At 71.1% G+C, this 55,944-nt stretch carries 52 protein-coding genes and 3 pseudogenes (2 of these 55 running past the window's edge); 29 read left to right on the forward strand and 26 right to left on the reverse strand.

All coding sequences use genetic code 11. The annotated features are described in order from the left end of the window. From atpA to ACWDD7_RS15070, 5 genes are all read left to right on the forward strand, one after another. Nucleotides 1–1,132, forward strand: partial view of a F0F1 ATP synthase subunit alpha gene (gene atpA / locus ACWDD7_RS15050; RefSeq protein ID WP_351877964.1) — the 3' portion only. It extends 461 nt beyond the left edge of the window; only the last 1,132 of its 1,593 coding nucleotides appear in the window; its start codon lies off the left edge, out of view; the stop codon is at nt 1,130–1,132. 21 nt (nt 1,133–1,153) lie between these two features. Continuing rightward, on the forward strand, nt 1,154–2,071 hold the full coding sequence (locus ACWDD7_RS15055; RefSeq protein WP_351877963.1) for a F0F1 ATP synthase subunit gamma: 918 nt from the start codon (nt 1,154–1,156) through the stop codon (nt 2,069–2,071). After that, nucleotides 2,071–3,507 (forward strand): F0F1 ATP synthase subunit beta, encoded by a 1,437-nt coding sequence (gene atpD / locus ACWDD7_RS15060; RefSeq protein ID WP_450457631.1) that lies wholly within the window; start codon nt 2,071–2,073, stop codon nt 3,505–3,507. Before ACWDD7_RS15055 ends, atpD begins: the two co-directional genes overlap by 1 nt. Nucleotides 3,508–3,617: 110 nt before the next feature. Beyond that, nucleotides 3,618–3,992, forward strand: coding sequence for a F0F1 ATP synthase subunit epsilon (locus tag ACWDD7_RS15065; protein ID WP_046421578.1), 375 nt, complete (start codon nt 3,618–3,620; stop codon nt 3,990–3,992). Between the two features lie 154 nt (nt 3,993–4,146). Next, complete coding sequence (locus ACWDD7_RS15070) at nt 4,147–4,593, forward strand: DUF2550 domain-containing protein (protein ID WP_351877961.1); 447 nt, start codon at nt 4,147–4,149, stop codon at nt 4,591–4,593. A 64-nt stretch (nt 4,594–4,657) separates the two neighbouring features. On the opposite strand, the gene ACWDD7_RS15075 is transcribed toward ACWDD7_RS15070, so the two are convergent. Beyond that, complete coding sequence (locus ACWDD7_RS15075; RefSeq protein WP_450457632.1) at nt 4,658–6,493, reverse strand: glycosyl hydrolase family 18 protein; 1,836 nt, start codon at nt 6,491–6,493, stop codon at nt 4,658–4,660. Nucleotides 6,494–6,751: 258 nt separating this feature from the next. Here ACWDD7_RS15075 and ACWDD7_RS15080 point away from each other — a divergent pair, with 258 nt between their 5' ends. Continuing rightward, complete coding sequence (locus ACWDD7_RS15080; RefSeq protein ID WP_450457633.1) at nt 6,752–7,456, forward strand: DUF4097 family beta strand repeat-containing protein; 705 nt, start codon at nt 6,752–6,754, stop codon at nt 7,454–7,456. A 32-nt stretch (nt 7,457–7,488) separates the two neighbouring features. On the opposite strand, the gene ACWDD7_RS15085 is transcribed toward ACWDD7_RS15080, so the two are convergent. The 3 genes from ACWDD7_RS15085 to ACWDD7_RS15095 are packed head-to-tail and all read right to left on the reverse strand — an operon-like array spanning nt 7,489 to nt 9,628. Beyond that, nucleotides 7,489–8,061: a cob(I)yrinic acid a,c-diamide adenosyltransferase gene (locus ACWDD7_RS15085; protein WP_450457634.1), complete on the reverse strand. Its 573-nt coding sequence runs from the start codon at nt 8,059–8,061 to the stop codon at nt 7,489–7,491. Nucleotides 8,062–8,074: 13 nt separating this feature from the next. Continuing rightward, complete coding sequence (locus tag ACWDD7_RS15090; protein ID WP_450457635.1) at nt 8,075–8,824, reverse strand: ABC transporter permease; 750 nt, start codon at nt 8,822–8,824, stop codon at nt 8,075–8,077. A gap of 18 nt (nt 8,825–8,842) precedes the next feature. Then, complete coding sequence (locus ACWDD7_RS15095; RefSeq protein ID WP_351877952.1) at nt 8,843–9,628, reverse strand: ABC transporter ATP-binding protein; 786 nt, start codon at nt 9,626–9,628, stop codon at nt 8,843–8,845. A gap of 80 nt (nt 9,629–9,708) precedes the next feature. Here ACWDD7_RS15095 and ACWDD7_RS15100 point away from each other — a divergent pair, with 80 nt between their 5' ends. Both ACWDD7_RS15100 and ACWDD7_RS15105 read left to right on the forward strand, forming a co-directional pair. Continuing rightward, nucleotides 9,709–10,371, forward strand: coding sequence for a TetR/AcrR family transcriptional regulator (locus tag ACWDD7_RS15100; protein WP_351877950.1), 663 nt, complete (start codon nt 9,709–9,711; stop codon nt 10,369–10,371). A 103-nt stretch (nt 10,372–10,474) separates the two neighbouring features. After that, nucleotides 10,475–10,804: a hypothetical protein gene (locus tag ACWDD7_RS15105; protein WP_450457636.1), complete on the forward strand. Its 330-nt coding sequence runs from the start codon at nt 10,475–10,477 to the stop codon at nt 10,802–10,804. A 60-nt stretch (nt 10,805–10,864) separates the two neighbouring features. On the opposite strand, the pseudogene ACWDD7_RS15110 reads toward ACWDD7_RS15105, so the two are convergent. Together ACWDD7_RS15110 and ACWDD7_RS15115 are read right to left on the reverse strand one after the other, a co-directional pair. Next, nucleotides 10,865–10,969 (reverse strand): annotated as a pseudogene (locus ACWDD7_RS15110) (DUF397 domain-containing protein); the annotation flags it as partial. Between the two features lie 75 nt (nt 10,970–11,044). Continuing rightward, nucleotides 11,045–11,574, reverse strand: a pseudogene (locus ACWDD7_RS15115) (Scr1 family TA system antitoxin-like transcriptional regulator); the annotation flags it as partial. A gap of 219 nt (nt 11,575–11,793) precedes the next feature. Here ACWDD7_RS15115 and ACWDD7_RS15120 point away from each other — a divergent pair. The 3 genes from ACWDD7_RS15120 to ACWDD7_RS15130 all read left to right on the forward strand — a co-directional run bounded on the left by ACWDD7_RS15120 (nt 11,794) and on the right by ACWDD7_RS15130 (nt 15,783). Then, nucleotides 11,794–12,642: a 3-hydroxyacyl-CoA dehydrogenase family protein gene (locus ACWDD7_RS15120; protein WP_392217894.1), complete on the forward strand. Its 849-nt coding sequence runs from the start codon at nt 11,794–11,796 to the stop codon at nt 12,640–12,642. Between the two features lie 170 nt (nt 12,643–12,812). Further along, nucleotides 12,813–13,136 (forward strand): STAS domain-containing protein, encoded by a 324-nt coding sequence (locus ACWDD7_RS15125; protein ID WP_285563343.1) that lies wholly within the window; start codon nt 12,813–12,815, stop codon nt 13,134–13,136. Nucleotides 13,137–13,380: 244 nt separating this feature from the next. Next, nucleotides 13,381–15,783: an ATP-binding protein gene (locus ACWDD7_RS15130; protein ID WP_450457637.1), complete on the forward strand. Its 2,403-nt coding sequence runs from the start codon at nt 13,381–13,383 to the stop codon at nt 15,781–15,783. Between the two features lie 61 nt (nt 15,784–15,844). On the opposite strand, the gene nucS is transcribed toward ACWDD7_RS15130, so the two are convergent. After that, entirely contained in the window at nt 15,845–16,516 is a 672-nt protein-coding gene (nucS, locus tag ACWDD7_RS15135; RefSeq protein ID WP_351877371.1) for an endonuclease NucS, read from the reverse strand. 288 nt (nt 16,517–16,804) lie between these two features. Here nucS and ACWDD7_RS15140 point away from each other — a divergent pair, with 288 nt between their 5' ends. Beyond that, on the forward strand, nt 16,805–17,197 hold the full coding sequence (locus tag ACWDD7_RS15140; protein WP_285563346.1) for an SCO5389 family protein: 393 nt from the start codon (nt 16,805–16,807) through the stop codon (nt 17,195–17,197). A gap of 128 nt (nt 17,198–17,325) precedes the next feature. On the opposite strand, the gene ACWDD7_RS15145 is transcribed toward ACWDD7_RS15140, so the two are convergent. Next, nucleotides 17,326–18,354 (reverse strand): LLM class flavin-dependent oxidoreductase, encoded by a 1,029-nt coding sequence (locus ACWDD7_RS15145; RefSeq protein WP_351877368.1) that lies wholly within the window; start codon nt 18,352–18,354, stop codon nt 17,326–17,328. A gap of 222 nt (nt 18,355–18,576) precedes the next feature. Here ACWDD7_RS15145 and ACWDD7_RS15150 point away from each other — a divergent pair, with 222 nt between their 5' ends. Next, on the forward strand, nt 18,577–18,909 hold the full coding sequence (locus ACWDD7_RS15150; RefSeq protein WP_351877366.1) for an ATP/GTP-binding protein: 333 nt from the start codon (nt 18,577–18,579) through the stop codon (nt 18,907–18,909). Between the two features lie 15 nt (nt 18,910–18,924). Here ACWDD7_RS15150 and ACWDD7_RS15155 read toward each other — a convergent pair whose 3' ends face one another. The 7 genes from ACWDD7_RS15155 to mce all read right to left on the reverse strand — a co-directional run bounded on the left by ACWDD7_RS15155 (nt 18,925) and on the right by mce (nt 28,839). After that, a complete protein-coding gene (locus tag ACWDD7_RS15155) occupies nt 18,925–19,809 on the reverse strand; it encodes an ABC transporter permease (protein ID WP_450457638.1) in 885 nt (294 codons plus the stop codon). Beyond that, nucleotides 19,806–21,128: an ABC transporter ATP-binding protein gene (locus tag ACWDD7_RS15160; RefSeq protein WP_450457639.1), complete on the reverse strand. Its 1,323-nt coding sequence runs from the start codon at nt 21,126–21,128 to the stop codon at nt 19,806–19,808. Before ACWDD7_RS15160 ends, ACWDD7_RS15155 begins: the two co-directional genes overlap by 4 nt. Before the next feature lie 130 nt (nt 21,129–21,258). After that, nucleotides 21,259–22,074 (reverse strand): ABC transporter permease, encoded by an 816-nt coding sequence (locus tag ACWDD7_RS15165; protein WP_351877360.1) that lies wholly within the window; start codon nt 22,072–22,074, stop codon nt 21,259–21,261. After that, entirely contained in the window at nt 22,071–23,024 is a 954-nt protein-coding gene (locus ACWDD7_RS15170; protein WP_351877358.1) for an ABC transporter ATP-binding protein, read from the reverse strand. The genes ACWDD7_RS15165 and ACWDD7_RS15170 overlap by 4 nt, the downstream gene beginning before the upstream one ends. A gap of 67 nt (nt 23,025–23,091) precedes the next feature. Further along, nucleotides 23,092–24,027: a coiled-coil domain-containing protein gene (locus ACWDD7_RS15175; protein ID WP_351877356.1), complete on the reverse strand. Its 936-nt coding sequence runs from the start codon at nt 24,025–24,027 to the stop codon at nt 23,092–23,094. A gap of 183 nt (nt 24,028–24,210) precedes the next feature. Further along, entirely contained in the window at nt 24,211–28,191 is a 3,981-nt protein-coding gene (scy, locus tag ACWDD7_RS15180) for a polarized growth protein Scy (RefSeq protein WP_450457640.1), read from the reverse strand. Between the two features lie 207 nt (nt 28,192–28,398). Continuing rightward, complete coding sequence (mce, locus tag ACWDD7_RS15185) at nt 28,399–28,839, reverse strand: methylmalonyl-CoA epimerase (protein ID WP_351877352.1); 441 nt, start codon at nt 28,837–28,839, stop codon at nt 28,399–28,401. A gap of 149 nt (nt 28,840–28,988) precedes the next feature. Here mce and ACWDD7_RS15190 point away from each other — a divergent pair, with 149 nt between their 5' ends. From ACWDD7_RS15190 to ACWDD7_RS15205, 4 genes are all read left to right on the forward strand, one after another. Beyond that, entirely contained in the window at nt 28,989–30,188 is a 1,200-nt protein-coding gene (locus tag ACWDD7_RS15190; protein ID WP_351877350.1) for an acetyl-CoA C-acetyltransferase, read from the forward strand. Nucleotides 30,189–30,227: 39 nt separating this feature from the next. Next, entirely contained in the window at nt 30,228–31,184 is a 957-nt protein-coding gene (gene meaB / locus ACWDD7_RS15195; protein ID WP_351877348.1) for a methylmalonyl Co-A mutase-associated GTPase MeaB, read from the forward strand. Between the two features lie 359 nt (nt 31,185–31,543). Continuing rightward, nucleotides 31,544–32,743, forward strand: coding sequence for an MFS transporter (locus tag ACWDD7_RS15200; RefSeq protein ID WP_450457641.1), 1,200 nt, complete (start codon nt 31,544–31,546; stop codon nt 32,741–32,743). A 226-nt stretch (nt 32,744–32,969) separates the two neighbouring features. Further along, complete coding sequence (locus tag ACWDD7_RS15205; protein ID WP_450457642.1) at nt 32,970–34,934, forward strand: YncE family protein; 1,965 nt, start codon at nt 32,970–32,972, stop codon at nt 34,932–34,934. Between the two features lie 83 nt (nt 34,935–35,017). Here ACWDD7_RS15205 and ACWDD7_RS15210 read toward each other — a convergent pair whose 3' ends face one another. From ACWDD7_RS15210 to ACWDD7_RS15225, 4 genes are all read right to left on the reverse strand, one after another. After that, nucleotides 35,018–35,494 (reverse strand): MarR family winged helix-turn-helix transcriptional regulator, encoded by a 477-nt coding sequence (locus tag ACWDD7_RS15210; protein ID WP_046424311.1) that lies wholly within the window; start codon nt 35,492–35,494, stop codon nt 35,018–35,020. Between the two features lie 92 nt (nt 35,495–35,586). After that, nucleotides 35,587–36,420 carry an AIM24 family protein gene (locus ACWDD7_RS15215; protein WP_450457645.1) on the reverse strand — a complete coding sequence of 278 codons (834 nt, stop codon included), beginning with the start codon at nt 36,418–36,420 and terminating at the stop codon, nt 35,587–35,589. Further along, nucleotides 36,417–37,067 (reverse strand): AIM24 family protein, encoded by a 651-nt coding sequence (locus tag ACWDD7_RS15220; RefSeq protein WP_351874377.1) that lies wholly within the window; start codon nt 37,065–37,067, stop codon nt 36,417–36,419. The genes ACWDD7_RS15215 and ACWDD7_RS15220 overlap by 4 nt, the downstream gene beginning before the upstream one ends. A gap of 1 nt (nt 37,068) precedes the next feature. After that, a complete protein-coding gene (locus ACWDD7_RS15225; protein WP_351874455.1) occupies nt 37,069–37,701 on the reverse strand; it encodes an AIM24 family protein in 633 nt (210 codons plus the stop codon). 237 nt (nt 37,702–37,938) lie between these two features. On the opposite strand from ACWDD7_RS15225, the gene ACWDD7_RS15230 reads away from it, so the two are divergent. The 7 genes from ACWDD7_RS15230 to ACWDD7_RS15260 all read left to right on the forward strand — a co-directional run bounded on the left by ACWDD7_RS15230 (nt 37,939) and on the right by ACWDD7_RS15260 (nt 42,889). Further along, complete coding sequence (locus ACWDD7_RS15230; protein ID WP_285563361.1) at nt 37,939–38,283, forward strand: DUF3817 domain-containing protein; 345 nt, start codon at nt 37,939–37,941, stop codon at nt 38,281–38,283. Then, nucleotides 38,280–38,576 (forward strand): MTH1187 family thiamine-binding protein, encoded by a 297-nt coding sequence (locus tag ACWDD7_RS15235; protein ID WP_450457646.1) that lies wholly within the window; start codon nt 38,280–38,282, stop codon nt 38,574–38,576. The genes ACWDD7_RS15230 and ACWDD7_RS15235 overlap by 4 nt, the downstream gene beginning before the upstream one ends. 88 nt (nt 38,577–38,664) lie before the next feature. After that, nucleotides 38,665–39,429, forward strand: a complete 765-nt coding sequence (locus ACWDD7_RS15240; protein WP_351874380.1) for a hypothetical protein — start codon at nt 38,665–38,667, stop codon at nt 39,427–39,429. Next, the gene (locus ACWDD7_RS15245; protein ID WP_450457647.1) at nt 39,426–40,118 is read left to right on the forward strand and encodes a TetR/AcrR family transcriptional regulator; all 693 of its coding nucleotides are present in this window, start codon (nt 39,426–39,428) and stop codon (nt 40,116–40,118) included. The genes ACWDD7_RS15240 and ACWDD7_RS15245 overlap by 4 nt, the downstream gene beginning before the upstream one ends. Nucleotides 40,119–40,162: 44 nt before the next feature. Further along, the gene (locus ACWDD7_RS15250) at nt 40,163–40,672 is read left to right on the forward strand and encodes a MarR family winged helix-turn-helix transcriptional regulator (protein WP_351874385.1); all 510 of its coding nucleotides are present in this window, start codon (nt 40,163–40,165) and stop codon (nt 40,670–40,672) included. Between the two features lie 43 nt (nt 40,673–40,715). After that, nucleotides 40,716–41,054, forward strand: coding sequence for a DUF3817 domain-containing protein (locus tag ACWDD7_RS15255; protein WP_351874388.1), 339 nt, complete (start codon nt 40,716–40,718; stop codon nt 41,052–41,054). A gap of 98 nt (nt 41,055–41,152) precedes the next feature. Continuing rightward, nucleotides 41,153–42,889 (forward strand): acyl-CoA mutase large subunit family protein, encoded by a 1,737-nt coding sequence (locus tag ACWDD7_RS15260; protein WP_450457648.1) that lies wholly within the window; start codon nt 41,153–41,155, stop codon nt 42,887–42,889. Nucleotides 42,890–42,920: 31 nt separating this feature from the next. On the opposite strand, the gene ACWDD7_RS15265 is transcribed toward ACWDD7_RS15260, so the two are convergent. Then, a complete protein-coding gene (locus tag ACWDD7_RS15265) occupies nt 42,921–43,538 on the reverse strand; it encodes a TetR/AcrR family transcriptional regulator (RefSeq protein ID WP_351874395.1) in 618 nt (205 codons plus the stop codon). A 219-nt stretch (nt 43,539–43,757) separates the two neighbouring features. Between ACWDD7_RS15265 and ACWDD7_RS15270 the strand changes: the two genes are divergently transcribed. The 4 genes from ACWDD7_RS15270 to ACWDD7_RS15285 all read left to right on the forward strand — a co-directional run bounded on the left by ACWDD7_RS15270 (nt 43,758) and on the right by ACWDD7_RS15285 (nt 48,010). Then, nucleotides 43,758–44,735, forward strand: a complete 978-nt coding sequence (locus ACWDD7_RS15270) for a tetratricopeptide repeat protein (RefSeq protein WP_450457649.1) — start codon at nt 43,758–43,760, stop codon at nt 44,733–44,735. A 623-nt stretch (nt 44,736–45,358) separates the two neighbouring features. Then, complete coding sequence (locus ACWDD7_RS15275; protein WP_351874401.1) at nt 45,359–45,991, forward strand: DUF6230 family protein; 633 nt, start codon at nt 45,359–45,361, stop codon at nt 45,989–45,991. A 116-nt stretch (nt 45,992–46,107) separates the two neighbouring features. Further along, the gene (locus ACWDD7_RS15280) at nt 46,108–46,668 is read left to right on the forward strand and encodes a DUF6114 domain-containing protein (RefSeq protein ID WP_351874404.1); all 561 of its coding nucleotides are present in this window, start codon (nt 46,108–46,110) and stop codon (nt 46,666–46,668) included. Then, nucleotides 46,658–48,010: a hypothetical protein gene (locus tag ACWDD7_RS15285; RefSeq protein ID WP_450457650.1), complete on the forward strand. Its 1,353-nt coding sequence runs from the start codon at nt 46,658–46,660 to the stop codon at nt 48,008–48,010. The genes ACWDD7_RS15280 and ACWDD7_RS15285 overlap by 11 nt, the downstream gene beginning before the upstream one ends. A 99-nt stretch (nt 48,011–48,109) precedes the next feature. Here the strand turns inward: ACWDD7_RS15285 and pyk are convergent, their stop codons facing one another. From pyk to pta, 3 genes are all read right to left on the reverse strand, one after another. Then, complete coding sequence (gene pyk / locus ACWDD7_RS15290; protein ID WP_351874410.1) at nt 48,110–49,534, reverse strand: pyruvate kinase; 1,425 nt, start codon at nt 49,532–49,534, stop codon at nt 48,110–48,112. Nucleotides 49,535–49,618: 84 nt separating this feature from the next. After that, nucleotides 49,619–50,827 (reverse strand): acetate kinase, encoded by a 1,209-nt coding sequence (locus tag ACWDD7_RS15295; protein WP_450457651.1) that lies wholly within the window; start codon nt 50,825–50,827, stop codon nt 49,619–49,621. Next, the gene (gene pta / locus ACWDD7_RS15300; RefSeq protein ID WP_450457652.1) at nt 50,824–52,923 is read right to left on the reverse strand and encodes a phosphate acetyltransferase; all 2,100 of its coding nucleotides are present in this window, start codon (nt 52,921–52,923) and stop codon (nt 50,824–50,826) included. Before pta ends, ACWDD7_RS15295 begins: the two co-directional genes overlap by 4 nt. Before the next feature lie 209 nt (nt 52,924–53,132). Here pta and ACWDD7_RS15305 point away from each other — a divergent pair, with 209 nt between their 5' ends. Continuing rightward, the gene (locus ACWDD7_RS15305; RefSeq protein WP_450457653.1) at nt 53,133–54,158 is read left to right on the forward strand and encodes an ATP-dependent 6-phosphofructokinase; all 1,026 of its coding nucleotides are present in this window, start codon (nt 53,133–53,135) and stop codon (nt 54,156–54,158) included. 49 nt (nt 54,159–54,207) lie between these two features. Here ACWDD7_RS15305 and ACWDD7_RS15310 read toward each other — a convergent pair. The 3 genes and pseudogenes from ACWDD7_RS15310 to ACWDD7_RS15320 form a co-directional block, all read right to left on the reverse strand. Continuing rightward, nucleotides 54,208–54,312, reverse strand: a pseudogene (locus ACWDD7_RS15310) (carbohydrate ABC transporter permease); the annotation flags it as partial. Nucleotides 54,313–54,314: 2 nt separating this feature from the next. After that, complete coding sequence (locus ACWDD7_RS15315; protein WP_450457654.1) at nt 54,315–54,998, reverse strand: response regulator; 684 nt, start codon at nt 54,996–54,998, stop codon at nt 54,315–54,317. Continuing rightward, on the reverse strand, nt 54,995–55,944 hold the 3' portion of the coding sequence (locus ACWDD7_RS15320; protein ID WP_450457655.1) for a sensor histidine kinase. It continues 760 nt past the right edge of the window; the window shows 950 of its 1,710 coding nt (coding positions 761–1,710); its start codon lies off the right edge, out of view; the stop codon is at nt 54,995–54,997. Before ACWDD7_RS15320 ends, ACWDD7_RS15315 begins: the two co-directional genes overlap by 4 nt.

Here is a 55,944-nt window from a genome sequence, read left to right on the forward strand (position 1 = left end):
CAAGGCCGTCGACGCGATGACGCCGATCGGCCGCGGTCAGCGTCAGCTGATCATCGGTGACCGCCAGACCGGCAAGACCGCCCTGGCCGTCGACACCATCATCAACCAGCGCGACAACTGGCGCACCGGCGACCCGAAGAAGCAGGTCCGCTGCATCTACGTCGCCATCGGCCAGAAGGGCTCCACCATCGCGGGCGTGCGCCGCTCGCTGGAGGAGAACGGCGCCCTGGAGTACACGACCATCGTCGCCGCCCCGGCGTCCGACCCGGCCGGCTTCAAGTACCTCGCGCCGTACACCGGTTCGGCCATCGGCCAGCAGTGGATGTACGAGGGCAAGCACGTCCTCATCATCTTCGACGACCTCTCGAAGCAGGCCGACGCCTACCGCGCCGTGTCCCTGCTGCTGCGCCGCCCGCCGGGCCGTGAGGCCTACCCGGGTGACGTCTTCTACCTGCACTCGCGTCTGCTGGAGCGCTGCGCCAAGCTCTCCGACGAGATGGGTGCCGGTTCGATGACCGGTCTGCCGATCGTCGAGACCAAGGCCAACGACGTCTCGGCGTTCATCCCGACCAACGTCATCTCCATCACCGACGGCCAGTGCTTCCTGGAGTCGGACCTGTTCAACGCCGGTCAGCGTCCCGCGCTGAACGTCGGTATCTCGGTCTCCCGAGTCGGTGGCTCCGCCCAGCACAAGGCGATGCGCCAGGTCTCCGGCCGTCTGCGCGTGGACCTCGCCCAGTTCCGTGAGCTGGAGGCGTTCGCCGCCTTCGGTTCCGACCTGGACGCGGCCTCGAAGTCGCAGCTGGAGCGCGGTCAGCGCATGGTCGAGCTGCTGAAGCAGGACCAGTACCAGCCGATGGCCACCGAGGACCAGGTCGTCTCCGTGTGGGCCGGTACCAACGGTCGTATGGATGACGTCCCGGTCGTCGACATCCGCCGCTTCGAGCGGGAGCTGCTGGACTTCCTGCACCGCAAGCACCAGGGCCTGATGACCTCCATCAAGGAGGGCGCCAAGATGTCGAACGACACGATCCAGGCGATCGACGACGCGGTGGCCGAGTTCAAGAAGCAGTTCGAGACCTCGGACGGCAAGCTGCTCGGCGAGGACACTCCTGCCGCTGCCGCCAAGTGACGTAAGGAAGGGACCTGACTCATGGGAGCCCAGCTCCGGGTCTACAAGCGTCGCATCCGATCCGTCAGCGCGACCAAGAAGATCACCAAGGCGATGGAGATGATCGCCGCCTCGCGCGTCGTCAAGGCGCAGCGCAAGGTGGCGGCCTCCACGCCGTACGCGACCGAGCTGACGCGCGCGGTCACGGCGGTCGGTACGGGTTCGAACACCAAGCACCCGCTCACCACGGAGGCGGAGGCCCCGAGCCGTGCCGCGGTCCTGCTCCTCACGAGCGACCGCGGTCTGGCCGGCGCCTTCAACTCCAACGCCATCAAGGCGGCGGAGCAGCTGACCGCGCGCCTGGAGCGCGAGGGCAAGCAGGTCGACTCGTACATCGTCGGCCGGCGCGGTGTCGCCCACTACAACTTCCGCGAGCGCAAGGTCGCGGAGTCGTGGACGGGCTTCACCGACGAGCCGACGTACGCCGACGCCAAGAAGGTGGCGGCGCCCCTGATCGAGGCCATCGAGAAGGACACGGCCGTCGGCGGTGTGGATGAGCTCCACATCGTCTACACCGAGTTCGTCTCGATGATGACGCAGACCGCGCTCGACGCACGGCTGCTTCCGCTGCGCCTCGACGAGGTCGCCGAGGAGACGAGGTCCGAGGGCGAGATCCTCCCGCTCTACGACTTCGAGCCCTCGGCGGAGGACGTCCTCGACGCCCTGCTGCCGCGCTATGTCGAAAGCCGGATCTACAACGCGCTGCTCCAGTCGGCCGCCTCCAAGCACGCCGCCACGCGGCGCGCGATGAAGTCGGCCACCGACAACGCGGGCGAGCTGATCAACACGCTTTCCCGCCTTGCCAACGCGGCCCGCCAGGCCGAAATCACCCAGGAAATCAGCGAGATCGTCGGTGGCGCGAGCGCCCTGGCCGACGCGACCGCGGGGAGTGACCGATAATGACCACCACTGTTGAGACCGCGACGGCTACGGGCCGCGTCGCCCGGGTCATCGGCCCGGTCGTCGACGTGGAGTTCCCCGTCGACGCGATGCCGGACATCTACCAGGCGCTGCACGTCGAGGTGGCCGACCCGGCCAACGCCGGCGAGAAGAAGACGCTGACCCTGGAGGTCGCCCAGCACCTGGGTGACGGCCTGGTCCGCACCATCTCCATGCAGCCGACCGACGGCCTGGTCCGCCAGGCCCCGGTCACCGACACCGGTGCCCCGATCTCGGTGCCCGTCGGCGACTTCACCAAGGGCAAGGTGTTCAACACCCTCGGTGAGGTGCTGAACGTCGACGAGCAGTACGAGGGCGAGCGCTGGCCGATCCACCGCAAGGCGCCGAACTTCGACGAGCTTGAGTCCAAGACCGAGATGTTCGAGACGGGCGTCAAGGTCATCGACCTGCTCACCCCGTACGTCAAGGGCGGCAAGATCGGCCTGTTCGGCGGCGCCGGCGTCGGCAAGACGGTGCTCATCCAGGAGATGATCTACCGTGTCGCCAACAACCACGACGGTGTCTCCGTGTTCGCCGGTGTCGGTGAGCGCACCCGTGAGGGCAACGACCTCATCGAGGAGATGACCGACTCGGGCGTCATCGACAAGACCGCCCTCGTCTTCGGTCAGATGGACGAGCCCCCGGGCACCCGTCTGCGCGTCGCGCTGGCCGGCCTCACCATGGCCGAGTACTTCCGTGACGTCCAGAAGCAGGACGTGCTGTTCTTCATCGACAACATCTTCCGCTTCACGCAGGCCGGTTCCGAGGTCTCCACGCTGCTCGGCCGTATGCCGTCCGCGGTGGGTTACCAGCCGAACCTGGCCGACGAGATGGGCCTCCTCCAGGAGCGCATCACGTCGACCCGCGGTCACTCGATCACCTCGATGCAGGCGATCTACGTCCCCGCGGACGACCTGACCGACCCGGCCCCGGCCACCACCTTCGCCCACCTCGACGCGACGACGGTTCTCTCCCGTCCGATCTCCGAGAAGGGCATCTACCCGGCCGTGGACCCGCTGGACTCGACGTCCCGGATCCTGGACCCGCGCTACATCGCCGCGGACCACTACAACGCGGCCATGCGCGTGAAGAACATCCTGCAGAAGTACAAGGACCTGCAGGACATCATCGCGATCCTCGGTATCGACGAGCTCGGCGAGGAGGACAAGCTCGTCGTCCACCGTGCCCGTCGCGTGGAGCGCTTCCTGTCCCAGAACACCCACGTCGCCAAGCAGTTCACCGGCGTGGACGGTTCGGACGTGCCGCTGGACGAGTCGATCACCGCGTTCAACGCGATCTGCGACGGCGAGTTCGACCACTTCCCGGAGCAGGCGTTCTTCATGTGCGGTGGCCTTGAGGACCTCAAGGCCAACGCCAAGGAGCTGGGCGTCTCCTGAGCCTCGTGCTCGTCTGAGGGGGCGGGCGCGTCCCGCCCCCTCGGCAACGCCCACTAGAATTGACCCCAACACCCGGCACCCCTGCCGGGTGGTGACCCGAGGAGCCACCCTTGGCTGCTGAGCTGCACGTCGAGCTGGTCGCCGCGGACCGCCAGGTCTGGTCCGGCGAGGCCACCCTGGTCGTCGCGCGCACCACCTCCGGCGACATCGGCGTCATGCCCGGTCACCAGCCGCTGCTCGGTGTGCTGGAGTCGGGCCCGGTGACCATCCGTACGAGTGATGGCGGAACGGTTGTCGCCGCGGTGCACGGCGGTTTCGTCTCGTTCGCGGACAACAAGCTGTCCCTGCTGGCCGAGATCGCCGAGCTGTCGGACGAGATCGATGTCCAGCGCACGGAGCGGGAACTGGAGCGCGCGAAGGCGGAGGGCGACGCCGCCGCCGAGCGCCGCGCGGACGTCCGACTTCGTGCGGCGGCCGCGCGCTGAACCAGCCGCGCGGTACGTTGACATCACTCAGCCGCGGCCGGCCCGGAGCAATCCGGTGCCGGTCGCGGCTGAGGCAGATGTAGGTGTTTTTTCCGTTTCATTACTCAGTAGTAGAAGCAGTTCCCCTACCTAGGAGACGAGGAGGTCGGTGCCGATGGTCCTCGCTCTGACTGTGTGCGGGATCGTGGTCGCGCTCGTGGTGGTCGGGCTGTTTCTGTTCGGGCTGCGCCGTCGGCTGATCCAGCGCTCGGGCGGGACCTTCGACTGCTCCCTGCGCTGGGACGTGGCCGAGAAACCGGACGCGGGCGGCAAGGGCTGGAGCTACGGCGTCGCGCGGTACAACGGCGACCGCATCGAGTGGTACCGGGTCTTCTCCTACGCCTTCCGCCCCCGCCGCGTCCTGGAACGTGCCCAGATCGAGGTGGCCGGACGCCGGCTGCCCGAGGGCGAGGAGGAACTGGCGCTGCTGTCCGACGCGATGGTCCTCGCCTGTGTCCACCGGGGCACGCGCCTCGAACTCGCGATGAGCGAAGACGCGCTGACCGGTTTTCTCGCGTGGCTTGAGGCAGCCCCGCCCGGACAGCGGGTGAACGTGGCGTAGCCGCGTTCGCCCTCCCTCGGACGAAGACCGGGGGAGGGCGAACGGGCGTCGGCGCTGTTCGCTCTTACAGGTTGCTGCTGATGGCGTTCACCAGCTCGCCGTCGCCGGTGTCGCCGCTGAACTCCCAGAAGAACGCGCCCCCCAGGCCCTGGGACTTGGCCCAGCTCATCTTGCCGGCGATGGTCGACGGGGTGTCGTAGGACCACCAGTTGCTGCCGCAGTGGGCGTACGCGGTGCCCGCGACGGTGCCGGTGACCGGGCAGGACGACTTGAGCACCTTGTAGTCCTCGATGCCCTGCTCGTACGTGCCGGCCGCCGGGCCGGTGGCGGTGCCGCCGGGGGCGTCCTGGGTGACGCCGGTCCAGCCGCGGCCGTAGAAGCCGATGCCGATGAGCAGCTTGGACGCGGGAACCCCGGCCGCCTTGTACTTGGCGATCGCGTCGGCGGTGGTGAAGCCGGCCTTCGGGATGCCGCTGTACGAGGTGAGCGGGGAGTGCGGGGCGGTGGGACCCTGCGCGTCCCAGGCGCCGAAGAAGTCGTACGTCATCACGTTGTACCAGTCGACGTACTGGGCGGCGCCGGAGTAGTCGGCGGAGTCGATCTTGCCGCCGTCCGAGCCGTCGGCGGAGACCGCGGCGGTGACGAGCTTGCCGGAGCCGAACGTGGCGCGCAGCGCGGCCATCACGTTCTTGAAGGCCTCGGGGCCGCTGGTGTCACAGGTCAGACCGCAGTTGTTGGGGTACTCCCAGTCGATGTCGATGCCGTCGAAGACGTCGGCCCAGCGCGGATCGTTGACGAGGTCGTAGCAGGACCGGGCGAAGCCGGCCGGGTCCTTGGCCGCGTCGGCGAAGCCGCCGGACCAGGTCCAGCCGCCGAAGGACCAGATGACCTTGAGGTTCGGGTACTTGGCCTTCAGCTCGCGCAGCTGGTTGAAGTTGCCGCGCAGCGGCTGGTCCCAGGTGTCCGCGACGCCGTTCACGGCCTGGTCGGCGGTGAACGCCTTGTCGTAGTCGGCGTAGGAGTCGCCGATGGCGCACTTGCCGCCGGTGATGTTGCCGAAGGCGTAGTTGATGTGGGTGATCTTGGCGGCGGAGCCGGAGGTCACCAGGTTCTTCACGTTGTAGTTGCGGGCGTAGATGCCCCAGTCGGTGAAGTAGCCGAGCTTGACCTTGTCGCCGGCCGGCGGGGGAGTGGTGGAGCCGCCGGTGGTGTGCACGGCGACGGCGGTGCTGGCCGGACCGGTCTGGTCGGCGGTGTCGCGGGCCTGCACGGAGTAGGAGTAGTCGCTGCCGGCCGTGAGCCCGGTGTCGGTGTACGACGTCCCGGTCACGGTGGCCACGACCTTGCCGTCGCGCAGCACGTCGTAGTTCTTGACGCCCTTGTCGTCGGTGGCCGCGCTCCAGGAGATCGTGACCGAGGTGTCGGTGACGCCGGAGGCGGTCGGGGTGCCGGGGGCGCTCGGGGCGGCGTCGCCGGGGACCGTCGTGCCGTCGCAGCTGCCGCCGTTGAGCGTGCAGTTGCTCGGGTTGCCCGATCCGGCGCCGTTGAACCCGAAGCTGACGGAGGCGCCCGGGGCGACGGTGCCGTTGTAGGACTTGTTCTTGGCGGTCCAGTGGTTGCCGGAGTTGGTGACGTCGGCGTCCCAGGCGGAGGTGACGGACGTGCCGGAGGGGAAGTCCCACTCGACGGTCCATGAACTGATGGCGGTCGTGCCGGAGTTCTTGATGGTCCACTGGCCACCGAACCCGGTGCCCCAGTCGCTGGACTTGGTGAAGCCGGCGGTGACACCGGCGGCCTGGGTGCTGTCCGCGGCCGGCGCCGGACTCGCGAGCCCGACCAGCCCGGCCAGGGGGAGTACCAGGGTCGCGAGCCCTGCCGCGACCTTGTGTCTGAAGCGCATCGAGCGCCTCCCTCGGTAGTGGGGGTGACGGGGGGCATGACTGAGCCTTCATGCCCACGGTGCTGCGAGGGTAGAAAGGTCTGGACCACGGGTCAATAGGTCTGGACCAATCCAACTCCGTTTTACCCCCGTGCAATTGGGGGGTTTTCCCCATCGAGAGAGCGTCTTGGCGCTGCGTACGATCGCTGTGACTGATCGACGATCCGATTCACCGTGTACGGGGGACTTCTCATGCGACGCGCGCGTTTTCTTCCTGCTGTGGCTCTGGCCGCACTCACCGTCGGCGGGCTGTCCGCATGCTCGGTCCTCGACCAGAAGACCTTCGAGGACGACGCCAAGGTGTCCCAGAAGGTGACGTCGATCCATCTCGACAGCGGGAACGGCGGAGTGAAGGTGGAGACCTCGGCTGACGCGTCCACGATCTCCGTGCACCGCAAGGTGAACTACCACGGCGACAAGCCGACCGGCACGTCGTTCCACGTGGAGAACGGCGTCCTGAGGCTCGCCGGCTGCGGCCACGAATGCGGCGTCGACTACGACGTCAAGGTCCCCGCCGGCCTCCCGGTCACCGGAGGCACCTCCAACGGCGACCTCAGGCTGAACGGCGTCGGCAGGGTCGACGTGCACACCAGCAACGGCGAGATCGCGGTGAACGGCGCGACGGGCCCGGTGAAGCTGCGCACGTCCAACGGCGACGTGCACGTCCGGGACGTCAAGGGCGGCGGCATCGACACCCGCACCTCGAACGGCGCGGTGACCATCCGGACCGCCACCCCGCAGGACATCAAGGCCCGCACCAGCAGCGGCAGCCTCACGGTCGCGGTGCCGCCCGCCAAGTACCGCATATCGGCGGACAACACCAACGGAGACAAGAAGCTGGCCTTCAAGGACGACCCGTCGGGCCGCTACCTCCTCGACCTGTCGACGACGAACGGCGACCTGACGGTGGAGTCGGCGGGCTAGCGGGCCGCTTCGGCTTCAGGCCGGGGCCGGGCTCAGCGCTCGCCGCCCGGCACCCACAGCACGTCGCCGGTGGCCTTGTTGGCGATGCGGGCCAGGATGAAGAGGAGGTCGGAGAGGCGGTTGAGGTAGGTGGCGGTGAGGGGGTTCATGAGATCGCCGTGGACCTCCAGCGCCGCCCAGGTGGAGCGCTCGGCGCGGCGGACGACCGTGCAGGCCTGGTGGAGCAGGGCCGCGCCCGGGGTGCCGCCCGGGAGGATGAAGGAGCGCAGCTTCTCCAGCCGGTCGTTGAAGCGGTCGCAGTCCGCCTCCAGGCGGTCGATGTAGAACTGCTCGACCCGCAGCGGGGGGTACTCGGGGTTCTCCGCCACCGGGGTCGACAGGTCCGCGCCCACGTCGAACAGGTCGTTCTGGACGCGGGTGAGGACCTGGACGACCTCCTCCTCCAGGCCGCCCAGGGCGATCGCGGTGCCGATCACCGCGTTGGCCTCGTTGGAGTCCGCGTAGGCGGAGATCCGGAGGTCCGTCTTGGGCACCCGGCTCATGTCGCCGAGGCTCGTGGTGCCCGTGTCGCCGGTCCGGGTGTAGATGCGCGTCAGATTGACCATGTGCCCAGCGTAGTTACGCCCCGGCCGTCCGGAACACCTGTGTGCCCGTCGTCACGGCCAGCGCGGCGAAGCCGACGGCCACCAGGACGCCGTCGAGCATGTGCGCGGTGGCGTAGTGGCCCACGTAGGCGTCGCGCATCGCGTCCACCAGGTAGCGGAACGGCACGAAGTGGGACAGCACGTTCAGCCACGCGGGAGCCAGGGTCATCGGGAGCATCAGGCCGGACAGCAGCATGGAGGGCATCGACACCGCGTTGATCAGCGGGCCGAACTCCTGCGGGGTGCGGACCTTCATCGCCGTCGCGTACGACAGCGAGGCCAGCGAGAGGGTGAGCAGCGCGACGAACCCGAAGCCGATGAGGATGCCCGCCAGGGGTGCGCGCAGGCCCATCGCCAGGGCGGCCAGGACCAGGAGGACGGCCTGGAACACGCACACCGTGGCGTCGCGCAGCACGCGGCCGAGGAGCAGGGCGAGCCGGCTGACCGGGGTGACCCGCATCCGCTCCACCACCCCCTGGGCGTTCTCCATGATGATCGTGAATCCGGCGAACAGGGCGCCGAACAGGCCGAGTTGGAGCAGCAGCCCCGGCACCAGGACCTGCCAGGAGCTGCCCGTCACGCCCAGCGGGAGGCCGGTGAGCAGGGGCCCGAAGAAGAGCAGATAGAGCAGGGGGGTGAGGACGCCGAAGAGGAGGGCGAAGCGGGAGCGGAGGGACTGGCGGAGGTAGCGGCCGTAGACGAGGGCCGTGTCGTGCAGCAGCATGCCGGAAGGCTCCTGGGGCTATACGGCGACGGGCGTGTCGTCGGTCGGGGCGGGGACGCGGCCGGTGACGGCCAGGAAGGTGTCCTGGAGCGTGGCGTCCAGGGAGCCGCCGTACCGCAGCTTGAGCGCGCCGGTCGTGCCCTCGGCCGCGACCGCGCCGCCGTCCACGATCACCAGGCGGTCGGCGAGGGCGTCGGCCTCGTCCAGATAGTGGGTGGTCAGGAAGACGGTCGTGCCGTGCTCGGCGCGCAGCCGGCGGACGAGGTCCCACAGGTCGGCGCGGCTGCCGGGGTCGAGTCCGGTGGTCGGCTCGTCCAGGAACAGCACCCTGGGGCGGTGGGTCAGTGCCATGGCGATGTCGAGGCGGCGCCGCTGACCGCCGGAGAGGGCGGCCGTCCTGCGGTCGAGGAAGGCCGTGAGGTCGAGATCGCGGGCGAGTTCGTCCGCGCGGGCGACGGCGTCGGCCTTGGACAGCCGGTAGAACCGCGCCTGGGTGACCAGTTCCTCCCGCACCGTGATCTGCGGGTCGACGCCGCCGGACTGGGCGACGTATCCGGTGACCCGGCGCACCCCGGCGGGATCGGTGGCCAGGTCGTGCCCGGCGACGGTGGCGGTGCCGCCGGTCGGCTTCAGGAGGGTGGTGAGCATGCGCAGGGTGGTGGTCTTGCCGGCGCCGTTCGGGCCCAGGAAGCCGAGGATCTCACCCTCGTGGACGGTGAGATCGATGCCGCGTACGGCCTCGACGGGGCCGGCTTTCGTCTGGAAGGTGCGGGCGAGGCGCGCCGCGCTGATGACTGCTGCCATGCCGCACAGAAAAACAGAGTCCCTGGAAAATTGCAATGACACCAAATTTTAAGGGGGTGCAGCAAAGTTAGGATGCGGGCATGGCTGAGGGGCTCAGGGAGCGGAAGAAGCGGCAGACCCGGCAGTACATCTCGGATGTCGCCACGGGACTGTTCGTCGAGCGCGGCTTCGACGCGGTGACGGTCGCGGAGATCGCCGACGCGGCGAACGTCTCCGTCAACACCGTCTACAACTACTTCCCGGCCAAGGAGGATCTCTTCTTCGACCGTTCCGCGGGCATGGTCGACCGGATGGCGCGCTGGGTCCGGGGCCGCCGTGAAGGCGAGTCGGCCGCGGCGGCGGTGTTGCGCGAGCTGCGCGAGGAGATCGAGGCGGTGTCCCCGCGCGTCGGCCTGTTCCCGGGCTACGCCGACTTCATGCGCGTCGTCCAGGACGCCCCGGCCCTGCGCTCCCGCCTGTGGGCCCTCGCCCAGGAGGTGCAGGCCAACCTGGAACAGGTCCTGCGCGAGGAGACCGGCGCCGCCGCCGACGACGAGGTGCCCCATCTGATGGCCGGTCAGATCGGCTGGCTCCATGGCACGGTCATCGGTGTCATCGGCCGGGAGATGCTCAAGCGCCGGGAGCCGGCGGAGGTCTCGCGGGAGGCCCTCTCCCTGCTGGACGAGATGGAGGGGCTGCTCAGCGAGCGGGTGCTCGGGTACGCGGTGCGCGGGCAGGGGCCGGGCCCCTCTCCGCGGGGGTGAGTGCGACAGGCGGGTCGGATGCGGCAACCATTGGAATTATGTGACGGTATGTCAACCTTCGCCTGTGCTGGGCGGCTGCTACTGATGCGCCCATGAGGAGAAGATGACCCCCTTCCTTGCCCGGCCGGTCCGCGCCGTGTGGGCGGGCTGCGCGACTCGCGGCGGCGGCGCTGGCCCTCGTCGTCGGCGCGGGAGCACCCCTGCCATCACCCGGGCCGACCTCGACCGGTGCCGCAAGCGCACCAAGGGCGGCGGTGACGGCGGCACGGAATGCGTCATCACCAACGTGGCCCGTGCGCACGGCAGGGACCCGGAGGGCCACCGGATCGTCAGTGAGCCGGCCAGGGCCGGCATCACCGTCAACGAGACGCCCGGGAAGCCCTGCGCGTACGGCTGTGACGACGGCTGCACGAAGCGGCGCGCCGGCCGCTGAGACCCGTCCGGGCCGAACCCCCGGCGCCGCCCCTACGAGGCGGTGTCGGGGGCTTTTCCATCAGTCCAGCACCTCACGGCCGACAGCCCCGACGAACGCCGCCCACGCGCTGTCCGCGAAGAGGAGGGCGGGGCCGGTGGGGTTCTTGCTGTCACGGACGGGGACGGCGTGGCGCAAGAGCAGCTACAGCAACCCCGACGGCGGCCATGCCTCGAAGCCTCCGACGACCTCTCATCCGCCGTTCTCTGCGTAGGCCACCGTGACACCGTTTGCCAGGCGCATGAACATCACGTCGGTACCCACCAAGCCGTGCATGCCCGCACTGGACGGCAGAACCTGAAGTGCGACCTGCTCCTCCAGTTCCTTGCCCTTGTAGCCGCCGAGCGCGAGCACCTCCGATGCGTAGGCGTCCGTCTGCAACAAGCCGGGCAGGACGCTCACCCCGAAGTGCCACAGGCAAGCCGCCTCCGCCCCCAGCGCGATATACCGCCGGTACTTCTCCTTGAACTGCGTCGGATCCCCGAGCGCCATCTCCCACATCGCCAGCAACAACCCCCGCGTCCCGTAGAACTGGTCCAGCGCCTCCGCCACGTCCGGGCTCCCCAGCGTGCTCCCTGTCTCCAGTTCGCCGAAGAGGACGCGTCCCAGCCGACCGCGTCGGCCAGTTGGCGAAGGCTCAGTCCTCGCGCGTGGCGCAGGCGGCGGAGTCCCTCCGCGTAGCGGCGTCTGGGCTCCTGGCTGCGCCCGGTGATCACCCTGCGCGGCGGCATGGCACGCCCCCTTGGCTGATATGTAGCGCTGTGAACACGCAGCGTATCGGCCAAGGTTCGCGCGTCGCTCGGTTTCCGGCGGAACTCGCCCCGATGTGACGTCCGTCAAATGAGACGTGACGCGCGTTACTTCATGGTCACACGGCCGCTTCGGAGCGCTATCGTCCGCCGAAGACACACATGTCCATAGCGGGTAACAGCGGGAAGAGGGAGTCGGACGTGGCAGGGAAGCTCGCCGTCATCGGGGCCGGTCTCATGGGGTCCGGTATCGCTCAGGTCGCCGCGCAGGCGGGCTGGGAGGTCGTCCTTCGCGATGTCACCGACGAGGCGCTCAAGCGCGGTACCGACGGAATCAAGGCGTCGTACGACAAGTTCGTGAGCAAGGGCAAACTGGACGCGGCCGACGCCGAGGCCGCGCTGGGCCGCATCGCCGCGACCACCGACCTGGACGCCGCCGCCGACGCGGACATCGTCGTGGAGGCCGTGTTCGAGAAGCTGGAGGTCAAGCACGAGATCTTCCGCGCGCTCGACAAGATCGTGCGCCCCGAGGCCGTGCTCGCCTCCAACACCTCCGCCATCCCGATCACCAAGATCGCGGCGGCCACCGAGCACCCCGAGCGGGTCGTCGGCGTCCACTTCTTCTCGCCGGTGCCGATGATGAAGCTGGTCGAGCTGGTCCGCGGCTACAAGACGAGCGACGAAGCCCTCGCCACCGCCCGGCAGTTCGCCGAGTCCGTCGGCAAGACCTGCATCGTCGTCAACCGCGATGTCGCCGGGTTCGTCACCACCCGCCTCATCTCCGCGCTCGTCGTGGAGGCCGTCAAGCTCTACGAGTCGGGCGTGGCGACCGCCGAGGACATCGACCTCGCCTGCAAGCTGGGCTTCGGGCACGCCATGGGCCCGCTCGCCACCACCGACCTGACCGGCGTGGACATCCTGCTGCACGCCACCGGGAACATCTACACCGAGTCCCAGGACGAGAAGTTCGCCCCGCCGGAGCTGATGCGCCGGATGGTGGATGCCGGTGACATCGGCCGCAAGAGCGGGCAGGGCTTCTACACGTACTGATCGGCGTACGGAGGCGTCCCGTCACCGAATTCACCCCGAAAGCGTCACTCGCAGGGGTGAATTCGGTATCGGTTCGCTTACAAGCAGCAACCGCACCGCCACGCATTCAGTCAGATGGTGCACAGCATCGACACGGAGAACGCCACAACCGCACTCAACGGGGAGCGTATATGCACATCAGGGGCGACCACGCCGAGCTGGTCGTCGGGGGGCGCCTCGACGTCCGCAGCGCGGCGGACGCCCGTACGGCCCTGCACTCGGCCGTCGACCGCGGCGCCGGCGACCTGGTGCTCGACCTGTCCGAACTGGACTCCTGGGACGCCACCGGGCTCGGGGTGATCATGGGTGCCCACCGGCGGGCCGGCCGCTGCGGTCGCCGTCTGGTGCTGCGCGGTGTACCGCCGCAGATGCAGCGCCTGTTGGTGGCCACCCGGCTGCACCGCATCCTCGCCATCGAGGGCGGCATCGGGGTGGAGTCGCTGCCCCGGGTGTGAACACCCGCGCGACGACCCGAAGGACGATCCGCGGGGGCCCGGGGCAATCCGCGTCGGACCGTGACGTCTCGGACCACGGGGTACCCCGCCCTGTCGTGGATACTGGGCGACGGTTTAGGGTTCGGTCGCCCGCCGACTCGTATCCCTCGACCGAGCGGGTCCGGACCGGAGCGACAGTGCGGTGTGCGGCAGGCCGGGAGGGGCCGGAATGCCAGCACGCGACGCTTATGGGGGGCTTGAACCCATGGACCCGATCAGCCCGGGACCCGAGGAGTACGGACACGCGGGCGGCCGACGCCCGCACCGGGACCCCCTCGCCGCCGACTTCGGCCCGAACACGCCGGCGCCCGCGCGCACGGCGCACCTCGTCTCCGGCGATCTGCTGCTGACCGTCAACCCCGTGGACGGCAGCGAGATCGAGCCCTGCCCGCCGGCCGAGCGACCGGGCCGCCCCCGCAAGCGCGGCGCCGCCGAGCGGGCAGAGGCCGAACACGTCTCCCGCCCCCCGGTGCCGCCGGGCCCCGCCCAGCACCCGCTGCCCCTGCTGGAGCGTCAGGACGTACGGGAGCAACTGGTACGGCTGCTCGCGCGCGGCCGCACCGTACGGCTCACCGGGCCCGGCGGGTCCGGTCGTACCGCCCTGCTCGACCTGGTCGCCGACGACTGCGACGACCTCGCGCCCGACGGCGTGGTGCGCCTCAGCGGCATCCACCGCACCGCCGAGGACCTCCTGTACGAGCTCTTCCACACCGTCTACGACGCCCCCGGCCACCGCCCCGAGCGCCTCGAACTGCGGGCGCCGCTCGCGGAGATCGGCGCGGTCGTCGTCCTGGACGACCTTGAGTTCGGCGGCGCCGAGCTGGACGAGCTGCTCGACGCGACGCCCGAGTGCGCCTTCCTGGTCGCCGCCACCCCGGACGTGCCCGCGCCCTCCGCCGACGCCGACGTCGAGGAGGTCCTCCTCGGCGGGCTCGACCGGGCCGGCGGGGTGGAGATCCTGGAACGCACGGCCGGGCGGGTGCTCACCGAGGAGGAGGCCAACTGGGCGGGCGACCTGTGGTTCGAGTCCGAGGGACTGCCGCTGCGGTTCGTCCAGGCGGGCGCCCTGCTGCGGCAGCGGGACCAACTGCGGGCCGAGACCGGGGCGGTGGACGAGTACGGCGTCTTCGAGGACGTACGGCCCGTGGTGAACACAGTGACCGAGTTCGCGGACGAGGGCGGTCCGCTGCCCTCGCTCGGTGAGGCCGCCGCGCCCGCGCCGCTGCTCGCCTCCCGGCTCAGCGCCTCCGCCCGCGCCACGCTGCGGTTCGCGGTCGCCCTCGGCGGCGAGGTGCCGCACCAGGCGCATCTGCCCGCGCTGGTCGGCGACACCCATGCCGACGCGGCGCTCGGCGAGTTGGCGACGTGCGGCCTGGTCTCCCCGGCGGGCCCGCGCTACCGGCTCGCGGCCGGGGTGCAGGCGCAGCTGGAGGCGGCGGGGTACGGCGACGACGCCGCCGAGCGGGCCCGTACCGCGGCCCGGCACTACGCCTGGTGGGCCGGGCATCCCTCCGTCACGCCGGAGCGGGTGAGCGCGGAGGCCGACGCGGTGCTCGCGGCGCTGGCGGCCGTGGTGCCACCGGCCGAGGGTGATGACGGCGAGGCGGTTCGGCTCGCGCGGACGGCCGCGCCCGCGTTCGCCGCCGCGCTGCGGTGGAGTGCCTGGGAACGGGCCCTGCGGTGCGGCGCCGAGGCCTCCTTGCAGTCCGGTGACGTGCCCGAACAGGCATATTTCCACCATGAGTTGGGGATTCTCGCGCTGTGCGGTGGGCGGCTGGACCGGGCCCGTGCGGAGCTGGAGGCGTCGATCGGACTGCGCGGCGCGCTCGCCGACAAGCGGGGCGCGGTCGCCGGACGCCGGGCGCTGGCGCTGGTCGCGGACCGGGCGGGGGAGCTGCCGGGGATTCCGGTGATCCCGGGGGAGCCCGAGGGGGTGCCGGTGCCGCCGGTGCCACCGGTGTCGGACACCCTGGTCACGCCCCGGATCGTTCCCGTGCCTGCCGCCAAGGGGCTGGGGCTACGGCGTCTCGCGCACCGCAACCTGGTGGCGGCGGGCTCCGGCGCGCTGCTCGCGGCGGTGCTGGGCACGGTGGTGACGCTCGGCATGACCTCCCACGGCGACGACGACAAGAACCCCGCGGGGCGGGCCGACGTGAACCCCTCCACGAGCCAGGACGCGGGCGACCCGGCCGCCGACCCCGGTCCGGCCCAGGACCCGGGCACGACCTCCCGGGTGCCGACGTCCCACTCCGCCACCCCGGCCCCTGCGGGCACGTACGCCGGTACGGCCGAGCCGATGCCGTCGGCGAGCCCGTCGGCCGGTGCGAGCGGCACGGCGGACCCGGGCACGGGCACCGGGGGCACGTCCCCGACGCCGACCGAGCCGAAGCCGACCTCCCCGAAGCCGACCAAGCCGACTTTCCCGACCCCGTCCTCGTCCTCGCCCTCCCCGACGGGGGCGGGCTCCGGCTCGCCGAGCCCCACGGGGCCGGGCACCCCGACCGGCTCGCCCCAGTCCTCTTCCCTGGCGGCGACACCGCAGGACAGGGAGACGACGCAGACGGCGACCGCGATCGACCCGGGCTGGGCGGTCCCGAGCCCCATGTGACGACGGCGGTGCCGGACCGGCCCGAGGCCGGTCCGGCACCGCCGTCGGTCGCCGCGGTCCCTCAGAACAGCCGCAGCTTGTCGTCCTCGATGCCCCGCAGGGCGTCGTAGTCGAGGATGTGGCACGCGATGTCGCGGTCCGTGGCGAGGACGCGGGCCTGGGGCTTGATCTCCTGGGCGGCGAAGATGCCGCGGACCGGGGCGAGGTGGGGGTCGCGGTTGAGGAGGTCGAGGTAGCGGGTCAGCTGCTCGACGCCGTCGATCTCACCGCGGCGCTTGATCTCGATCGCGACCGTCCGGCCCTCGGCGTCCCGGCACAGGATGTCCACCGGGCCGATGGCCGTCATGTACTCGCGCCGGATGAGCGTGTACCCGTCGCCGAGCGTCTCGATACGGTCGGCGAGCAGCTCCTGGAGGTGCGCTTCCACGCCGTCCTTGATCAGACCGGGGTCCACGCCGAGTTCGTGCGAGGAGTCGTGGAGGATCTCCTCCATCGTGATGATCAGTTTCTCGCCCGCCTTGTTGACGACGGTCCACACGCCCTCGTCCTCGCCGCCGCCCTCCTTCAGCGTGCAGGGCGGCGACATCCAGTTGAGGGGCTTGTAGGCCCGGTCGTCGGCGTGGATGGAGACGCTGCCGTCCGCCTTGACCAGGATCAGGCGCGGCGCCGAGGGCAGGTGGGCGGTGAGCCGGCCGGCGTAGTCGACCGAGCACCGGGCAATGACGAGACGCATGGTCGGCAACGCTACTCGACACCCGCCGCCGTGCGCGATTCGCCCGACCCGCTCCCTGTGGATCGCCCCACTTGTCACTGCTTTGTCCCTGGAAACTCTTGTTCATCCTTGGCCGATTGTGGGTGCAACCCGACCGTTCCATATACGCATTCTGGTGGTGTGGTCACCGACCGTTGCCTACCGTAGAGAACGGGAGGTCGCGATCCATGTACTCAGCGTGTTTGTCGGCGCGAACTCCCTTTATCCGTCCGGCAACCCCTGTTCTCCGGGGGTGCGAGAGGAGTACCCATGTCGCTCGACGTCTCACCGGCCCTACTCGAAGCGGCCGAGCGAGGCGAGGTCGACGAAGCAGACTTCGTCGACTGCGTCCGGACCTCCCTGCCCTACGCGTGGGAGATGATCAGCTCCCTGGTGGCCCAGCTGAAGGTGGACGGCGGTCCCTTCGCCGACAACCAGACGCCCCCGCCGGACGAGCAGGCACGCGGCCAGTTGCTGCGCGCCCTCGCGAGTGACGCCATCCGCGGCGCGCTGCAACGGCACTTCGGCGTGCGGCTGGCCTTCCAGAACTGCCACCGGGTCGCGGTGTTCCCGCTGGACGCCTCGGTGGACGAGACCCTGACCCGCTTCACCTCGGTGCGGGCCCAACTGCTGAACCAGTCGCCGGAACTTCGGGACTGCTGACCCGCGGCCCCGGCGCGTCCGGGGCGGCGCGTCGCCTGCTTGCCGCTCCATCCGCGGGAGGTGCATTCGGTGCTGGGGCGGCAAGCCCCCCAGGTGGCTTGCCCTTTGTTCCTGTGTGTCGGCGTTCGTCAGCGCAGCTGCGGAAGAACCTCGGTGCCCAGGCGCCGCAGGGTGTCCTCCGTGGCCGCGAGATCGCCCGAGCCCTCGACCAGCAGGGCGAAGCGGGAGATGCCCGTGCGCTCAGCGGTGGCCGCGAGCCGGTCACCGGCGAGCCGCGGGGTGCCCACCGGATGCAGCCCGCAGAGCAGCTCGGTGTACGCGTGCGGATCACGCATCGCGCGCTTGCGGCCGTCGACCGTGACATGCGCGTCGAGTCCCTGTGCCAGCCAGCCCGGCATCGCCTTGAGCAGGGTCTCCGCCGCGTCCTGCCGGCGGTCGGCGAGCTGGCAGACCCCGGCCGAGACGTGCGCCGCCTCCGCGATCTCCTCGGGTGGCCGGCCCGCCGCGCGGGCACAGCGCCGCCACAGGGCGACCATCTCCGCCTTCTCCTCGTCGCCCGCGTGCATCCCGAGCAGCATCGGCAGCCCGCGCTCCGCGGCCAGCCGTACGCTCTTCGGCGAGGTGCACGCGACGACGACCTCGGGACCCGGGGTGTCCGTCAGGGCCTCCGAGGGGCGGGGTACGACCGGTACCTCACGGAACGCGAACCGCTCGCCGGACGCGCTGACGGCGGGCTCGCGCAGCCAGCGCAGCAGCAGGTCGAGCGACTCGGGGAACCCGTTCTCGTACGCGTCGAGGCCCATGCCGAAGACCTCCAGGTCCACCCAGGGACCGCCGCGGCCCACCCCGAGGGTGAACCGCCCGCCGCTCGTCAGGTGCAGCAGCGCGGCCTGCTCGCCGAGGGCCACCGGGTGCGCGGTGGGCAGTACGCTGACCGCGGTGCCGACCCGGACACGGTGGGTGCGGCCGAGCAGCAGGGCGGCCAGGGTGACGGCCGACGGACAGGTGCCGTACGGCACGAAGTGGTGCTCGGCCAGCCACACCGAGTCGAGGCCGGCCTCCTCGGCGACCTCCGCCGAGCGCACCGCCCGGTGCAGGGCCTCCCCCTGGCCCTGTCCCGGGAACTGGGCGGCCAGCACAAAGCTTCCTACGTACATCGCGTTTCCCGCTTCCTCGGCTCCGACCCGGAGCTCCCCCACACCGGCATAACCGTCTGACACGTGCCCAGGACACGGGGTGGCGGGGTAATTTGCCGATTGTCTGTGTAATCGGCCGTTCCGGAGGGGGACTTGCACCGGTTGGCGGCCTTCGCGTGCCCCGCCCGGCGGCGCGTAGGCTGGACGCCGTCCGTGCTTGCCGCCGAACCCGAGAGGTGTCCCGTGTCCCCGCGCCGCAACCGACCGAAGGCCGCCGACTCGTCCGGCCGCAGCGCCGAGGACGACCGCACCGGGCGGTACGGCGGTTTCCAGTCCACGGAGGACTGGCAGGGCGAGGAGTGGAGCGTGCGCCATGTCGCGGGCGCGAGCGCCGAGGGCAAGACCTACCGCTGCCCCGGCTGCGACCAGATGATCCCCTCCGCGGTCCCGCACGTGGTGGCCTGGCCCCAGTACGCGGGCGTCGACGACCGCCGCCACTGGCACAAGGCCTGCTGGAACGCGCGAGACCGCCGCACCTCACGGGTGCGGCGGTCTCGTAACGCGCCGAAGTTCTGAGGCCCGGGGCCGGTCCTACACGTCCCGGTTGCGCAGCAGCACGTACGCCCCCGCGCCGGCCGCCGCGGTCAGGCCCATCATGATCCACAGCGGGTCCCAGCCCGTGGGCCCGGAGGCGCCGAGCGTGTTGTCGTAGAAGACGCTGAGCTGGCTCGGGAAGCTGTACTCGAACAGGAAGTCGCGCACCGAGTGCAGCGATTCCGTGGCCATGAACAGCGCGAGCACCAGCGGGGCGAGCACCAGGCCGATCATGATGGTGATGCCGCCCGCCGAGTGCCGGATCATCGAGCCGACGAGCAGCGCGAGCAGGCCGAGCAGCGCGATGTAGAGGCTCACGCCGACGGTGGCCTTGAACCAGTCCCCGCCGGAGGGCGACTGCGCGCCGGAGCCGGACAGCATGGACGCCTGGACCATCGCCACGAAGGCGACCGACACCAAGGTCACCACGAAGGCGACCAAGAAGAACACGATCGCCTTGGCGGCCAGTACACGCCCGCGGCTCGGGCACGCCGTCATCGTCGTACGGATCATGCCGGTGCCGTACTCCGAGGCCGTGGTCAGCACGCCGAGCGTGATGATGCACATGTTGCCGACGAGCACCCCGAAGAAGCCGAAGGACAGCGGGTTCGTGCCGCTCATCGAGGCATCGCTCGCGTGGGCCGACACCAGCGCACCGACCAGCAGGCCGATGCCCACGACGAGGAACACGAAGACGCTGAGCGTCCAGATCGTCGAGCGGACCGACTTGATCTTCGTCCACTCCGAGGCCACCGCGTGCCCGAGGTGGGTGCGCACCACCGGGATCGGCGAGGTGTAGCCGGGGTACGAGCCGCCGGGCGCCGCCTGCCAGTGGGGCGCGGCGGCCGGGGCCTGCGGCATCGGGGGCTGGTGGGTGCTCATCGGGCGTCCTCGGGCTGGGTCGTGTCGGCGGCGGGGGCGGCGGGGGCCGGGGGAGCGGCCGGGGCCGCGGGGGCCTGAGCCGGGGCCTGAGCCGGGGCCTGGGCCGGGGCGGCCTGGGGCGCCGGCTGGGCGTACGGGTTCGCGACCGGGGCGCCATGGCCCGCCGGGGCGCCCGGAGCGCCGTACGCGCCCGCCGGGGCGCCCGGAGCGCCGTACGCGCCCGCCGGGGCTCCGCCGTAGGGGCCCGCCGGGGCGCCGGGGCCGCCCGCCGGCATCACGAAGGGCTGCCCGCCCTGCTGGGGAGACGGCGGGGCGTACCAGCCGGGCTGGCCCTGGCCGGGAACCGGCATGGGCGGCTCGGCGCCGGGCGGCAGCGGCTGCTGCAGGCCCGCCTTCTGGTCGGTGGTGGAGCGGTAGTCCACCGCGCCCTGGGTCATCCGCATGTACGCCTCCTCCAGCGAGGCCTGGTGCGGAGACAGCTCCCACAGCCGTACGCCCGCCTCGTGGGCGAGGTCGCTGATGCGGGGCAGCGGCAGCCCGGTCACGCGCAGCGCGCCGTCCTGCTCCGGCAGGACGTGGCCGCCGGCCTCGGTGAGCGCGGCGCCGAGCTTCTCGCGCAGCTGCGGCTCGGTGTCGGGGGTGCGCACCCGCGCGAAGTCGGCGGAGTTGGCGGAGATGAAGTCCTTCACGCTCATGTCGGCGAGCAGCTGGCCGCGCCCGATCACGATGAGGTGGTCGGCGGTCAGCGCCATCTCGCTCATCAGGTGCGAGGAGACGAAGACCGTACGGCCCTCGGCCGCCAGCGCCTTCATCAGGTTGCGCACCCAGAGGATGCCCTCGGGGTCGAGGCCGTTGACCGGCTCGTCGAAGAGCAGCACCTGGGGGTCGCCGAGCAGCGCGGCGGCGATGCCGAGGCGCTGGCCCATGCCGAGCGAGAAGCCCTTGGAACGCTTCTTGGCGACGTCCTGGAGGCCGACGACCCCGAGCACCTCGTCCACGCGGCGGGCCGGGATGCCCGACAGCTGGGCGAGGCTCAGCAGGTGGTTGCGGGCGGAGCGGCCGCCGTGCACGGCCTTGGCGTCGAGCAGCGCACCGACCTGGCGGGGTGCGTTGGGCAGCCTGCGGTAGGGGTGGCCGCCGATGGTGACCTGGCCGGACGTGGGGTTGTCCAACCCGAGGATCATCCTCATCGTCGTGGACTTGCCCGAGCCGTTGGGCCCGAGGAAGCCGGTCACGGCTCCCGGTCGCACCTGGAAGGAAAGGTTGTACACGGCGGTCTTGTCGCCGTACCGCTTCGTCAGGCCTACAGCCTCGATCATGCTCCGCACCCATCGGAAGGTTCAGGACAGCGGGGAACCGCCCCCGTAAGGGTTAGGAGGATATCGGGGCGCTGACGGTTCCGCCCAAAGAAAAGTAAAGCTGGAGTAATACGCTGCGTGAACGAGACCTTTACTGCGCGTCTCGGTGCCTGAGCAGCGCATACCCGCCGACGAGCGCGGCGGCCACCCACAGCGCCATGATGCCGAGTCCGCCCCAGGGTCCGTAGGGCGCCTCGTCGGCGCTCGGCACCGCCTGCATGATCCGGCTGCCGGCCTGGTCCGGCAGGAACCGGCCGACCTTCTTGGTGGAGTCGACGGCGGCGAGGATGTTGGAGACCAGGAAGAAGAACGGCATCAGGATGCCGAGCGACAGCAGCGGCGAGCGCAGCATGGCGGCGACGCCCATGGAGAACACCGCGATCAGGGTGAGGTACAGCCCGCCGCCCACCACGGCGCGCAGCACGCCCGGATCGCCGAGCCCGGCGCGGTAGGGACCGAGCATGGCCTGGCCGAGGAAGAACGTGGCGAAGGCCGTGATCATCCCGACGGCCAGGGCGAGCGCGCCCGCGACCGCGATCTTGCCGAACAGGAAGGTGCCGCGGCGCGGCACGGCGGCCAGCGAGACCCGGATCATGCCGGTGCTGTACTCGTTGGTGACGACCAGCACCCCGAACACGATCATGGCGAGCTGGCCGAGGGTCATGCCGGCGAAGCTGACGTAGGTCGGGTCGAAGGTCAGCCGCTCCCGGATCGGCATCGTGTCGTACTCGTTCCGGGTCAGCGCGGAGATGAGCATGCCGATGCCGATGGTGACCACGACGGCGATCGAAAGAGTCCATCTCGTGGACGACACCGACCGGATCTTCGTCCACTCGGAGCGCAGGACCTGGGCGACTCGGTCGGTGGGGGAGGCCTCCCGGGGCCGACCGGTCCGGACGCCCGTCATGCCGTACCCCCTTGCCGGCCGGAACCCCAGCTCCCCGGGACGGCCTCCACCCGCGCGTGGTACTCCACCGCCCCGGCCGTCAGCCGCATGAACGCCTCCTCCAGCGAGGCCTGCCGGGGACTCAGCTCGTGCAGCACGATCCCGTGCCCCGCGGCCAGCTCCCCGATCCGCTCGGCCTTGTCGCCCTCCGCCTCCAGCGCGCCGTCCGCCGCCGGGACCGCGGTGATCCCGGCCTCGTGCAGCGCGTCGAGGAGCCGTTCGTGCTGGGGCGAGCGGATGCGGACGTAACTGCGCGCGTGCCGCCGGATGAACTCCGCCATGGAGGTGTCCGCGAGCAGCCGGCCCTGCCCGATGACCACCAGATGGTCGGCGGTCTGCGCCATCTCGCTCATCAGGTGGGAGGAGACGAACACCGTCCGCCCCTGCGCGGCCAGCGATCTCATCAGGTTCCGGATCCAGTGGATGCCCTCGGGGTCGAGCCCGTTCACCGGCTCGTCGAACATCAGGATCCGGGGGTCCCCGAGCAGCGCGGCCGCGATCCCGAGCCGCTGCGCCATGCCGTACGAGAACCCCTTGGCCTTCTGCCGCGCGACGGCCACCAGCCCCACCGTCTCCAGCACCTCACCCACCCGGCGGCGCGGGATGCCGTTGCTCTGCGCGAGGCACAGCAGATGGTTGTAGGCGCTGCGCCCGCCGTGCATGGCCTTGGCGTCCAGCAGCGCGCCGACGTACGTCAGCGGGTCGGTCAGCTGCTCGTAGTGCCTGCCGTCGATCCGCACGTCACCGGCGGTGGGATGGTCCAGCCCGAGGATCATTCGCATCGTGGTGGACTTCCCGGCTCCGTTGGGCCCCAGGAACCCGGTCACGATGCCCGGCCGCACGGTACAGGTCAGACCGTCGACGGCCACCTTCTCGCCGTACCGCTTGGTCAGCCCGTCCAGCTCGATCATGCCGCCACGCTAGAACGGGACAAAGCCCCCTGCCACTTGAGGCAGGGGGCTGTCGGAGCCGCGGTACTTACCGGGACTGCTGCGCCGGAACCCCACGGGAAACCGGCTCGTCCTCACCCGTCGAGCCCGCGGCGGCGACCGCCGCGCCGGTGAGCGTCGCCAGCATCTCGCGCACGTTCGTCAGCTGGGCGTTGATGCTGTCGCGGCGGTTGGTGAGGGCCGCCAGCTCACGCTCGGACTCGGAACGGATACGGTCCGCCTTGGCATTGGCGTCGGCCACGATGTCCTCGGCCTGGCGCTGGGCGGTCTCCACCGTCTGGCGGGCGCGGCGCTCGGCGTCGGTGCGCAGCTTCTCCGCCTCCAGGCGCAGCTGCTCGGCCCGGTGCTCGATCTCCGCGAGCCGCTTCTCCGCCTTCTGCTGACGCGAGGCCAGGTCGCGCTCGGACTGCTCGCGGCGCTTGGCCAGGTTCGTCTCGAAGTCGGCGGCGGCCTGCGCGGCCTTGGCGCGGGTCTCCTCGAAGAGGGCGTCCGCCTCCTCCCGCTTGGACTGCGCGTCCTTCTGCGCGTCGGCACGCAGCTGAGAGGCCTCGCTCTTGGCCTTCTCCACGATGCGGGCGCCCTCGTCCTCCGCCTTGGCCTTGCGCTCGGTGGCGTAGGACTCGGCGTCGTTACGAACCTGCTGGGCGGCCGACTCGGCCAGCTCGCGGTGCTGTTCGGCCGCGCGGCGGGCCTCCTCACGCAGCTCCTTGGCCTCTTCCTCGGCCAGGCGCAGGATCTTCTCGACCCGGGCGCCGAGACCGGCGTACGACGGCTCGGCGTCGCTCACCTGGGTCTGGGCGTTCTGCGTTTCGAGGTGCAGCTCCTCGATGCGCTTCTCCAGGGCGGTGATGCGGGCGTTGGCCTGGTCACGTTGGGAGACGAGGTTGGAGATACGTTCGTCCACCTGAGCGCGGTCGTACCCACGCCGCACAAGCTCGAAGCCGTAGGGGGAAGTGTCGCTCATGGGGTTCCTGTCAAATGAGACCGGTGAGGTGATAGGGGGAATCCTAGGCGCCGAAGCGGTGTGTCATCGAGCGGATACGTGTTTGATCTGGAGAATGACACCTCTTTTGAGTGGCTGACCGCCAGAGGGCTTGCCAACGAGCAGGGCAAAGCCCTCAGTCGACACCGAAACACCCCTCGGATGCTAGCCGTCTGACGACTTGCCACCCGAACGGGGGGCTCCGACCGTCGCGCTTGCCTTGACCGAGCCGTCCTTGCCGGCACCCGGTGCCTCGAAGGACTCCAACGCGTCCAGCACATCCTGGACGCGGGAGATCTCGGCGTTGATGTCCTTGCGCCTGCGCACCAGGACCTCCAGCTCGCGCTTGCCCTCCTCGACCGAGCGCCGCGCCTCCTGGATCGCCTCCGCCTTCAGCTCCTCGGCCTCCTTGACCACCCGGGCCTTCTTCTGCTCGGCCTCCTTCAGCAGGCCCTCCGCCTTCTTGACGGCGGCGATGCGCACCTTCCCCGCCTCGGAGTCGGCGTCCGAGAGGATCTCCTTCGCCTTCGCCTGGGCCTTCTCCAGCTGTTCCTCGGCGGCCTTGATGAGCGCGTCGCAGCGGTCACCGGTGGACTTCATCGTCTCGGCGGCCTCGCGGCGGGCCCGCGCGTGCAGCTCCTCGATCTCCGCGGTGACCCGCTCGCGCAGCTCCTCGGCACGCTCCCGGATCGCGGTCGCGTCCCGGCGGGCGCCCACCAGCAGCTCGTCCGCGTCCGTGCGGGCCTTCTCGACCAGCGAGTTGCCCTCGATGGTCGACTCGGAGACGATCCGCTCCGCCTCGCTGCGGGCCGCGCCCACCATGGTGTCGGCCTGCGCCTCGGCGTCCGCCGTGGTCTTCAGCGCCTGCTGCTGCGCCTCGGTGAGCAGCTTGTCCGCCTCGGCCGTGGTCTCGCCGATGAGCTTGTCGACCTGTTCCGCCGCCTCCGAACGCCGCTTGTTGGCGTCCTTGCGGGCCTCGTCCAGGGTCCGCTCGGCCTCCTTGCGCGCTGTACCGACGAGCCGCTCGGCCTCCGCCTCCGCGTCCGCCTTGACCCGCTCGGCCTCGGCCCGCGTCTGCTCGGCGTGCGCCTGCGCGGAGCCCACGGTCTCGGCGGCCTCGGCCCGCAGCCGCTCCGCCTCCGTGGTGGCCTCGCCGACCAGCCTGTCGGCGGCGGCCCGTGCCTTTGCCCGTACGCGCTCGGCCTCCGCCACGGACTCGGAGCGCACGCGCTCGGCCTCCGCCATGGACTCCGAGCGCACGCGCTCGGCCTCGGCCACGGACTCGGAGCGCACGCGCTCGGCCTCGGCCGCTGTCTCCGTCTGGAGCCGCTCCGCCTCCGCGACCGTCTCCGTCTGGAGAAGCTCGGCCTCCTTGCGCGCCTCCGTGATGAGGGTGTCCGCCTGCGTCGCCGCGTCCGAACGGATGCGGTTGGCGTCCTCGCGGGCGTCCGCCCGGGTCCGCGCCGCCGCCTGGTCCGCCTCGGCCAGCGCGTCCGACGCCTCGGTGCGCACCCGCTGCGCGTACTCGCCCGCGTCCGCCCGCAGCCGCTCGGCCTCCGCCGCCGCCTCCGCGAGGGTGCGCTCGGCCAGTGCCCGAGCCGCCTCGGACTCCTCGTGCGCCTCCTGCCGCAGCCGCCCCGCGTCCTCGCCCGCCCGCTCCCGCTCGGCGTGCGCGTCGGCCCGCAGCCGGTCGGCCTGCTCCTCGGCCTCCCGCTTCGTACGCTCCGCAGCGTGCTCGGCGGCCGAACGCAGCCCGGCGATCTCCTCCTGCGCCTGCTCCTGCAGCCCGGCCACGGAGTCCCGCACCTGCTGCGCGTGCTGCTCGGCCGCGGAGACCATCTCACCGGCCCGCCGCTCGGCCTCCTCGACCAGACGGACCGCCTCGGCCTGCGCGTCCTCGACCCGCTTGCGCGCCGAGGCCAGTAGCTCCTCGCTCTGCTCCCGGGCCCGCCGGCGCTCCTCGTCGGCCTCCTCGCGGGCCGCGCCGAGCAGCTCCTCGGCCTCGCGCCGGCGCCGGGCGGCCTCCTCCTGCGCGGCGGCCAGCGTCTCGGACGCCTCGGCGGCCAGCCGCTCGGCGGCGCCCTGCGCCTCCGCGCGCACCCGGTCGGCGCTCTCCTGCGCCTCCGTCTTCAGCCGCTCCGCCTCGGCCGCGGCCTCCGTGCGCAGCCGTACGGCGACGGCCTCGCCCTCGGCGCGGGACACGGACGCGTCCGACGCGGCCTCGTTGCGCAGCCGGTCCGCCTCGGTCTCGGCCTGCTCCTGGAGCGTCCGGATCCGCTCGGCGGCCTCGGCGCGCAGCCGCTCGGCCTCCTCGGCGGCCTCCTTGCGGATCCGCGCGGCCTCCGCGCGGGCGTCCGTCAGCGCCTGCTCGGCCGACGTCAGCCGCTCCTGCGCCTCGTCGCCCAGCCGGGTCAGTTCCTCGGCGGCCTCCGCGCGCCGCGCCTCGACCGCCTTGTCGGTCTCCTCGCGCAGCTCCTGGGCCGCCTTCTCGGCCTCCGCCCGGACGGACCCGGCCCGCTCGTCGGCCTCGGTGCGCAGCCGCTCGGCCTCCGCGCGGGCGCGCTCCAGCGTCTCCTCGGCCTGCCGGCGCAGCGCCGTGGCGCGCTCGATGGCCTCGGTGCGCACCTTCTCGCTGTCGGCGGTCGCCTTCTGCCGCAGCTCGTCGGCGTCCGCCTTGGCCTTGGCCAGCAGCTCCTCGGCGGACTTGGCCGCCTCCTCGATCTTGGTGACCGACTCCCGGCGGGCCTCCGCCCGGATCGACTCGCCCTCGGCCACCGCGTCGGACCGCAGCTGCTCGGCCTCGCCGCGCAGCCGGCGCGCCTCCTCCTGCAGCTCGACCGTCTTGGCGCGGTACTCCTCGGTGTCGTCCTTCGCCGCGCCCTTGAGCTGCTCGGCGATGTCGTGCGCCTCGGCACGCAGCCGGTCCGCCTCGGCCTCGGCCTCCTTGCGGATGCGATCGGCCTTCTCCGCGGCGGCCCTCGTGGTCTTCTGGGCGTCCTCCGACGCCTTGTTGAGGACCTCCTCGGCGGTCCTGGCCGCCTTGGACAGCTGGGAGGCGGTCTCCTCGGCGGTGACCGTCCGTGCCTTCTCCACGGCCTCGGCGACGATCTTCTCCGCCTCGGCGCGGGCGTCCGCCACCAGCTGCTCGGCCTCCGAGCGGGTGCTCTCGGCCTCCTTGGTGGCCTCCGCGACCAGCCGCGCGACCTGCTCCTTGGCGGTGCGGGTGCGCGTCTCGTTGGCCGCCTCGGCGCCCGCCAGCGTCTTGGCCGCGGCCTCCTCGGCCTCGGTGACCAGCTTCTCGGCCTCGGACTGCGCCTTGCGCAGCGCCTCCTCCGCCTCGGCCATCCGCTTCTCGGCGGCCCGGCTCAGCTCCGTCGCCTGCCGGCGGGCGGCGTCCGACTCGGTGGCCGTGGTGGTGCGCAGCCGCTCGGCGTGCTCGGCGGCCTCCTGGGCCTGCGTGGACGCCGCGTTCAGCAGCCGCTCGGCGTCGGTGCGGGCCCGGCGCAGGATCTGCTCGGCCTCGGCGCGGGCCTCCTCCGCCTCGCCGCGCAGCCGGTCCCGGGCCTCCCGGGTCAGCCGCTCGGCCTCCGCGCGGGCGGCGGCCATCGCCTGCTCGGCCTCCGCGCGGGACTCGTCGAGCAGCCGGCGGGCCTGCTGCTCGGTACGGGCGCGCAGCTGCTCCGCCCACGCCACGTTCTCGTTGACGTGCGACTCGACGGTCGCCCTGCGCTCGGCCAGCTCCTGGTCCAGCTGCTGGCGCCGGGTCACCGCCTCCTGGTGCAGCTCGGCCTGGAGCCGGGCGGCCTGCTCGGCGTGCTCCTGGAGGATCCGCTGCGTCTGCGCGCGGACCTGGCTCAGCTCGCGCTCGGCGTCCTGCCGCAGCTGCTCCGCCTGCATCTGGGCATTGCGGAGCAACTGTTCGGCCTGGTAGCCGATGTCGCCGCCGTCGAAGGCGGGACGGGTCATCAGGGTGCGGCGCGCCTCGTGCAGCTTGGCGCGCAGCACCTCGACCTGGTAGCCGAGGTCCTCGGCGTGCTGGATCGCCTTTTCCCGCTCGGTCCTCAGCCGCTTCATATCGGCCTCGAACCGAGAGAGGTGGTCGACGTCAGCCGCCGGCTCTCGCTCCTGGCTCTCGTAGCCCCGCACTGCGCGGTCCCATCCGTCCCCTGGTCAGCTTCTAATGAGCCACGTCCAACCGCCGAACGGGGCCCCCGGGGGAATGGTGTCAGATCAACGGCGGAGCACCGGCTGCTGCCCCGACGCACGTCCCCCGAAACCCGGACCCCGGCATGCGGCCGCCCCAGAGGTTCAGGGACGACCGCCCCCAACCCTACCGGCCCTTATGTACGGGGGTCAGTGCTCTGCGGACTCAACCGGGGCCGAAGTCACCAGTTCCGTGAGGACTCCATGGCAGTCCTTGGGGTGCAGGAAGGTGATCCGGGACCCCATGGAGCCCCGCCGCGGCTCGTCGTAGAGCACCCGCACGCCCTTGCCCCGGATGTCCTCGGAGTCGGCGTCGACGTCCGCCGTGCCGAAGGCGATGTGGTGCACGCCCTCGCCGTTCTTGGCCAGCCATTTGCCGACCGCGGAGTCCTCGCGGGTCGGTTCCAGCAGCTGGAGGTAGGAGGCGCCGCCGTCGGACGTCTCGTTGATCTTGAGCATGGCCTCGCGCACGCCCTGTTCCTCGTTGACTTCGGTGTGGAACACCTCGAAGCCGTACGTGGCCCGGTAGAACTCGACAGTGGCGTCGAGGTTGTGGCAGGCGATCCCGATGTGGTCGATTCGCGTCAGCATGGTTTCAGTGCAGCGCTACGGCGGTGGTTACGCAACGTGCGCGCGATCACACCTACAGAGCGATGACGGCACGGAGTGACTCTCAGTACATTCGATGTAAACCCTCGTTCACTCCTCGGCTCTGCGTAGCTGGAAGGGGATCGCACCTCATGTCTTCTGGAACGAACAGCTCGGTGATCGTCGCGGGCGCCCGTACGCCCATGGGACGACTGCTCGGCTCCCTGAAGTCCTTCTCCGCGGCCGACCTGGGCGGTTTCGCCATCAAGGCCGCCCTGGACCGCGCCGGCATCGGCGGTGACCAGGTGCAGTACGTGATCATGGGCCAGGTGCTGCAGGCCGGCGCCGGCCAGATCCCGGCCCGCCAGGCCGCCGTCAAGGGTGGCATCCCGATGAGCGTCCCGGCCCTCACCGTCAACAAGGTGTGCCTCTCCGGGCTCGACGCCATCGCCCTGGCCGACCAGCTGATCCGCGCCGGCGAGTTCGACATCGTCGTGGCGGGCGGCATGGAGTCCATGACCAACGCGCCGCACCTGCTGCCCAAGTCCCGTGAGGGCTACAAGTACGGCTCGATCGAGGTCATCGACTCGATGGCGCACGACGGTCTGACCGACTCCTTCGAGAACATCGCCATGGGCGAGTCGACCGAGCACCACAACACCCGCCTCGGCATCGGCCGCCTCGCGCAGGACGAGATCGGCGCCCTGTCCCACCAGCGGGCCGCCGCCGCGCAGAAGAACGGCGTGTTCGAGGCCGAGATCACCCCCGTGGAGATCCCGCAGCGCAAGGGTGACCCGATCCTGTTCAGCAAGGACGAGGGCATCCGCGCCGACACCACCGTGGAGACCCTGGGCAAGCTGCGCCCGTCCTTCACCAAGGACGGCACCATCACCGCCGGCACCTCCTCGCAGATCTCCGACGGCGCCGCCGCCGTGGTCGTGATGAGCAAGGCCAAGGCCGAGGAGCTGGGCCTGGAGTGGCTCGCCGAGATCGGCGCGCACGGCAATGTGGCGGGCCCGGACAACTCGCTGCACTCCCAGCCGTCCAACGCCATCCTCAACGCCCTGAAGAAGGAGGGCCGCGAGGTCGCCGACCTCGACCTGATCGAGATCAACGAGGCGTTCGCCTCAGTCACCGTGCAGTCAATGAAGGACCTCGGTGTTTCCACGGAAAAGGTGAACGTCAACGGCGGCGCGATCGCGCTCGGCCACCCGATCGGCATGTCCGGCGCCCGCCTCGTGCTCCACTTGGCGCTGGAGCTCAAGCGCCGGGGCGGCGGCATCGGCGCGGCCGCGCTGTGCGGTGGCGGCGGCCAGGGTGACGCCCTGATCGTGCGGGTACCGAAGGCCTGAGTCCTTCCGTCAGGTCGGTGAAGTGAACGGAGCTGTGTGATGCAGGACGTCTCCTCTCTGGTGGCCCAGGCGAGGGAAGGCCGGCCGCGGGCCGTGGCCCGGCTGATCTCCCTGGTGGAGGGGGCGTCCCCGCAGCTCAGGGAGGTCATGGCGGCGCTGGCCCCGCTGACCGGCAACGCCTATGTGGTGGGCCTGACCGGCTCACCGGGCGTCGGCAAGTCGACCTCCACGTCCGCGCTCGTCGCGGCCTACCGCAAGCAGGGCAGGCGGGTCGGCGTCCTGGCCGTCGACCCGTCCTCGCCCTTCTCCGGCGGCGCCCTGCTGGGCGACCGCGTGCGCATGTCGGAGCACGCCTCCGACCCCGGCGTCTACATCCGCTCCATGGCCACCCGGGGCCATCTCGGCGGCCTCGCCTGGTCCGCCCCGCAGGCGATCCGCGTCCTGGACGCGGCCGGCTGCGACGTGGTCCTGGTCGAGACGGTCGGCGTGGGCCAGTCGGAGGTGGAGATCGCCGCCCAGGCGGACACCTCCGTGGTGCTCCTGGCCCCGGGCATGGGCGACGGCATCCAGGCCGCCAAGGCGGGCATCCTGGAGATCGGCGACGTCTACGTCGTCAACAAGGCGGACCGGGACGGGGCCGACGCCACCGCCCGCGAGCTCAACCACATGCTGGGCCTCGGCGAGGCCCGCAGGCCGGGCGACTGGCGGCCGCCGATCGTGAAGACGGTCGCGTCGCGCGCCGAGGGCGTGGACGAACTGGTCGAGGCCCTGGAGAAGCACCGCGCCTGGATGGAGGAGCACGGCGTCCTCACCGAACGCCGGCGCGCCCGCGCGTCCCGCGAGGTGGAGACCATCGCGGTCACGGCCCTGCGTCAACGCATCGGCGACCTCCATGGCGACCGCCGCCTCAGCGCCCTCGCGGAACGGATCGTCGCCGGCGAACTCGACCCCTACCGCGCGGCGGACGACCTGGTAGCGGGCCTCACCGAGCACTGAGCCGCCCCGGAGGGGGGAGGGGCCGCCCTGCTCGGGGGGCGAGTCTGCTCGGGTGGGCCGGGTCTGCCCGGGTGGGCCGGGTCTGGTGTGGGGCGGGGCTGAGCCGGGTCGGGAAGAGCGAGTCCGCTCGGGCGGGTGAGCCCCCGGGCTGGTCGGGAAGGTCGGGTCCGGCCCGGGAGGACGAATCCGGTCGGGAGGCGCGGGTCCCGGGGGCGGTCTGGCCAACATCCGTCCTGGGCGGTTAAGTTGGGTTCATGTTCCTCCTCCTGGCATAGAGCACGCCCGCGCGCGACGCCGTGACACTTCCGGCGCCGCGTGCCTCGGTGTGCCCTTTTCCGCCTCCACCAGAGGAACCTCGCATGTCCACGCATGCTCCCGTGCGGCCCTCGTACGCCGCCGTGCTGCGCCTTCCGCACGCCCGCCGCACCTTCACGGCCGCCCTGACCGCCCGCCTCTCCTACGGCACCGTGTCGATCGCGGTGATGCTGTCCGTCACGCGCGCCACCGGCTCCTACGCCGTGTCCGGCGCGCTGATGTCCCTGTTCGGCGCCATGTCGGTCTTCCTGATGCCGGTGCGTGGCGCCCTGATCGACCGGCACGGGCCCCGCCGGGCCCTCGGGCCCATGGCGCTCGTGTACGGCGCCCTGCTGACCCTGCTCGCCGTCCTGACCTGGCGTCCCGGCGCGCCGGTGGCCCTGCTCCTCACGGTGGCGGCGCTCGCCGGTGCGTGTACGCCGCCGCTCGGGCCGACGATGCGCGCGCTGTGGGCCGAACTCGCCCCCGACCGGCACGTGTTGCAGCGCGCGTACAGCCTCGACGGCGTCGCCGAGGAACTGCTCTTCGTCTCCGGCCCCGTCCTGGTCGGCATCCTGACCGGGTTCGCCCCGCCGGCCGCCGGGATCGTGCTCAGCGCGGTGCTGATCGTGGGCGGCACCGGCGTCTTCGTCGCGTCACCGGTGATGCCGGGCCCGAGGCCCGCCGCCCGGGGCAGGCGGCTCGGGGGCGTCTCCGGTCTGCTCGCCCCCGCCGTCGTCGCCCTCGGCGTCGGGCTGACCCTCAGCGGGGTGGACCTGCTGACCATGGCGTATGCCGCCGCGCACGCGTACGACACCGACCTCGTCCCGTGGGTGCTTGGCGCACTCTCCGCGGGCAGCGCGCTGGGGGGCCTCGCGAACGGAGCGGTGCGGTGGCTGGCGCCGGCCCGCACCAGGCTGCTCCGCCTCGCCGTGGCGCTGGGCCTGGTGGTCGCGGTGGCCGGTCTGGCGCCCAACCTCTGGGTACTCACCGCCGCGCTGGCCCTCGCCGGGGCGTTCATCGCGCCGACCCTGACGACGGCGTACCTGGCAGCGGACGAGTCCGTGTCCGCCGAGTCCCGTACGCAGGCCGGCGCGTGGGTGAACATGGGTGTGAACGCGGGGAGTTCGACCGGCGCCCTCGCAACTGGCCTGCTGATCGGCCGACTTCCGCTGGGCGTCTGCTTCCTGGTGGCCGGTGGCACGGCTCTGGTGTCCGCCGTCGCGGCCGGGGCTGGTCGCCTGCCGCGGCCACGTCGCGGCTGAACGCGCGGTTCCCCGCGCCCCGTTCGGGTCCACGTAAAGCCGTCTACAGGAGACCTTCGCATCCCCGAAAACCTCTCCGCAATCGTCACAGGAATGCCATACGCTTCCTCCAGCAGCCGCGCCCCGCGCGTCACCGCAGCCCAGCGGTCCTGTCCGGGTGCTGCGCGGCGCCTCATCCCCCCGGTCGTGCACCGGGTTTCCTTGTGGGGGTAACAGCACTGTGCGCATGCGCAGCATCTCGACCGCGACGGCTCTCGCGGTCCTCTTCGGCTCGGCGGCGCTGAGCCTCGGTGCCGCCGGCACCGCCTCGGCCGCTCCGGCCGCCCATGTCACCTCGCCCGCGGGCCTCGCCGTGGACGGCGCCGCGAAGCGGGTGTTCGTCGGCGACAGCGCGAACGGCACCGTCACGGCCGCCGACTACTCCGGTGCCGTCCTCGGATCGGTCGACGGAGTCACCGGCGTCAGCGACCTCGCGGTCTCGGACGACGGGGCGACCGTGTACGCGGCGGCGCCCGCGATCCACGAGATCTGGGCCATCGACGCGAACACGCTCGCCGTCAAGGCCCGCTACACCGTCTCCACCAACACAGGCCCGCGCCATGTCGCGTTCAGCGGCGGCAAGGTCTGGTTCTCCTACGGCGACCAGTGGGACGGCGACCTCGGTTCCGTCGACCCGTCGGTGGACCCGGCGAGCGGCACCGACCCGGTGTCGCTGGGGCAGTTCCCGACCGAGGGCACCTCGATCGGCATCTGGGGCCAGGCCCTGCTGGACACCGACCCGACCCAGCCGGGCGTCCTCGCGGTCGCCGAGACCGGACTGTCCACGGACTCGCTCGCCGTGCTCGACGTCTCCAGCGGCAAGCCCGCCCTGGTCGCCTGGCACATCGGCGACTACTCGCTGAACGACGGCATCGGGGACATCGACCTGGTGCCCGGTGGCAAGCAGGTCCTGGTCAACGGCCGGGACCGGGACGCCTACGCAGACGGCACGTTCAAGGCCGCCGGCTCCTACCCCAGCGGCCAGTTCGCCGACATCGCCTCCAACGGACTCGTCGCCCAGGCCGCCGGCGGCAAGATCCTGACGTACCGGCCCGACGCCACCCTGCCGCTGCGCACCTACGACGAGGGCACCTCCCACGCGGCCGACCTCGCCTGGGCGCCGGACGACTCCCGGATCTTCGCGCTGGTCGGCACGGACGCCCAGAACGCCGGCTACACCCTCAAGGTGCTGACCGGCCCGGCGCTGAACAACCCGACCCTGACGGTCAACGCCCCGGCGAGCGCGACCCGCGCCAAGCAGCTCACCGTCACCGGCAGGCTGACCGCGACGGTCCCGCTGCCGGCCGGAGTGACGCTCCAGGTCACCCGGGTCGACCTGGACTCCCCGAGCGGCAAGGCGCTGCCCGCCGTCACAGTGCGGCCGGACGGCACGTACTCCTTCTCCGACACCCCGCCCGCCGGCGGGACGGTCACCTACAAGGTGACGTACGCGGGCGACGCCGCGCACTCCGCGGTCACCGCGAAGGACAAGGTCGACGTCTCCCGCGCCTCGACCTCGCTGAGCCTGAACAACAACGGCAAGGTGTACTCCTACGGCGCCGACGTGAAGTTCACGGCGCACCTGGGGACGACGTACAAGAACCGCACGGTCGAGCTCTGGGCCAATCCCTACGGCGGCGACAAGCCCAACAAGCTGCTCAAATCGGGGAAGGTCGACTCCCACGGCAACATCTCCGTGACCGTCGACATGACCCGCGACACCGACGTCACCGCGGTCTTCAAGGGCGACGCCCGCTACAAGCCGAAGACGGTCAGGTCCACGGGCTACGCCAAGGTGAAGACCTCCACCGCGGTGACGAGGTACTACAAGAAGGCCAAGATCGGGTCGACGACGTACTACTGGTTCCACAAGAACACCGACCCGCTGCTCACCACGACCATGACGTACTACCCGGGCCGCGAGCAGCGCATGGACCTCCAGGTCTACTACAGCGGCAAGTGGTACACCGTCGACGGCAGCCCGGAGTACTTCAAGCTCGGTTCGAACGGCAAGTCGGCCGTGAACCTGGGCGCCCCCGGCACCTCCGGCATCAAGGCCCGCACGCGCTCGTCGTACATCGACAACTCCTCGGGCGACAACGTCAACACGACGACGTACGGCTCGTGGAAGTACCTGTACTTCTCCAACTGACCGCGCCGCCGACGAACGGCCGCCGCCGGGCCCTGTACGCCCGGCGGCGGCCGTTCGTCACCCTCCGGGGCCGGTCCGCCGGCCTAGGGACGCCCCCGCTGTCCCCTCAGGTGCTCGGCGATCGGCTTGAGCGCCTTGTCCAGTTCCACCAACGCCTCCGGCGAGAGCAGATCGATGAAGTGCCGCCGCACGGACGACACATGGTGCGGCGCCACCTTCTTCATCGTCTCCATGCCATGCTCCGTGAGCACCGCATACAGCCCCCGCCGATCCGACTCACAGTTCTCGCGGCGCACGAGGTCCGCGTTCTCCATCCGGGTGATCTGGTGCGAAAGCCGGCTCTTGGACTGCAACGTCGCGGAGGCGAGGTCGCTCATCCGCATCCGTACGTCCTCCGACTCGGACAGGTTCACGAGGATCTCGTAATCGTTCATCGTCAGGCCGAACGGCTGCAGATCCTTCTCCAGCTGGTACGTCAACAGCCTGTTGACCTCCAGGTGGGTGCGCCAGGCGCACTGCTCCGCATCGGTCAGCCAGCGCGTGGCCGTCTCGGTCTCCATGAATGAAGTCTACCTAAGAAGTTGAATGGCGAACTAATTCGGGTGGTGTGACTGTGCGCACGCGTTCGATGTCACACTCCGCAGACTACCGCTCACAGCCCGAAGCGACGCTGGAGGTCCCCCAGCTGTCCGGGAAGGCGCGGTGCGCCGGACGGTTGCGGACCGTGTCCGGGCCATCCCGGTGCGCCACCGCCGGGCGTGCCCGGATCGGACGGAACGACCCCTGTGTCGACCTCCGCCATCAGTGCCTCCGACGACTGCAACAACACCGTCCCGGCGCCCACGAACTCGAACTGGTGCTCCTCGCCGGAGACCCCGCCCAGGCCCGTCATCGCACGTAGACCGCCCAGTACGCCGGTCAGGTACCCATGGTCGTAGTGATGGCACGGGGAGGGGCAGTCGGCCCAGCCGACGAGTGCCTGGGGGTCCACCCGAAGGGGAGGTTCCATGAACACCACCGGACCGTTAGATGCGGCCACGAACCTTCCGGTTCCGATGAGGGTCAGGAATCCCGGCACGATCGATTGTTTGAGCGCAAGACTTGGCTGAAAAGCGAGCAGATTGCCCGCGCGAATGGTCAGGTTCCCGTCGTCCAGGTCGTACGAATTGACGTCGAAGGCCCGGTCGGCGAGCAGCATCTTGCCCGAGCCGCGGGCCACGACCCAGTCGCTCGCGTGCAGTGGCGAATGGAACGAGGTGCGGACGAGATGGTCCAGCCGGCCGTGTCCGATGCCGTCGAACTCGATCGCCCCGTAGTAGGCGATCATCTTCCCCTTCTGGAGGAACCACTGCCCGTCCTTGAGCTCGACGCAGAACGTGTAACTGTTCACGTTGTCGTCGGCGGGCAGGGTCGTCGGGTCGTACACCACCGGGCCGCCGGGGCCGCCGGGGCCGGCGGTGCCGTACGTGCCTCCGTACGCGCTCACAGCTTCTCCTCCGAGGCCTGGACGTACACCGTGCCGCTGCCGCTGAGCTCCAACTGGAACGCCTCGCCGGAGCCGCGGCCCACCATCTCGCGCCAGCCGAGCGCGGCGGAGAGTCTGTTGCGGACGTCGCCGTGGTGGGCGACGTAGGCCTGCGGGTCGACATGCACCGGGCGGTCGGGTCCGATCGGCAGTTCGAAGACGCCGCCGTGCGCCATCACGGCGACCGCGCCCCGGCCCTGGAGGGTGGTGGTGAACAGCCCCTGGCCGGTGACCTGGCCCCGGACCAGGCCCATGACACCGCCCTGGGAGCCCATGAACATGGTGCCCTGGCGCAGCGTGCCCTCGAAGGCGAGCAGGCGGTCGGCCTCCACGTAGAGGGTGTCGCCGGTGAGGTGGATGACATGGACGTGGTGGCCGCCGTGCCCGAAGAACACCGTGCCGCTGCCCTCGACGGTCATCAGCGGGGTCGCCTCGCCGGTCACCCGGCGCCCCAGCATGGACATCACCCCGCCCTGGCCGCCCTGGACGTTGGGCGTGAAGGAGACGTCCCCCTTGTAGGCGAGCATCGCCCCGCGCTGGCTGAACAGCCGCTGCCCGGGCAGCACGGTCGCCTCGACCATCTTGGAGTTGATCTCTCGGAAGGTCATCTCACACGTCCCCCGCGATCGTGTTCCGCTCGCTCGGCTGCACGTACACCAGTCCGTCCCCCTCGAAGCGGATCTGGAAGGCCTCGCCGCCGCCCTCTCCGAGAAAGGTGCGGAAGGTCACACCGGACTGGAAGGACTGCCGGAGACGGCCCTGATGGGCGATGTACGCGCCCGGATCGACCGTCAGCGGGTACTGCGGGCCGACCCGGAGCACCACCGCGGGACCGTCGGACATGATCGCCGCCTGGCCGTGCCCCTCCACCGTCGTGGTGAACAGGCCGTTGCCCTGGGAGGCGCCGCGCAGCCCCGTGAACGTCGTGCCCGTACGCAGCGCCCCGTCCGTCACCAGCAGGTTGCTCGACTCGACGTACAGCTTCTCGCCCTGGAGGCGCACCAGGTTGATCTCGGTCGCCCGGTCGGCGAACCAGCAGGTCCCGTGCCCCTTCACCTCCATCACCGCCATCTGCTCACCGGTGAGCCGGCGGGTCACCATCCCGCGCAGCCCCTCGCCGCCCCCGGTCAGCTTCCTGAAGGACATCTGCCCGTCGTACGCGACCATCGAGCCGTTCTTCGCCTTCACGGCGTCCCCGGTCATCTCGACGGCGAGCACCTTGCTGCCTTGCAATCGGAACATCGCCACGCTGGGAACGTAGCGTCAGCGCGGGTGGGCCGAACAGCACCCACGGGTGGAGCCGCACCCTGAGCGGACCCCCAGGGGCGCGGTTTGCCACAATGGCGACACGCTTGTGCGTGCGTTCACAAATCGGCAGCCCCCGACGGCGCTCCGTAACCACCGGACCGGCGACCACCGGACCGGTGACCGTCGGACCGGCCCGCCGCCACTCCTCGCAACTCCCATCGAAGGTGACCCGTGGACATCAAGACCGCCACCGCCATCCGCCGCCTCCGCCTCGTCTCCGCCCCCGAGGCCGTGTCCTTCATCGTCCTGCTCGTCTGCTCGGTACTGAAGCGGACCACGGACTTCAACGCGGTGCCCGTGATGGGCGCGGTCCACGGTGTCCTGTTCGTGCTGTACGTGCTCTTCTGGGCCGACGCCTGGAACCGTGCCAAGTGGAGCCTCGGCACCGCCGCCCTCTACTTCGTCCTCTCGGTGCTGCCCACCGGCGGCTTCTTCGCCGAGCGCAAGCTGCGCCGCGAGGCCGAGGACGCCGTGATCGCGGCCCGCGCCCGCAAGGAAGGGGTCGTGAACGCATGATCGTCGCCTTCTCCGTGACGCCCCTCGGCGTCGGCGAGGACGTCGGGGAGTACGTCGCCGAGGCCGTGCGCGTGGTCCGCGAGTCGGGCCTGCCCAACCGCACCGACGCCATGTTCACCTCCGTCGAGGGCGAGTGGGCCGAGGTCATGGACGTCGTCCGGCGTGCCGTCGCCGCCGTGGAGGAACGCGCCCCGCGCGTCTCGCTCGTCCTCAAGGCCGACATCCGGCCCGGCGTGACCGACGGCCTCACCTCCAAGGTGGAGACGGTCGAACGCCACCTCGCGGGCCAGTAGTTTTGAGCGACCGCTCAAAGGGAAGTACCTTCTCCTTGAAGATCCTTTGAGCGGTCGCTCAAACAGTGGCCTGACGTGGGGGAACACCATGGGTCTCTATACGGAGACACACATACGCGCCGACCTCGACCGCCTGTGGGCGCACACCCAGGACCCCGTCCTGCACCGCCGCTGGTACCTGCTCGTCACCGAGCTGCGCCACCTGCCGAGCGCCCCGGGCGAGCCGCGTCCCTTCCGCTTCACCGCGCGCCTGCCCCCGTTCCTCACCCTGGCCGGCACCGGCGTCTCGGCCGGCGAGAAGGAACGCCCCGACGGCACCCGCGCCTCCGCCCTGTGCTTCTCCTCCACCCACCCCCTCGGCCTGATCGCCGAGGGCGGCGGCTACTGGCGCTACGTCCCCGACGACCAGGGCGTCCGCTTCCTCACCGGCTACGACTACCGCCCCCGCGGCGGAGCCCTCGGCGCCGCGGCCGACCGCGTCCTGGTCCGCCCGCTGCTCGACTGGGCCACCGCCTGGTCCTTCGACCGGCTCAGGCTCTGGCTGGAGCGCGGCATCACCCCCGAGCGCGCCCTGCGCAACTGGCTCGCCGAGATCGCCGTCCGCGCCCTGCTGCTCACCGTGTGCCTCGGCGGACTGCGCCAGGAACCGCTGCTGCGCGTGTTCGGCCCGTTCGCCGCCGCCATGGCCTACCTCTGCCCGGTGCTGCTGCTCGCCGTGGTCTGCCTCGCCCTGTTCAAGTCGCCGCTTGGGTGCACCCCCGCCGCCCGCCGCTGCCTGCGCGCCCCCGCCACCCAGACCCGGGCGCCGCGGCTGCTGCACACCCTCCGGAAACGTGCGGAGGCGCCCGCGTGAGCCCCGAGACGGCGAAGGCCCGGGAGACCAAGACCAAGCTGCTGGAGGGCGCCCTGCGCACGCTCACCGAGCAGGGCATCGCCAAGACCTCGGCCCGCACGGTGGCCGCGGCGGCCGGCGTCAACCAGGCGCTGGTCTTCTACCACTTCGGCACGGTGGACGAGCTGCTCGCGGCGGCCTGCCGGTACGGCGCGGAGCGGGCGGTCGCCCGGTACCGCGCGCGGCTCGCCGCGGTGACCTCCCTGTCCGAGCTGCTCGCCGTCGGCCGCGAGATCCATGAGCGCGAGCGGGACGGCGGCCATGTCGCCCTCCTCGGCCAGCTGCTCGCCGGAGCCCCGACCCATGTGGCGCTCGGGCCCGCCACCGCGGCGGGGCTGCGGCTGTGGATCGCCGAGATCGAGCAGGTGCTCGGGCGGCTGCTCGCGGCGACGCCGTTCGCCGAGTTCATGGACCCGGCGGGACTCGCGCGGACGGTGGCCGCGTCGTTCGTGGGGATCGAGCTGTACGAGGGGGTCGACGAGGCCGGGGCGGAGGCGGCGCTCGACGCACTCGATCAACTCGCTGTGCTGGTGGGTGCGCTGGAGGAACTGGGTCCCGTGGCGCAACGGGCCGTGCGGCACAGGCTGCGGCGGGCGGGGCGCGAGCCGGGGCGCCCGCACCGGGAGGCGCACCCCGCGGGCGAAAAATGAGACGGAGCTGACCGGCATATGACCGGCGGGTAGGGTCTGATGACGTGCCGAAGCCACTCAGCCTCCCGTTCGACCCCATCGCCCGCGCCGACGAGCTGTGGCAGCAGCGCTGGGGAAACGTGCCCTCCATGGCCGCGATCACCTCGATCATGCGGGCCCAGCAGATCCTGCTCGCCGAGGTGGACGCGGTGGTCAAGCCGTACGGGCTGACGTTCGCCCGTTACGAGGCGCTGGTGCTGCTCACCTTCTCCAAGGCCGGTGAGCTTCCGATGTCCAAGATCGGCGAGCGGCTGATGGTGCACCCCACGTCCGTGACGAACACCGTCGACCGGCTGGTGAAGTCCGGCCTCGTCGCCAAGCGCCCGAACCCGAACGACGGCCGCGGGACGCTCGCCGTGATCACCGACAAGGGCCGCGAGGTGGTCGACGCGGCCTCCCGTGACCTCATGGCCATGGACTTCGGCCTCGGGGCGTACGACGCCGAGGAGTGCCGGGAGATCTTCGCGATGTTCCGCCCGCTGCGGATCGCGGCGCACGACTTCGACGAGGGGTGACCCCGGCCAAGATCTCCCGGAACGGGTGGTTACGCTCGACTCCATGAAGAAGAGCGTGCTGACCCGCTACCGCGTCATGGCCTACACCACGGGTGTCCTGCTGGTGCTGCTGTGCCTGAGCATGATCGCGAAGTACGGGCTGGACATCAGCGGCGCGGCCGACATGACCCGCGTCGTCGCCATCGCCCACGGCTGGCTGTACGTCGTCTACCTGGTCTTCGCCTTCGACCTGGGCTCCAAGGCGAAGTGGCCGGTCGGCAAGCAGCTGTGGGTGCTGCTCGCGGGCACCATCCCGACCGCCGCGTTCTTCGTGGAGCGGAAGATCAGCCACGAGCTGGACGGCAAGATCGCCGGCCGGACCCCGGCCGTCGCCGAGGCGTAGCCCGCCGCGACGCGGTCCTCGGCCGCAGCCGCCGTACGGCACCCGTACGGCGGCTCTGCCATCGACATTTACTAGGACGTCCAAGTAAATTCGATGGTATGGACGCTCACGCCATCGAGGAGGGCCGCCGGCGCTGGCAGGCCCGATACGACGCCGCGCGGACGCGTGACGCCGCCGGGACCCCGGGGGCGGAGCCCCCGCGGGACTGGACACGTTCCACCCTTTCCGGGGAACCGGTGGAGCCCGTCTACGGGCCGCGGCCCGGGGACACGTACGAGGGATTCGAGCGGATCGGCTGGCCGGGGGAGTACCCGTTCACGCGCGGGCTCCACCCGACCGGCTACCGCGGGCGCACCTGGACGATCCGGCAGTTCGCCGGGTTCGGGAACGCCGAGCAGACCAACGAGCGGTACAAGATGATCCTCGCCGCGGGCGGCGGCGGTCTCTCCGTGGCGTTCGACATGCCCACGCTGATGGGCCGCGACTCCGACGATCCCCGCTCGCTCGGCGAGGTCGGCCACTGCGGGGTCGCGATCGACTCGGCCGCCGACATGGAGGTCCTGTTCAAGGACATCCCGCTCGGCGAGGTGACCACCTCCATGACGATCAGCGGGCCCGCCGTGCCCGTCTTCTGCATGTACCTGGTCGCCGCGGAGCGGCAGGGCGTGGACACGTCGGTCCTCGACGGCACGCTCCAGACCGACATCTTCAAGGAGTACATCGCGCAGAAGGAGTGGCTCTTCGGGCCGGAGCCGCATCTGCGCCTGATCGGCGACCTCATGGAGTACTGCGCGGCCGGCATCCCCGCCTACAAGCCGCTGTCCGTCTCCGGCTACCACATCCGCGAGGCCGGGGCGACGGCCGCGCAGGAGCTGGCGTACACGCTCGCGGACGGCTTCGGGTACGTCGAACTGGGCAGGAGCCGGGGCCTGGACGTCGACGTGTTCGCGCCCGGCCTGTCGTTCTTCTTCGACGCCCACGTCGATTTCTTCGAGGAGATCGCCAAGTTCCGCGCCGCCCGGCGCATCTGGGCGCGCTGGATGCGGGACGTGTACGGCGCGCGCAGCGAGAGGGCGCAGTGGCTGCGGTTCCACACGCAGACCGCCGGGGTCTCGCTGACCGCGCAGCAGCCGTACAACAACGTGGTCCGCACCGCCGTGGAAGCGCTGGCCGCGGTGCTCGGCGGGACCAACTCGCTGCACACCAACGCCCTGGACGAGACGCTGGCGCTGCCCAGCGAGCAGGCCGCGGAGATCGCGCTGCGCACCCAGCAGGTGCTGATGGAGGAGACCGGCGTAGCCCATGTGGCGGACCCGCTGGGGGGTTCGTGGTACGTCGAGCAGCTGACGGACCGGATCGAGGCGGACGCGGAGAAGATCTTCGAGCGGATCAGGGAGCGGGGGCTCGCCGCGCATCCGGACGGGCGGCATCCCGTCGGGCCGATCACCTCCGGGATCCTGCGCGGGATCGAGGACGGCTGGTTCACCGGCGAGATCGCCGAGTCCGCGTTCCGCTACCAGCGGGCCCTGGAGAAGGGCGAGAAGAAGGTGGTGGGCGTCAACGCGCACACCGGTTCCGTCACCGGCGAACTGGAGATCCTGCGCGTGAGCCACGAGGTGGAGCGCGAGCAGGTGCGGATCCTCCGGGAGCGCAGGGCGGCGCGGGACGGGGCGGCCGTACGCACCGCCCTCGACGCGCTGCTGGCCGCGGCCCGCGACGGCTCCGGCATGATCGAGCCGATGCTGTCCGCGGTCCGCGCGGAGGCGACCCTCGGCGAGATCTGCGGGGTACTGCGCGAGGAGTGGGGGGAGTACACGGAGCCCGCGGGATTCTGACGGCCCCCCGGGGACTCGGGCCCCAGGGGCCTCAGGCGGGCGCCACGAGCCCCAGCAGCAGCACCCTGGTGAAACCGCGCACCCACGTCTCGTCCGCCGGCTTGCCGCTGACCAGGGTGCGGTGGACGACGGCGCCGGCGACCATGTCGAAGGTGAGGTCGACGGTGCGGGCGGTCTCCTCCGGGTCGGCCTCGGGCGGGAGTTCGCCGCGGGCCTGGGCGCGGGCCCGGCCCTCCACGACCAGCCGTTTCTGGCGTTCCACGACCGAGACGCGGATGCGTTCGCGCAGCGGTTCGTCGCGGGTCGACTCGGCGACCACGCCCATGAGGCCGCTACGGCACTCGGGGCGGTCCAGGAGTGCCGCGAACTGGAGCACCACGCCCTCGATGTCCGCGGCCAGGCTGCCCGCGTCGGGCAGTCGCAGCTCGTCGAAGAGTTCCGCGACGGCGTCGACGACCAGCTCGTTCTTGCCGGCCCAGCGGCGGTAGAGGGTGGTCTTCGCCACCCCGGCGCGTGTCGCCACGTCCTGGAGCGTGAGCTTGGACCAGCCCAGTTCCACCAGCGCTTCCCGGGTCGCGGCCAGGATGGCGGCGTCCGCGGCGGCGCTGCGCGGGCGCCCGGGACGGCCGGCGGGGGTGCGGCTCTGCATTCCCCGACCATAACCGGCCGGTAGCGGCCGGTTCTGATATGTCGTGAGGGAGATCACCGGGATGCGGTGTCGCGTGACCGCTCCTTGCTATTACGCTACGGGTCGTAGCGAAAGCTCGCGACGGACGTACGCGGGTGTGACAACGCGGCGCGGGTGGGGACCCGGCGCCGGACATCGACGCTTTTTTCTTCAGGCACCGGAACAGGGGAGGATAGACGCATGCAGCCACGGAACATGTCCATGAGCGGCGTGGTCGACCTCGCCGCGGTGAAGGCGGCCCAGGAGGCCAAGGCCAAGGCCGAGCAGGCGCGCGCGGAGGCGGCCCGGCAGGGCGGCACCGGCGCCGTCTCCCCGGCCGATCTCGTCATCGACGTCGATGAGGCGGGCTTCGAGCGGGAGGTCCTCCAGCGCTCCGCCGAGGTGCCCGTCGTCATCGACTTCTGGGCCGAGTGGTGTCAGCCCTGCAAACAGCTGAGCCCGGTCCTGGAGCGGTTGGCCGTCGAGTACGACGGTCGCTTCCTCCTCGCCAAGATCGACGTCGACGCCAACCAGATGCTGATGCAGCAGTTCGGGGTGCAGGGCATCCCGGCGGTGTTCGCCGTCGTGGCGGGGCAGGCGCTGCCCCTGTTCCAGGGCACGGCCCCCGAGGAGCAGATCCGGGGGACCCTCGACCAGCTGGTGCAGGTCGCCGAGGAGCGCTTCGGCCTGACCGGTCTGACCGTCGACCCGGACGCCCGGCCGGGCGGCGCGGCCGGTGCCGGTGCCGAGGCCCCGGTGGGTCCGTACGACGCCCTCCTGAACGCGGCCGCCGAGGCGCTGGACGCCGGCGACCTGGACGGCGCGGTGCGCGCCTACCAGAACGTACTGGCCGACGACCCGACCCACCCCGAGGCCCAACTCGGCCTTGCGCAGGCCGAGTTGCTGCGCCGGGTGCAGGGTATGGACCCGCAGAGGGTGCGCCGGGAGGCGGCCGAGCAGCCGAAGGACGCGGCCGCGCAGATCGCCGCCGCCGACCTGGACCTGGTGGGCGGTCATGTCGAGGACGCGTTCGGGCGGTTGATCGAGACCGTGCAGCGCACGGCGGGTGAGGACCGGGACACGGTGCGCCGCCGGCTCCTGGAGCTGTTCGAGGTCGTGGGCCCCGAGGATCCGCGGGTGATCGGCGCACGCCGGGCGCTCGCGCGGGCGCTTTTCTGACCGGTCGCTCTACGCCACGGCCTGTGACGCCGGGGTGAAGGGTTTGCCGACGAGGCGTTGAAGCCGCTCCGCTTTACCAAATCTTGGTAATCGGGGCGGCTGTTACTCCGAGTAAATCAGGGCCGTTGATCTGTCTGGTTTCGTACAGAGATCAACGGCTTTGTTCTGCCCAGCGATGCCACCGAGTGTCGCCCTCCGAGATCACCTGGTCGTTCCTCGGTTATCCGGCCGTTACTAGCCAGTAACGAACCCCCTTGTGCAGTCGGCCGGAATGCACCACGATCGGCGACGCTCGGTCCATTCCCGTACCCCGGCATCCGGTCGGGGCGAGGGAGACTGTGGGTCCCCACCGAGCAGAGCCGGCGGCAGTGGCGCCGGCTCTTGGGCAGGGGGGTCTTCGCCGGCCGGTGAAGCCTGTCCAGCAAGGTTGTGCGTGATGTGTGTCAGGCGCGACCAGTGGTTGTCGCTCGGGGGTGATCGCCGGTGGATCAGGTGCGTAACGTGCCTGCGAGTACGGGCGCTCTCCTTCCCGAGGACGTAGCACTTCTCCCATCCCTGTCCGGCTGAGCCGCCGTCCGTGGGCGACTCCGGGCCAGGAGATGTACGTCCGAGAAGGAGGAAATATGGAGTCCCAGGTGCGTGGCGGGACCAGATGGAAGCGGTTCGCTGTGGTCATGGTGCCCAGCGTCGCCGCCACGGCGTGTATAGGTGTCGCCCTCGCTCAGGGTGCGCTGGCCGCCTCGTTCAGCGTGTCCGGTCAGTCGTTCAAGGTGACCGCCGACAAGCTGGTGGGCCAGGGCTTCGAGCAGTACGGCGCGCTCGACAACGGCTACACCCTCAGTGGTGACCAGACCGTCCACCCGGTCGCGGTCTCGGGGTTCAACTCCGCCGAGATCACGAACATGTGCCAGTCGGTCGTCACGCCGAACATCCCGGTGCTGGGCTCGGTGAGCCTCGTGCTGAAGGCGGGCGCGGACAAGCCGGTCGAGGCCAGCCAGCTGTACATCGACCTCGACGACCTCAGCGCCGACGCCACCTTCAAGAACATCGACATCGGTGTTGCGGCCAAGGACGCTGCCAAGGGTCCGGGCATGAAGGGTGGGAAGGAGCAGGCGAACCCGTTCGGCTTCGCGCAGCAGGCCGACTCGGCCACGCTGACCGGCGTGAAGCAGACGGCGTGGGCGACCACGGCCGGCACCTTCAAGCTCAGTGGCCTGCACATGACCGTGCAGACGGGCACGCACGAGTGCTACTAGGCACTCGGTGACGGGCGGGGGAGCCGATGGCGCCCCCGCCCGCGCCACATCCGCCGCGTCTTCACACGCGGCACACGTCATCACCACAGCAACGCCGCACCAGGGAGCTGTTTTCCATGAGCGCCGAGACCCCTGCCGCCGACCCCGGCCAGTTCCACGTCCGGAGGCAGCAGTTCCGCGCCTGGCGGGGCACGCGTCCGTTCTGGGCCGGACTGTTCGTCCTGCTCGGCGGCTTTCCGATCATGTACTTCCCGTACGCGCACCTCCAGCTGGGACACCTCACGCTGGCGATGGCGACCACCGCGGGAGCGGGATCCCTGATCATCGGTGTGCTGCTCGTCGTGCTGGGCATCAGCCTCTGGTTCCAGAAGCATGTACGCACCTTCGCGGGAGTCGCCGCGATCCTGCTGGCACTGGTGTCCCTGCCCGTCTCCAACTTCGGTGGCTTCGTCCTCGGCTTCTTCTTCTCCCTCATCGGCGGAGCGATGGCCGTGGCGTGGGCACCGGGCGAGCCCGGCCTTGCGGAGCCGCAGGCCGACGAGGCCGCCCCGGGCGCGGGCGGTGCACCCGAGGCCGCGCCGCTGCCCGGCCAGGGCGCGGACGGCACGTACGAGCCGAACGACCTGTCAGGAACGAGCCCGGCCAACGGGGCGAACGGGAGGCACAGTGCCGGCTGACGAGGTGAGCCGCGGGAGCGATGCGGACGAGTCCCGCGGGAGAACCGGACCCCGCCACGCGGCCCCCAGAAAGCCGCTGTTCACCAGGTTCCACATGCCGGCCGGCAAGGCGATAGCCACCGTGGCGATGCCGACGGCCGTGCTCATGGGCATGGGCTTCACCTCCACGCTCGCCCTCGCGGCGGGCAACGGCGGCAGCCCGGCCCCCTCGCCCACCGCCAAGAGCCTGACGGCGGACGAGTACAAGGACTGCGTCAAGGCGCTGGACGGCGCCAAGGACCCCTCGGCCTCGCCGTCGCCGTCGGCCTCGGCGGACAAGTCCACCGACACGCCCACGCCTTCGGCCACGCCGAGCGGGGACGCCACGAAGGACACCGCCAAGGACACGTCGGGCTCCTCGACGTCCACGGATTCGGGTTCGGGTTCCGCGGGCAGGACCACGCCGAAGCCGACCGAGACGTCCGGGTCGTCCGACTCGGGCTCCGGCTCGGACTCGGGTTCCGGTACGACGACGCCGAGCACCTCGCCGAGCCAGAGCAGCGGCGGCGGACTGCTCGGCACCATCGGCGACACCCTGGGCACCATCCTCACCGGCGGCCAGAACACCACCGCCACGCCCTCCGCGAGTGCCACGCCCACGGCGACCCCCTCGCCGTCCGCGACCGGCTCCACGACGTCGTCGTCCGGCACGAAGCCGTCCGACACCGTCAAGGACACGACGTCCAAGGCCGTCGACACGGTCGGGGGCACGGTGAAGAACACCACCGGCACGGTCTCCAAGGCGGTCGACGCGGCGGGCAAGGCGGTCAAGGACACGGCGGACTCGGCGACCCCGAGCCCGTCCGCGAGCGCGAGCCCCTCGGCGCAGGACTGCCCGGCGGCCACCACCGACCAGGGCGGCGTCGACAACCCGGTGCCGGTGGCGGACGACCCCTGGTACCTCCAGGCCAGCTCGCTGCTGCTCAAGGGCGCCGACTACCAGGGCATCGTGGAGGTGAGGACGGCGAACGGCACCACCAAGAAGGTGCTGAAGTACGTCATCTCCGACGGCACGGACATCGGCGACCTGCACCAGACGGTGCACGACTCGCTGTCCGGCAAGACGTACCACGTCCAGGCGTCCAAGGGTTCGACGTCGACCATCCGCGACGGCAAGACCGTGATGTACACCGAAAAGATCTCGGGCAACCTGTTCGGGCTGATCCCCATGACGTTCAGCCCCGACAGCCCGCCGCCCCTGAACCTCCCGCTGATCTACTTCACCAACGTGAAGGTGACCCAGGCGGCCCAGTTCGGCGGCAGCCTGCACGTGCCCGGGATGCACGTGTACACGACCGGCTGACCGGTCCCCCAGACCCTTCCGGGAGCCGCAACACCGCAGAGGGCGCCCCCTGTTCGCAGGGGGCGCCCTCAGCGCCGTACAAGGCCCGTGCGGGGTGTGTCAGTTGTCGCTGCCCAGGTGGTGCACCCGGATCATGTTGGTGGTGCCCGGGACGCCGGGGGGCGAGCCGGCCGTGATGACCACGGTGTCGCCCGGCTCGAAGCGGCTCAGCCTGGCCAGCTCCTGGTCCACCTGGTCGACCATGTCGTCGGTGGTGTCCACGAACGGCACCACGTGCGGCTCCACGCCCCAGCTCAGCGTGAGCTGGTTGCGGGTGGCCTCCTCGGTGGTGAAGGCGAGGATCGGCTGGGCGGCACGGTAGCGCGAGAGGCGGCGCGCGGTGTCACCGGACTTGGTGAACGCGACCAGGCCCCGGCCGCCGAGGAAGTCGGCGATCTCGCAGGCCGCGCGGGCCACCGAACCGCCCTGCGTGCGCGGCTTCTTGCCCGGCACCAGCGGCTGAAGGCCCTTGGACAGCAGCTCCTGCTCGGCGGCCTGGACGATCTTCGACATCGTCTTGACCGTCTCGATCGGGTAGGCGCCCACCGAGGACTCGGCGGACAGCATCACCGCGTCGGCGCCGTCCAGGATCGCGTTGGCCACGTCGGAGGCCTCGGCGCGGGTCGGCCGGGAGTTGGTGATCATCGACTCCATCATCTGGGTCGCCACGATCACCGGCTTGGCGTTGCGCCGGCACAGCTCGATCAGGCGCTTCTGCACCATCGGGACCTTTTCGAGCGGGTACTCCACCGCGAGGTCGCCGCGGGCCACCATCACGGCGTCGAACGCCGCGACGACGTCCTGCATGTTCTCCACCGCCTGCGGCTTCTCCACCTTGGCGATGACCGGGACCCGGCGGCCCTCCTCGTCCATGACGCGGTGCACGTCCTGGACGTCCTTGGCGTCCCGCACGAAGGACAGCGCGACCATGTCGCAGCCCATGCGCAGCGCGAAGCGCAGGTCCTCGACGTCCTTCTCGCTCAGCGCGGGCACGTTGACGGCCGCGCCGGGCAGGTTGATGCCCTTGTGGTCGGAGACGACGCCGCCCTCGATCACGATCGTCCGGACCCGGGGGCCCTCCACGTCCACGACCTTCAGCTCGACGTTGCCGTCGTTGATCAGGACCTGGTCGCCGCGTGAGACGTCGCCCGGCAGCCCCTTGTACGTCGTCCCGCAGATGTGCCGGTCGCCGGGCACGTCCTCGGTGGTGATGACGAACTCGTCACCGCGTTCGAGCTCGACCGGGCCCTCGGCGAAGGTCTCCAGACGGATCTTGGGGCCCTGGAGGTCGGCGAGGACGCCGATGGGCCGGCCGGTCTCCTTGGACGCGGCCCGGACGCGGTCGTACCGCGCCTGGTGCTCGGCGTGGGAGCCATGGCTGAAGTTGAAGCGGGCCACGTTCATGCCCGCCTCGATCATGGCGACGAGCTTCTCGTGGGAGTCGACCGCGGGGCCGAGAGTACAGACGATTTTCGAACGGCGCATGGGGCGATCCTATCGGTTTGTTTCGCTACGGAATATTCCGTCTGGCGGAAGATACAAATGAGAGGCGTCCTGCTCAGGTGCTGCTCAATTGCTCTTTCCGACCAGTGCGTAGGTCTGCGTCGCGATCTCCAGTTCTTCATCCGTCGGCACCACGGCCACGGCCACCCGCGCGGACGGGGGCGAAATCAGCCGGGCCTCGTCACCGCGGGCGCCGTTCAGCTCCGGGTCGACCGCCGCGCCCAGCCCCTCCAGGCCCGCGATCGCCGCCTGGCGCACGGGCGCCGCGTTCTCGCCGACCCCGGCGGTGAACGCGATCGCGTCCACCTTCCCGAGCACGGCGTAATAGGCGCCGATGTACTTCTTGATCCGGTGAATGTAAATGTCGAAGGCGAGAGCGGCTTGCTGGTCGCCCTCGTCGATCCGGCGGCGGATCTCGCGCATGTCGTTGTCCCCGCACAGACCGAACAAGCCGCTCCTCTTGTTGAGAAGAGTGTCGATCTCGTCCATGGACATTCCGCCAACCCGTACCAAATGGAAGATGACGGCCGGATCCAGATCACCGGAGCGCGTACCCATCACCAGCCCCTCCAAAGGCGTCAGCCCCATGGAGGTGTCCACGCACCGGCCCTTCTCCACCGCCGACGCCGAGGCGCCGTTGCCGAGGTGCAGCACGATCACGTTGACGTCGGAGGGGTCCTTGCCCAGCAGCCGCGCCGTCCTGCGCGAGACGTAGGCGTGGGAGGTGCCGTGGAAGCCGTAGCGGCGCACCCGGTAGCGGTCGGCGAGCCTCGGGTCGATCGCGTAGCGCGCCGACGACTCCGGCATGGTCGTGTGGAAGGCGGTGTCGAAGACGGCGACCTGCGGCAGGTCGGGGCGCAGCGCGCGGGCGGTGCGGATGCCGGTCAGGTTGGCCGGGTTGTGCAGCGGGGCGACCGGGATCAGCCGCTCGATCTCGGTGATCACGCCGTCGTCGATGACCGTGGGCTCGGTGAAGAACATCCCGCCGTGCACCACCCGGTGCCCGATCGCGAGCAGGTCCGGCGAGTCGATGCCGACGCCGTCGCGGGCCAGCTCCCCGGCGACCGCCTTGAGCGCGGCGTCGTGGTCGGCGATCGGGCCGTTCTGCTCGCGCGTCCCACCGGTGCTCACGCAGGTGTGCCGGAGCCGGGACGTCTGCTCGCCGATCCGCTCGACCAGACCGACGGCGAGCCGGCTCGCGTCGCGCATGTCGAGCAGCTGGTACTTCAGCGACGAGGAGCCGGAGTTGAGGACGAGGACACGGGTCGCGGTCACGGTACGCGGACGCTTTCTGCTCGGTCTGCGGAGGTCTGGGCCTGGATCGCCGTGATGGCGACGGTCGTCACGATGTCCGTCACCAGGGCGCCCCGGGACAGGTCGTTGACCGGCTTGCGCAGGCCCTGGAGGACCGGTCCCACGGCGATCGCGCCGGCCGAGCGCTGCACGGCCTTGTAGGTGTTGTTGCCGGTGTTGAGGTCCGGGAAGATCAGCACGGTGGCCTGCCCGGCGACCTCGGAGCCCGGCAGCTTGGTCGCGGCGACGGTGGGCTCCACGGCGGCGTCGTACTGGATCGGCCCCTCGATCTTCAGGTCGGGCCTGCGGGCGCGCACCAGCTCGGTGGCCGCGCGCACCTTGTCGACGTCGGCCCCCGTGCCGGAGGTGCCGGTGGAGTACGACAGCATCGCGATCCGCGGCTCGACCCCGAACCGGGCCGCCGTGCCGGCCGACTGGATGGCGATGTCCGCCAGCTGCTCGGCGTCGGGATCGGGGTTGACCGCGCAGTCGCCGTAGACCAGGACCCTGTCGGCCAGGCACATGAAGAACACCGAGGAGACGATGGAGGCCTCGGGCCGGGTCTTGATGATCTCGAAGGCCGGGCGGATGGTGGCCGCCGTGGAGTGCACCGAGCCGGAGACCATGCCGTCGGCGAGGCCCTCCTCGACCATCAGGGTGCCGAAGTAGTTCACGTCGGTGACGACGTCGTACGCCAGCTCCATCGTGACGCCCTTGTGGGCGCGCAGGGCCGCGTACCTCTCGGCGAAGCCGTCGCGCAGCTCGGAGGTGGCCGGGTCGATCAGCTGGGTGTCGCCGAGGTCGATGCCCAGGTCCGCGGCCTTCTTGCGGATCTGGTCCGCGGGGCCGAGCAGCGTCAGGTCGCACACGCCCCGGCGCATCAGCACCTCGGCCGCGTGCAGCACCCGCTCCTCGGTGCCCTCCGGGAGCACGACCCGGCGGCGGTCGGCGCGGGCCCGTTCGAGGAGCTTGTGCTCGAACATCATCGGGGTGACGCGGTCGCCGCTGGTCGCGGAGATGAGGTTCGCCAGCTGCGCGGTGTCGACATGGCGTTCGAACAGGCCGAGCGCGGTCTCCGCCTTGCGCGGGGTGGCGGCCGTCATCCGGCCCTCCAGGGAGAACAGCCGCTCGGCGGTGAGGAAGCTGTTGCCGCGCACCGACAGGACCGGGGTGCCCGGGGCGAGCCGGGCGGCCAGCGTGAGGATCTCCTTGCTCGGCACCTCGTCCAGGGTGAGCAGCATGCCGGCTATCGGCGGGGTGCCGGCGCTGTGCGCGGCCAGCGCGCCCACGACCAGGTCGGCGCGGTCCCCGGGGGTGATGACGACACAGCCCGGGGTCAGGGCGGTCAGCAGGTTCGGCAGCATGGCGCCGCCGAAGACGAAGCCGAGGGCGTCCCGGGCGAGCCCGGAGTCGTCGCCGAGCAGCACCCTCGCGTCCAGGACCTGGGCGATCTGGGCGATGGTCGGCGCGGACAGGGCGGGCTCGTCGGGCAGCACGTAGCAGGGCACCGGCAGCCGGGAGGCGAGCCGCTCGGCGATCTCGTCGCGGTCCTCGCGGGCCACCCGGTTGGCGATCATGGCGAGGACGTCGCAGCCGAGGCCCTGGTAGGCGCGGTAGGCGTTGCGGACCTCCGCGCGCACCGACTCGGCGTTCTGGCCCCGGCCGCCGACGACCGGGAGCACCGGGGCGCCGAACTCGTTGGCGAGGCGGGCGTTGAGGGCCAGTTCGTCGGGGAGCTGGGTGGCGGCGAAGTCGGTGCCGAGGACGAGGACCACGTCGTAGTCGCGGGCCAGCAGGTGGAAGCGGTCCACGAGGGCGGAGACCAGCTCGTCGGTGCCCTGTTCGGCCTGGAGGGCGGAGGCCGTTGGGTAGTCCATGCCGTAGACGGTCGCCGGGTCCTGGGCGAGGCGGTAGCGCGCCCGCAGCAGCTCGAACATCCGGTCGGGGCCGTCGTGCACGAGCGGGCGGAAGACGCCCACCCGGTCGACCTGCCGGGTCAGGAGTTCCATGACCCCCAGCTCCACGACCTGGCGGCCGTCGCCGCGGTCGATGCCGGTCACGTACACGCTGCGCGTCACGTGTGCACTCCGTTTCTGTCGCCTCTGCCGCATGAGCGGCACAAACATCGTCGTCGGCAAAAAAATCGCCCGCCCAGGTGAGCAGAACCATCTTGACAATACCCTTCGGCCGGGATAAGGCGCCCGTCAGGATCCCGGCCCTCCCGGCGGCGTGAAACAATCGGAGGAGGCTCACGCAGGACGAGACAGCGAGCAGGAGACACAGCACGATGCGCATCGGAGTTCTCACCGCAGGCGGCGACTGCCCCGGCCTGAACGCCGTGATCCGTTCGGTCGTGCACCGCGCGGTGACGCAGTACGGCGACGAGGTCATCGGATTCGAGGACGGCTACCGGGGACTGCTCGACCGCCACTACCGTGCCCTCGACCTGGACGCCGTCAGCGGCATCCTGGCCCGGGGCGGCACCGTCCTCGGCTCCTCCCGCCTGGAGCGGGACCGGCTGCGCGAGGCATGCGAGCGGGCCACCGACATGGCCGAGGAGTTCGGCATCGACGCGCTGATCCCGATCGGCGGCGAGGGCACGCTGACGGCGGCCCGGATGCTGTCCGACGCCGGCCTCCCGGTCGTCGGCGTGCCCAAGACGATCGACAACGACATCTCGTCCACGGACCGCACCTTCGGCTTCGACACCGCGGTCGGCGTGGCCACCGAGGCGATGGACCGCCTCAAGACCACGGCCGAGTCCCACCAGCGGGTGATGGTGGTCGAGGTCATGGGCCGGCACGCGGGCTGGATCGCGCTGGAGTCCGGCATGGCCGCCGGCGCGCACGGCATCTGCCTGCCCGAGCGGCCCTTCGACCCCGCGGACCTGGTCAAGATGGTCGAGGAACGGTTCGCGCGCGGCAAGAAGTTCGCCGTGATCTGCGTCGCCGAGGGCGCGCACCCCGCCGAGGGCACCATGGACTACGGCAAGGGCGAGATCGACCAGTACGGCCACGAGCGCTTCCAGGGCATCGGTACCGCGCTCGCCTACGAACTGGAGCGCCGCCTCGGCAAGGAGGCCAAGCCGGTCATCCTCGGGCACGTGCAGCGCGGCGGCGTCCCCACCGCCTACGACCGCGTCCTCGCCACCCGTTTCGGCTGGCACGCCGTCGAAGCCGCCCACCGCGGCGACTTCGGCCACATGACCGCCCTGCGCGGCACCGACATCCGGATGGTCCCGCTCGCGGACGCGGTCACCGAGCTGAAGACGGTCCCGAAGGACCGGATGGACGAGGCGGAGTCGGTCTTCTAGAAGCCGGCCGTCACGGCCCGGACGTCACGCCTTTGCCCCTTCCTGCCGGTCAGCCCTTGACCGCGCCCCCCAGCGCGAAGCCGTTCCCCAGGCGGCGGGAGACCAGGACGTACAGCAGGATCACCGGCGTGGAGTAGATGACGGAGAACGCGGCGGTCAGTGCGTTCCCGACACCCACCGGTAGACCAGCTCCGGCCGTCCGACCTGGCCGTACAGCGGACTGCGCGCGGCGCGGCCGGTCTCCACCAGGTGCTCCAGATAGCGGCGGCCGGTGATCCGCGATATGCCCACGGCCTCGGCGACCCCGGCCGCGGTGAGCCCGTCGGCCGCCCCGCGCAGCGCGCCGGTCACGCGCTGGAGCGTCGGCCCGCTGAGCCCCTTGGGCAGCGCGGCGGGCGCGGGCGCCCGGAGTACCGCGAGCGCCCGGTCCACCTCGTCCTGCCCGCTCGCCTCGCCCGCCGCACCCCGGAACTCGGCGTAGCGCACGAGCCGGTCGCGCAGCGTGGCGAAGGTGAACGGCTTGAGCACGTACTGCACGACGCCCAGCGAGACCCCCTCGCGCACCATCGCCAGATCACGGGCCGAGGTCACCGCGATCACGTCCGCGTGATGGCCCGAGGCCCGCAGCGAGCGCGCGAACTGAAGCCCGTGCACATCGGGCAGATGGAGATCGAGGAGGAGCAGGTCCACCTCCGTGCGGTCCAGGACCCGCCGCGCCTCCGTGCCCGTGCGGGCCTTGGCGACCGCGACGAAACCCGGCACGCGGCCCACGTACAGTTCGTGCGCGTCGGCGGCGACCGGGTCGTCCTCCACCACCAGCACTCTGATCGGGTCCGTCACACGACACCGCCCTCGGCCGGCACCGGCGCCGTGCGCAGCGGCAGCCGCACCTCGAACACCGCGCCGCCGTGACCGGCGTCGTCCCGCACGGTGAGCGTGCCCGCGTGCCGGGCCACCGCCTGCCGTACGAGGGCGAGCCCGAGCCCCCGCCCGCCGGGCCCGGCCGGTTTGGTCGTGAACCCCCGCTGGAAGACCAGGTCGGCATGGGCGGGGTCGACGCCGGGGCCGGTGTCGGCGACGCGCAGCACCAGTTCGGGGGCCGGCGCGGCCGAGGTATCCAGGGGGTCCGCGGCGGGGGCGGAGTCCTCCGGGGCGTCCGGGGCATCCCGGACCTCCGAGGCGTACGCCGTCACGGTCACCCGCGCCCGCGCGCTGCCCTGCGCCGCGTCCACCGCGTTGTCGATCAGGTTGCCGAGGATGGTCACCAGGTCCCGCGCGGGCAGTTCGCCCGGCAGCAGACCGTCGTCCAGCCGGCTGTCCGGCGACACCACCAGCTCCACGCCCCGCTCGTTGGCCTGCGAGGTCTTGCCCAGCAGCAGCGCGGCGAGGACCGGCTCGCTCACCGCCGCCACGACCTGGTCGGTCAGCGCCTGCGCCAGCTCCAGCTCGGCCGTGGCGAACCCCACCGCCTCCTCGGCCCGGCCCAGTTCGATCAGCGAGACCACGGTGTGCAGCCGGTTCGCCGCCTCGTGCGCCTGCGAGCGCAGCGCCTGGCTGAAACCCCGCTCCGTGTCCAGCTCGCCCATCAGCGACTGGAGTTCGGTGACATCGCGCAGGGTGGCGACGGTGCCCCTGCGTTCGCCGCCGGAGACCGGGGAGGTGTTGACCACCAGCACCCGGGACGCGGTCAGGTGCACCTCGTCCACCCGGGGCCGCGACGACAGCAGCGCGCCGGTCAGCGGGGCCGGCAGCGCCAGTTCGGCCACCGAACGGCCCACGACCTCGT

The sequence above is a fragment of the Streptomyces sp. NPDC001056 genome (genome assembly GCF_053598955.1).

Bases quoted from the DNA above. Each gene is read 5' to 3' on its own strand.
- ACWDD7_RS15055 (WP_351877963.1), top strand. From the start codon at position 1,154: ATGGGAGCCCAGCTCCGGGTCTACAAGCGTCGCATCCGATCCGTCAGC.
- atpD (WP_450457631.1), top strand. From the start codon at position 2,071: ATGACCACCACTGTTGAGACCGCGACGGCTACGGGCCGCGTCGCCCGG.
- ACWDD7_RS15070 (WP_351877961.1), top strand. From the start codon at position 4,147: ATGGTCCTCGCTCTGACTGTGTGCGGGATCGTGGTCGCGCTCGTGGTG.
- ACWDD7_RS15075 (WP_450457632.1), bottom strand. From the start codon at position 6,493: ATGCGCTTCAGACACAAGGTCGCGGCAGGGCTCGCGACCCTGGTACTC.
- ACWDD7_RS15085 (WP_450457634.1), bottom strand. From the start codon at position 8,061: ATGGTCAATCTGACGCGCATCTACACCCGGACCGGCGACACGGGCACC.
- ACWDD7_RS15090 (WP_450457635.1), bottom strand. From the start codon at position 8,824: ATGCTGCTGCACGACACGGCCCTCGTCTACGGCCGCTACCTCCGCCAG.
- ACWDD7_RS15095 (WP_351877952.1), bottom strand. From the start codon at position 9,628: ATGGCAGCAGTCATCAGCGCGGCGCGCCTCGCCCGCACCTTCCAGACG.
- ACWDD7_RS15100 (WP_351877950.1), top strand. From the start codon at position 9,709: ATGGCTGAGGGGCTCAGGGAGCGGAAGAAGCGGCAGACCCGGCAGTAC.
- ACWDD7_RS15105 (WP_450457636.1), top strand. From the start codon at position 10,475: ATGACCCCCTTCCTTGCCCGGCCGGTCCGCGCCGTGTGGGCGGGCTGC.
- ACWDD7_RS15125 (WP_285563343.1), top strand. From the start codon at position 12,813: ATGCACATCAGGGGCGACCACGCCGAGCTGGTCGTCGGGGGGCGCCTC.
- ACWDD7_RS15130 (WP_450457637.1), top strand. From the start codon at position 13,381: ATGGACCCGATCAGCCCGGGACCCGAGGAGTACGGACACGCGGGCGGC.
- nucS (WP_351877371.1), bottom strand. From the start codon at position 16,516: ATGCGTCTCGTCATTGCCCGGTGCTCGGTCGACTACGCCGGCCGGCTC.
- ACWDD7_RS15140 (WP_285563346.1), top strand. From the start codon at position 16,805: ATGTCGCTCGACGTCTCACCGGCCCTACTCGAAGCGGCCGAGCGAGGC.
- ACWDD7_RS15145 (WP_351877368.1), bottom strand. From the start codon at position 18,354: ATGTACGTAGGAAGCTTTGTGCTGGCCGCCCAGTTCCCGGGACAGGGC.
- ACWDD7_RS15155 (WP_450457638.1), bottom strand. From the start codon at position 19,809: ATGAGCACCCACCAGCCCCCGATGCCGCAGGCCCCGGCCGCCGCGCCC.
- ACWDD7_RS15160 (WP_450457639.1), bottom strand. From the start codon at position 21,128: ATGATCGAGGCTGTAGGCCTGACGAAGCGGTACGGCGACAAGACCGCC.
- ACWDD7_RS15165 (WP_351877360.1), bottom strand. From the start codon at position 22,074: ATGACGGGCGTCCGGACCGGTCGGCCCCGGGAGGCCTCCCCCACCGAC.
- ACWDD7_RS15170 (WP_351877358.1), bottom strand. From the start codon at position 23,024: ATGATCGAGCTGGACGGGCTGACCAAGCGGTACGGCGAGAAGGTGGCC.
- ACWDD7_RS15175 (WP_351877356.1), bottom strand. From the start codon at position 24,027: ATGAGCGACACTTCCCCCTACGGCTTCGAGCTTGTGCGGCGTGGGTAC.
- mce (WP_351877352.1), bottom strand. From the start codon at position 28,839: ATGCTGACGCGAATCGACCACATCGGGATCGCCTGCCACAACCTCGAC.
- ACWDD7_RS15190 (WP_351877350.1), top strand. From the start codon at position 28,989: ATGTCTTCTGGAACGAACAGCTCGGTGATCGTCGCGGGCGCCCGTACG.
- meaB (WP_351877348.1), top strand. From the start codon at position 30,228: ATGCAGGACGTCTCCTCTCTGGTGGCCCAGGCGAGGGAAGGCCGGCCG.
- ACWDD7_RS15200 (WP_450457641.1), top strand. From the start codon at position 31,544: ATGTCCACGCATGCTCCCGTGCGGCCCTCGTACGCCGCCGTGCTGCGC.
- ACWDD7_RS15205 (WP_450457642.1), top strand. From the start codon at position 32,970: ATGCGCAGCATCTCGACCGCGACGGCTCTCGCGGTCCTCTTCGGCTCG.
- ACWDD7_RS15210 (WP_046424311.1), bottom strand. From the start codon at position 35,494: ATGGAGACCGAGACGGCCACGCGCTGGCTGACCGATGCGGAGCAGTGC.
- ACWDD7_RS15220 (WP_351874377.1), bottom strand. From the start codon at position 37,067: ATGACCTTCCGAGAGATCAACTCCAAGATGGTCGAGGCGACCGTGCTG.
- ACWDD7_RS15225 (WP_351874455.1), bottom strand. From the start codon at position 37,701: ATGTTCCGATTGCAAGGCAGCAAGGTGCTCGCCGTCGAGATGACCGGG.
- ACWDD7_RS15235 (WP_450457646.1), top strand. From the start codon at position 38,280: ATGATCGTCGCCTTCTCCGTGACGCCCCTCGGCGTCGGCGAGGACGTC.
- ACWDD7_RS15240 (WP_351874380.1), top strand. From the start codon at position 38,665: ATGGGTCTCTATACGGAGACACACATACGCGCCGACCTCGACCGCCTG.
- ACWDD7_RS15255 (WP_351874388.1), top strand. From the start codon at position 40,716: ATGAAGAAGAGCGTGCTGACCCGCTACCGCGTCATGGCCTACACCACG.
- ACWDD7_RS15260 (WP_450457648.1), top strand. From the start codon at position 41,153: ATGGACGCTCACGCCATCGAGGAGGGCCGCCGGCGCTGGCAGGCCCGA.
- ACWDD7_RS15265 (WP_351874395.1), bottom strand. From the start codon at position 43,538: ATGCAGAGCCGCACCCCCGCCGGCCGTCCCGGGCGCCCGCGCAGCGCC.
- ACWDD7_RS15270 (WP_450457649.1), top strand. From the start codon at position 43,758: ATGCAGCCACGGAACATGTCCATGAGCGGCGTGGTCGACCTCGCCGCG.
- ACWDD7_RS15275 (WP_351874401.1), top strand. From the start codon at position 45,359: ATGGAGTCCCAGGTGCGTGGCGGGACCAGATGGAAGCGGTTCGCTGTG.
- ACWDD7_RS15280 (WP_351874404.1), top strand. From the start codon at position 46,108: ATGAGCGCCGAGACCCCTGCCGCCGACCCCGGCCAGTTCCACGTCCGG.
- pyk (WP_351874410.1), bottom strand. From the start codon at position 49,534: ATGCGCCGTTCGAAAATCGTCTGTACTCTCGGCCCCGCGGTCGACTCC.
- ACWDD7_RS15305 (WP_450457653.1), top strand. From the start codon at position 53,133: ATGCGCATCGGAGTTCTCACCGCAGGCGGCGACTGCCCCGGCCTGAAC.